The sequence below is a fragment of the Streptomyces sp. Inha503 genome (genome assembly GCF_047215865.1).
Lineage (GTDB): Bacteria > Actinomycetota > Actinomycetes > Streptomycetales > Streptomycetaceae > Streptomyces > Streptomyces lycopersici.
Genome location: NZ_CP178360.1, coordinates 5,091,528 through 5,148,924 on the forward strand (window position 1 = coordinate 5,091,528; position 57,397 = coordinate 5,148,924).

The following is a 57,397-nucleotide window of genomic DNA, read 5'->3' on the forward strand; positions in this document are numbered from 1 at the left end:
TGCGGTCGGTGAACCGCGGCTCGATCTCAGCCGCCCTGCGGGTCGCGACATGCTGGGCATCGCTCCATCGGCCTTGCCGCAGGAGTACAAGCGAAAGCGTCGAGACGGCGAGAGCGTGCCGCAACTCGTCGCTGGCGCGCGCCGTGGCATGCAGGGCTCGCTCCACCGCGGTGTAGGCCAGATCGGTCTGCCCCAACTGCGCGGCCACGTCGGCGACGATGATGTGCGCGGCAGCGGACATCGACCACACCGTGTCGTGGTCGGGGCCGCCCTCGGCCTCGCGGGTGGCCGCCTTCAGATCGGTCACGAACCCGGGCAGCATGCCGACCAGGTCGGTGAACTGTCCCAGCCGATAGTGGCTCTGGGCCTGCTCCATGACCGGGCGGAGATCGTCCGGGCCGGGCGCGTCGCTGTCCGCGCCGCACAGGTCCAGCCCTGGCAGATCGCTCGGGGCCTGGATGGCGGCCCGCAACGCGACGACGCCGCCGTCGGGCGCGAGGGATTGCGTCATGGTGGGCTGGCCCAGCAGGCGGGCGAGCTCGATGTCGAGTGCGCCCGCCAGCTTCTGATACGTGGCGATTCTTGCTCCCCGCTGGGTGCCCTGCTCCAACCTGCGGATGGTGTCGACGGACACACCGGCACGGTCGGCGAGTTGCTCTTGTGTGAGGTCGCGAATGTCGCGAAGTCGGGCCAGTCGCTTACCAACGGACAGATCAGTCATGCGATACACCACCGCCAGAAGGTCTTTGGGCCACGGTACGCCCGGAGAGGGGAGCCGTGGGAGCCCAGCGGGCGTCCGGCACCCGAAAGAACCCCCTCGCCCGGCCCGCAGGCGGGACGAACTCGAAGCGCGTTGGCGTTGCGGTCGCCACCACCGACATCCACCCCGGCAGGGGACCCCCTTCCCAAATACTTGATCTGGCGCAACTATAAGGTCAAGCAAAATCGACACAGGGGTACGGAGGGGTGCCGGATGGAGCCGCGCGACGATCTTGACCTGGCCGTGGACGAGGTCCGCGACTTCAACCGGATGTACACCCGGCTGATCGGCGTCCTCGACTACCCGGGGCAGCTCAACACCCCGTACACGCTCGGCGAGGCCCGCATCCTCTACGAGCTGGCCCAGCGCGAGCGCACCCATGTCTCGGCGCTCCGGGAGCACCTGGGGGTCACCGCCGCGCATCTGAGCCGGGCGCTGAGCCGGTTCGAGGAGCGCGGGCTGGTGACGCGCGAGCGCCATCACCGCGACGCCCGCTTCCAGGAGGTGCTGCTCACCGCGGAGGGCCGGGCGGCGGCGGAGGATCTGGACCGGCGCTCGCGGGAGGCGGTGACCGGGCTGCTGGCCAAGGTCCCCAGGAACGAGCTGGGGCGGCTGCGGGATGCCCTGGCCACCGCGCGCGGCGTGTTCACCGGCCCGGCGGAGCCCGAGGTGCGGCTGCGCGGACTGGAGCCGGGGGACCTGGGCTGGATCGTGCAGCGCCACGGCGCCGTGTACGCCCGGGAGTTCGGGTGGAACGCCGAGTTCGAGGCCCTGGTGGCCCGGATCGTCGGGGAGTTCGGCGCGAGCCATGACCCGACCCGTGAGCGGGCGTGGATCGCGGAGCTCGACGGCCATCCCGTCGGATCGGTGATGTGCGTACGGGACGAGCGCCCCGATACGGCCCGGCTGCGGCTGCTGCTCGTGGAGCCGGAGGCGCGCGGGCGGCGGATCGGCGAGCGGCTGGTGGGCACGTGCGTCGACTTCGCGCGCGAGGCGGGCTACCGCGAGCTGGTGCTGTGGACCAATGACGTCCTGACCTCCGCCCGCCGGATCTATGAGCGGGCCGGGTTCGAGGTGATCGCCGAGAAGCGGCACGGGGGCTACGGGTCGCCGCTGGTCGGCCAGGACTGGCGGCTGGTGCTGCGGGAGGCCGCGCGGGGCTGACTTCTCCACCGAATAGTTGACGCGACGTCACCTCGACCGGAAAACCGCTCGCGCGCGGGGCCCGGTACCGGAAGGATCGGCGCACACACACCGGCCCGTACAGCACCCGGGCATCGCATGGGCGACGTACGGACGACGCATCGGTGCGGCGTGCTCGCGGCGCGCGTCGGAACGGCACAAGAGCAAAGGGCGTACCCCTGAGTACCCAGCAGGTCATCGAGTGGACCGAGGACGGCGGGACCCGTAGCGCCCAGTGGCGCTCCGAGAGCGGTACGCCGCCGCCCCGGCGGGTCGCGATCGCGGACGACCGGATGCCCGCCGACACCGCCCACCGCCTCGTCTGCGAGGGCACCGCGCTGCTGTGGCGCGGCGACTACCAGGGCGCCCGTCAGCTGCTGACGGCGCTGGCGCGCCGGATCGACCGGGGCCCGCGCCGGGCGAAGGAGCGGCGGCCACCGGCGGCGTCCCCGGCCGAGGCGTTCCACCGGCACCGCCAGGCCCAGTCCCGGCGGGCCCGGCTGCTGGGGATGGTGCTGGTGCCGCTGGACGCGGACTTCGGCGTTCCGCTGCGCCGGGCGCCGGACGTACGGCAGGCGTGTGCCGAGGCGTACGGCCCGGCGCAGGGCCCCTCGGTGGTCTCGCTCCGCGAGTTGCTCGGGCTGATCGGCGCGCATGAGTGGCGGGAGAAGGGCGTCAAGGTGCGGGCGCTGGGCGGGGACCGTATCCATCCGCACTACGGGGTCTTCTCACCGGTGCGCGGCGAGTACGTCGACCTGGTGGCCGAGGCCCCGCTGCCGTCGCACGAGCTGGCCTTCGACATCGGCACCGGAACCGGCGTCCTGGCCGCCGTCCTCGCCCGGCGCGGTATCGAGCGGGTGGTGGCCACCGACCAGGACGCGCGGGCGCTCGCGTGCGCCCGGGAGAACGTGGCCCGGCTGGGCCTGACCGAGCGCGTCGAGGTGGTCGAGGCCGACCTCTTCCCACCGGGCCGCGCCCCGCTGGTGGTCTGCAACCCGCCCTGGGTCCCGGCCCGGCCCTCCTCACCGCTCGAATACGCCGTCTACGACCCGTCCGGCCGGATGCTGCACGGCTTCCTGAACGGGCTGGCCGGGCATCTGACCCCCGGCGGCGAGGGCTGGCTGATCCTCTCCGACCTCGCCGAACACCTCGGCCTGCGGCCGCGCGCCGAACTCCTGGCCGCCTTCGACACGGCGGGCCTGACGGTCCTGGACCGGCTGGACGTCCGCCCCGTCCACCCCCGCGCCTTCGACCCCACCGACCCCCTCCACTCGGCCCGCGCGGCGGAGGTGACGTCGCTGTGGCGCCTGACGGCCGGGTGAGCGGACCTCAGCCATCGGGGGAACACGTCGCCCGTTCGGGGGCACCGGGGGCATCGGCGGCACCGGGGGCTCGCGGGTCCGGGGGCCGGACCACGGCTTAGCGAGTGTCCGACGGATCTGTCCCCTACCCGCCCCTTCCCACAACTGGGGCTCCGCCCCAGACCCCGCTCCTCAAACGCCGGAGGGGCTGATTTCAGCCCGTCCGGCCGGGGGCGAAGCCCCTGGTTGTGGGAAGGGGCGGGGAGGGGAGCAGCCCACCGCAGGCGTACGCGTACCGCCGGACACCGCGTAGGGGGCACAACGGCGGGGCACCCGGCAAGACACGCCGCAGGCGTGATCCGCACGGCAGGATTGATTCACGTTCCGCACGAACCCACCAAGGGAGCCCGCATGAAGCTCGCCTTCTCCACCCTCGGCGTCCCCGGTATGCCCGTGCCCGACGTGGCCCGGCTCGCCGCCGGAGCCGGGTACCACGGCATCGAGCTGCGCGCCCACCCCGAGGAGCCGGTGCACCCGGGGATCGGGGCGGACGAACGGGCCGGGGTGGTGGCGGAGTTCCGGGACGCCGGGGTCGAGATCCTCACCGTCGCCGGATATGTGCGCGCCGCCCAGGCCGGGCCGGACGAGCCGGTGCTGACCGGCCTCGGGGAGCTGCTGGAACTCGCCCACGACCTGGGCGCCCGCAATGTCCGGGTCTTCCCCGGCGGCGGGGAGCAGAGCCCGGAGGAGGCCGACGCCACGGCCGCCCGGCGGCTCGCGGCGGCCGCGCCCCGCGCCGCCGACCTCGGCGTACGGCTGCTGCTCGAGACCCACGACTCGCACCGGACGGGCGCGGACGCGGCCCGGGTCCTCGGGCTCGTGGGCCATGGCAGCGTGGGGGCGATCTGGGATGTGATGCACACCTGGCTGGGCGGCGAGGACCCGGCCACCAGCTATCCGGCGCTCTTCGCGCATCTGGGCTACGTCCAGGTCAAGGACATCGCCTCGGCCGAGGACACCACCCCGCTGCCGCTGGGCGAGGGGGTGCTGCCGCTGACCGAGTGCGTGGAGCTGCTCAGCCGCGAGGGCTGGGACGGCTGGCTGTGCTGGGAGTACGAGAAGCGGTGGTACCCGCGGGCGCGGGCGTTCCCGGAACTGCTGGCCCCGGGCCGGGAGCATCTGCTGCGGCTGCTCGCCGACGCGGCCTGAGCTCGGGGCGGCGGCGCGCCCAGAGGCGCATCCGGCTCAGTCCCCCGGCCGGGAGCGATGTCAGCGCCACGCCGCCCACCAGCAGCGCCGCCGCCAGCCAGCGCGGTGCGCTGATGCCCTCCCCCAGCACCAGCGCCGCCGAGGACATCCCGAAGACCGGCACCAGCAGCGAGAACGGGGCGACCGCCGAGGCGTCGTAGGTGCGCAGCAGAAAGCCCCAGATCCCGAAGCCGAACACGGTGGTGACCCAGGCGACATAGACGATGGCGCCCACCCCGGCCCAGTCGAGCCTGCTGAGCGCCTCGACATCGGGTCGCGCGCCCTCGAACACCAGCGAGAGCGCGAGCAGCGGCAGCACCGGGACCAGGCTCACCCACACCATGAAGTTCAGGGCGTCGGGCGGCGCCGCCTTGCGGGTGAGGACATTGGAGACGCCCCAGAAGGCCGCCGCCGCGACGACGAGGACGAAGCCGAGGAGCGGCCCCGAGGTGCCCTCGTCCACGGCGGCCACCGCGATCCCGGCGAGGGCGACGGCCATGCCCAGCAGCCGCCGCCGACCGGGGCGTTCGGCGAGGACGACGGCCGCGAAGAGCGCCGTGAACACCGCCTGGATCTGGAGCACCAGCGAGGACAGCCCGGCGGGCATCCCCTCGTGCATCCCGATGAACAGCAGCCCGAACTTCGCCACGCCCAGGGCCAGCCCCACCCCCAGGATCCATCGCCAGGCGACCCTCGGCGGGCCGACCAGGAAGACGGCGGGCAGTGCGGCCACCAGGAACCGCAGGGCGCAGAAGAGCAGGGGCGGGAAGTGGTCGAGGCCCACCTCGATGACCACGAAGTTGACCCCCCACAGGGCCGTGACCAGCACGGCGAGGGCTATGTGCACAGGTCGCATGGGTTGCGTTGATCGCATGGGTCGAGGATCGGCCGCCCGGACCTTGTAGCACCAGCGCGGATGTCTTCATGCTTGGATGCAGTAACGGTTAAAGGTACGAGGAGGGCGGAACGTGCTGGATCTGGCCCGGCTGCGGGCTCTGCACGCGGTGTCCGTGCACGGCTCGGTCAGCGCCGCCGCGATCGCGCTCGGCTACACCCCGTCCGCCGTATCGCAGCAGATCGCCAAGTTGGAGCGGGAGACCCGGACGACCCTGCTGGAGCGGCAGGGCCGGGGCATCGCGCTGACCGACGCGGCGCGGCATCTGGCCGCCACCGCCCAGCAGCTGCTCGCCATCGTCGAGGAGGCCGAGACCACCCTGGAGGAGCGGCGCGGTCAGCCGACCGGCCGGCTGGTGATCGGCGCCTTCGCCTCGGCGGCGCGCGGGCTGATGCCCGTGGTGCTGGCCTCGCTCATGGCCGAACACCCCTCCCTGGACGCCCGGTTGCTCGAAGTGGACCCGCATCTGTCGGTGGACCTGGTGGCGCAGGGGGTCATCGACCTGGCGGTGGCCCATGACTGGGACATAGCCCCGCTGCCCGCCCCGGAGGGGCAGGAACGGGCGGTCATCGGGGAGGATCTGTGCGATCTGCTCGCCCCGGCCGGACATCCGCTGGCCCGGGTGGCCGCACGGCGCCCGCTGCGCCGCGAGGATCTGCCGGGCCAGCGGTGGATCTGCCAGCCGCCGGGGTCGGTGTGCCACGACTGGCTGGTCCGTACGCTGCGCGCCTCGGGCCATGAGCCGGACCTGGCGTACCAGGCGGCGGAGAACCACACCCAGATCGCCCTGGTGGCGGCCGGTCTCGGCGTGGCGCTGATGCCCCGCCTCGGGCGCGGTCCGCTGCCCGACGGGGTGCTGGCGCTGCCCCTGGAGCCGGTCCCGGTACGGCGGCTGTACGCCCTGTGGCGTCCGGGCGCGGCCCGCCGCCCCGCCATCACCGAAACGGTGCGGCTGCTGGGCGACCTCTGGCCGCGGCGCACGAGCTGAGAGCCTGCGCAGACCACGGGCCGATTCGCTCCCCCGGTGCGCCGCCGACGCTCTGGGAGGGGTGTCGCGCCGGCGGCGGGTGCTGCTGGCCGCGAGCGGCGGAGAGGGTGGTGGGCCACGCAGCCAGCAGCGCGGCCGGGTACCGCCGTGCGGAGACTCCCCATCAGCACACCGCTTCGACGCTCCGCGGCCCGCACCGGTTCCGCACGGGGTGTCGGCCCGGCAGCTCCGCCTCGATCAGGTCCGCCGCCCGGTCCGGCCCGCCCTCGGCGGCCATCCGTGCCTTGAGCGCGGCGCAGCGGGCGGCCACCTCGGGGTCGTCCACCAGATCGAGCACCGCCTTGCGCAGCGCCGGAGCCGTGGCCTCCGCCTTGGGCAGATGGCGGCCGACCCCGAGCGCTTCGAGCGTGTCCGCGTTGCGGAACTGGTCGACGGCCTGCGGTACGGCGACCATCGGCACCCCGCAGGCCAGCCCCTCCTGGGCGCCGCCCGCACCCGCGTGGGTGACGAACGCGTCGGCCTTCCGCAACACGCTCAACTGCGGTATCCAGGTGTGCACTTCGACATTGGCCGGGATCTCGCCGAGGTCGGCCGGGTCGACGAACTCGCCGATCTGGAGCACCACGTACCAGCCCGGCAGATCGCCGAACGCCGCGACGCACGCGCGGTAGAAGCCGGGCTCCCTGGTCCAGGTGGAGCCGAGCGAGATCAGCAGGATCCGGTCGGTCCCGGCGGCCCGCCCCGGGCGGCGCCACTCCGCCACGTCGCGGCGGGCGCTCTGGCAGCCGCCGACGAAGCTGTAGACGGAGGTGTCGACGCGGTCGGCGTTGGGCTGGAGCAGTTCGGGGATGAGGGCGACACAGCGGCTGGGGCGGCCGATGAGGGTGTCGGGGTCGGTGTCGGCCAGGCCGTTGCCCTCGAGCCAGGCGCGGTAGCGCGCGTAGTAGGCCCGGCCGCGCTCCGACCGCCGCATATGGGCGTACATCGGCTCGAAGACCTCTTCGCGGTAGCCGTCCCAGGGCACGAAGCTGGGCGCGAGCTCGACGGCGGACACGCCCCACCGATGGGCGAGGACATGGGCCGGGTAGGCGGTCACGTCGTACATCACCAGATCCGGCTCATCGCCCTCGTAGGCCGCCAGATGCTGCGGGAGTGCCTGCTCCGCCTCGATGAGAAACGGCTCGATGTAGTCGATCAGTTCGGAGCCCCTGGCGCCCGGCACATTCTCACCGTGGAGGATCGAGGTGTAGGTCTTCGGCTCGGCGCCGGTTTCGGCCACCTTCTCGGCGAACGACTCGGGGATGGCGTAGGTAACCCGGTGGCCGCGGGCCACCAGCTCGCGGATCACCTCCAGGCTCGGATTGACGTGCCCGTGTGCCGCGATGCCGAACATGGCGATGTGTGTGGGGGGCTTGGCACCCGTCGGTGGGGTCATGAAAACGGAACATAAGCGAGAACGGATGCCTCATACAAATACCGCGCATACCCGGTCAAGAGTTTAGTACCGGTTTCGTGCAGACACCAGATCACGGTCTTTAACCAGTCTTTTCCTTTACGCTTCCGGACCACGCGGCGGAGCCGCATATCGATGCCGTGGGAAAGGCCAACTTTCCTTGACCCGGCCGCCGTTTGTGTCCCAGCGTGTCCTGCACACCTATGGCCGCCCCCTCCGAACGTCCCATGGAAGGAGTGCGGGTGCACACGACGTCTCGCCGCGCCCTGCTCACCGCCACCCTGACCGCCGCCGCGGCCGGTGCGTGCAGCGGACCGACGAACGGCTCCCCCGCGCCCGCGGCCCCCGCTCGCCGCACCACGGCCGGTTCCGGCAGCCCGTCCGCGGCCCCCTCCCGGCCCACCACGGAGCCCGGCCGGGACCACGAGCGCGACCGCCGGCGGATCGACGAGCTCATCGGGCGGATGACGCTGGACCAGAAGATCGGCCAGCTCTTCGTGATGCGGGTGTACGGCCATTCGGCCACCCGCCCCGACCCCGCCGATGTCGCGGCCAACCGCAAGGAGATCGGCGTCGACAACGCCGCCGAGCTGATCGCGAAGTATCACGTGGGCGGGGTGATGTACATCGGATGGGCACACAACATCCGCGATCCCCACCAGGTGGCCGCGCTCTCCAACGGCATCCAGAAGGCCGCGCTGGCCGCCTCCGTGCCCGTCCCCGTCCTGCTCTCCACCGACCAGGAGTACGGCACCGTCGCCCGGGTCGGCGCGCCCGCCACGCTGTTCCCGGGCGCCATGGCGCTCGGCGCGGGCGGCAGCGCGGCCGACGCCCGTACGGCCGCCCGCACCGCGGGCGCGGAGCTGGCCGCGCTCGGCATCCGGCAGGACTACGCCCCGATCGCGGACGTCAACGTCGACCCCGCCAATCCGGTGATCGGGGTGCGCTCCTTCGGCGCCGATCCGAAGGCCGTGGCCCGGATGGTGGCGGCCCAGGTGGAGGGCTATCAGAGCGCCGGGGTCGCGGCCACCGCCAAGCACTTCCCCGGCCACGGCGACACCAGCGTGGACAGCCATGTGGGGCTACCGCGGATCACCCACTCCCGGAAGGAGTGGGAGCGGCTGGACGCGCCGCCGTTCCGGGCCGCGATCGAGGCCGGAATCGACTCGATCATGACGGCCCATCTGCTCTTCCCCGCGCTCGACCCGGCCGACGACCCCGCCACGCTCTCCCGCCCCATCCTCACCGGTGTGCTCCGCGAGGAGCTGGGCTACGACGGCGTGGTGGTCACCGACTCGCTCGGCATGGAAGGGGTGCGGAAGAAGTACGGTGACGACCGGGTGCCGGTGCTCGCGCTCAAGGCGGGCGTGGACCAGCTGCTGAACCCACCGAGCCTGTCCCTCGCCTTCGAGGGTGTGCACAAGGCCGTACGGGCGGGCGAGATCAGCGAGGACCGGATCGACCGCTCGCTGCGGCGCGTCCTCGAACTCAAGGCGCGCCGGCGCCTGTTCGACGATCCGTACACCAGCGACCGCGCGGTCAACCGCACGGTGGGCACCCGCGAGCACCGCGCCACCGCCGACCGTATCGCCGAGCGCACCACCACCCTGATCACCAACCGCGGCGGACTGCTGCCGCTGTCGCCGCGCCGCCACCGCGAACTGCTGGTAGTGGGCGTGGACGCCGCCGCGCCCTCCGGTACCGGCGGCCCGCCGACGTCCGTCCTGGCCCGCGCCCTGTCCGGCCTCGGCTTCCGCACCGAGGCGCTCACCACCGGCACCGCCGCCTCCCCCGGCCCCTCCCCGCGGCGCATCGAGGCGGCGGTCGCGGCGGCGCGCGGGCGGGACGCGGTGATCGTGACGACGTACGACATCGCCTCCGGCTCCGCCCAGCGCACCCTGGTGGCACGGCTGGTGGCTACCGGCGTGCCGGTGGTGCACCTGGCCCTGCGCAATCCGTACGACATCGCGCGCCTGAACGGCCGCGACACGGCCCCCGGCGCCTCGCTGGCCGCCTACTGCTGGACGGACGTGGAGTTGCGAGCCGCCGCCCGCGTCATCGCGGGCCGGACCGCGCCACGCGGCAAACTGCCGGTCGCGGTCCGGCACGCGGACGACCCGTCGCGGGTGCTGTACCCGATCGGGCACGGGCTGAGTTACTAGGGGGCCCGCCGGGCACCCCCTGGCGCCCGTGCCCGGTCGGGGCCCGCGGGCGCGCCCTACGGGCGCAGCGTCACCGGCTCGCGCTCCACCTCGCGGCGGTCCAGCTTCGCGTCGTGCCGGGCGAGGGGCTTGCTCGTCGGGCTGACGCCCGCCCAGCGCTGCACCTCGGCGGTGGCCTTGGCCTTCTGGTCGCCCGTCAGCTGGGCGATGCTGGAGCCGTGGTTGCCGCCGGCCACCGTGTAGACGTACGCGTCCTTGGCGCCCTTGCCGACCCGGAACCGCTCGGCGCCCCACGGGTCGTTCTGGCCGTAGACGAAGAGCATCCGGTGGGCGTCGTGCCGGACCCAGCTGTCGATGTCCCGCATCACGCCCTGCTTGAAGCGCATCGGGATGTCACGCGGCACATAGCTGCGCGGGGCGTAGATGCCGGGGTAGCGCAGCAGCCCGTCCAGGTGCGGGGTCTTGAAGGTGGGCGAGCCGAGCTCGGTGCCCGCCTGGTAGTAGTACGGCGTGTAGGTCTCCAGGCCCTGGTCGGTGTAGGCGGAGAAGCCCGAGATCTCGTCGATGAAGCCGTACAGCTCATCGGTGGACGCGGTCGGGGCGGGGACGTCCGCGCAGTCCTTCAGCAGGTGGTACTGCCAGAAGGCCCACACCAGGTCCAGGACCACGTTCTCGTACGCCTTGTCGGCGCTGCCGACGACGGTGAAGGTCTGCTTCTCGTCGTCCGCCCACTTCTGGTAGCGCTTCACGATCTCGTCGCGCCGCACCAGCGCCTCGCGCTGCACCGCGTTGAGCTTGGTGCGGCATTCGGCGGTGCCGACGCCTTCGAAGAAGCGGTCGTAGGCGGAGTCCTCCTTGTCGGCCACGTCGTTGGGCGCGACATAGGCGACGGTGCCGGCCATGTCCCGGGGGTAGAAGCGACGGTAGTAGGTGGCCGTCATTCCGCCCTTGCTGCCGCCGGTGGCCAGCCACTTCTTGCCGTAGATGGGCTCCAGGGCCCGGTAGAGGCGGTGCTGGTCGCTCGCGGCCTGCCAGATGTCCAGCTTGGACCAGTCGGCGGGCTGGGGCCGGGAGGGAGTGAAGAATCGGTACTCCATGGACACCTGGTTGCCGTCCACCAACTGCGTGGGCTCACTGCGGCGCGGTGCGGTGGTGACGTTGTAGCCCGAGGTGTAGAAGACCGTGGGCCGGTCGGTGGCCTTGTGCAGCAGCGTGAACCGCTGCTGGAAGGTGCCCTTGGAGGGATGCCGGTGGTCCACCGGCTGGGCGTAACTGAAGACGAGGAAGCGATAGCCCTCGTAGGGCTGCTCCTCCACGAAACGCATTCCGGGAATCGCCAGGACACGTTCCTTGATGTCCGGCTGGGCGGGGGCGGCCGGTGCCGCGGACGCGCTTCCGGCGCCCACGCCGACCGCCCCCACCAGTATCGCGAGCGACAACAGCCATCTGAGCATCTTGCGCATGCACCCTCCCCTTGTTGCCGTGTTGACCCATTGCCCCGTGAATTCGCACAGGTCGCCGAGAACCTATCCGGGCACACACTCGCGTCGCCAGATGCCGTCAACGCTCCAACCCGGGGCCGAATACGGAGAGTTGTTACCGCCGCCCTCTTTCGTAGCGGGCTGTGATGGCTCATGCTGCCTGTATGGACCGAGACGAACGGCACGACCGGAGTGAACGGGCCGAGCGGCTGACGCGGTATCTGAACGAATTGCAGGAACGGATCGATCCTCGCTCGCTGGAGCTGCTGATGCGGCTGCTGCGCGAGTTGAGCACCTCACCGGCCGTCCGCGGGGGGACGTACGAGCTCGGGATGGGGCCGGAGGAGAAAGAGCTGTTCACCCCCGCTCTCCAGGCCGAGCTGCTGGTGTTGTTCGGCCTGCTCACCTCCCAGGACGAGCGTGTGGTGGTCGACCTCGGCGACAGTCCGCACGCCAAGGGCATGAAGGTGCTGGTGCCTCAGGAGCGAGCCGGGGACCCCGACTTCCTGCACCGCCACAAGCAGCGGGTGGCGGCCGAGGCGGAGCAGCGGGAGCGTGACCGGCGGGAGGTGGAGGGCATAGCGAGGGCCAGCGGCATGGAACCATGAAGTTACCGTACGTAACAGCAGGCGAACGCTAAGCGTTACCGCCCCGAAGGGGCGCGGGGAACTGCGCGAGCAACCACGACGGCGCCGCAGCCGACCGAACACCGCAGCCGACCGAGACGAGACGCATCCCGGCACCGAGCGGAACGCTTAGCGGAGCGGCTACGCCACGGCGGGAGCCGTCTCGCCCATGAACGTGCGCCACAGCGCGGCGTACCGGCCGTCCCGCGCCACCAGCTCCTCATGGGTGCCGTCCTCGACGACCCGGCCGTGGTCCAGGACCACCACCCGGTCCGCACGGGCGGCGGTGGTCAGCCGATGGGCGACGACCAGTGTGGTGCGCCGTCCCGTAAGACGATCCGTGGCCTGGTTGACCAGGGCCTCGGTGGCCAGATCGAGCGCGGCCGTGGCCTCGTCGAGCAGCAGGATGTCCGGGTTCACCAGCTCGGCGCGCGCCAGCGCGATCAACTGCCGCTGCCCGGCGGAGAGATTGCGCCCGCGCTCGGAGACCTCGTGCAGATAGCCACCGTCGAGCGACGCCACCATGTCATGGGCGCCGACCGCCCGCGCGGCGGCCTCCACCTCCGCGTCGCTCGCGCCGGGCCGTCCGTAGGCGATGGCATCGCGCACCGTCCCGGCGAAGAGATACGGCTCCTGCGGGACCACCCCGAGGTGGCCGCGGTATCCGGTGAGGTCGAGTTCGCGCAGATCCACACCGTCCACCCGCACGGCGCCCCGCGTCGGGTCGTAGAACCGCGCCACCAGCTTGACCAGCGTGGACTTACCGGCCCCGGTCTCCCCGACGAACGCCACGGTCTGCCCCGAGGGGATCGTGAGCGAGATGCCCGCCAGCGCCTCCTCGCCGTCCCCGTACCGGAACCGCACATCGTCGAAGGTGATGTCGCCGCGCATCGCGGGCACCTCGCGCGGGGCCTCGGCCACCGGTGTGGTGGTGGGCTCGCGCAGCAACTCCTGGATGCGGCCCAGCGACACGGTGGCCTGCTGATAGCCGTCGAAGACCTGGGAGAGCTGCTGGACGGGGGCGAAGAACAGGTCGATGTAGAGGAGGTACGCCACCAGCGCGCCCGCCGTCAGCGTGCCGTCCCCGACCCGCCCGGCGCCCACGATGAGCACCAGCGCCGTGGCCACGGACGCCAGCAGCTGGACGAACGGGAAGTACACCGAGATCAGCCGCTGACCGCGGATCCGCGCCTGGCGGTAGGCGTCGCTGCGCGCCGCGAACCGCTCCCGGCCGGACCGCTCGCGCCGGAACGCCTGCACGATCCGCAGACCCGCCACGCTCTCCTGAAGATCCGCGTTGACCACGCTCACGCGCTCGCGGGCCAGTTCGTACGCCTTGACGCTGCGGCGCCGGAACACCACCGTGCCGATGATGAGCGGCGGCAGGGTCAGGAAGACCACCAGCGCGAGCTCCACGTCGATGATGAGCAGCGCGACCAGGATGCCGAAGAAGGTCAGCAGGCTGACCACGGCGGTGACGAGACCGGTCTGGAGGAACGTGGACAGCGCGTCGACGTCGGTGGTCATCCGCGTCATGATCTTGCCGCTCAGCTCGCGCTCGTAGTAGTCGAGACCGAGCCGCTGGAGCTGGGCGAAGATCTTCACGCGCAGGGCGTAGAGCACCCGTTCACCGGTACGCCCGGTCATCCGGGTCTCGCCGATCTGGGCAGCCCACTGCACGAGGACGACGACGAGCGCGAGCCCGGAGGCGGCCCACACCGCGCCGAGCGAGAGCCGCTGGACGCCCTGGTCGATCCCGTGCCGGATGAGCACGGGCAGCAGCAGCCCGGCGATCGCGTCCACGGCCACGAGCGCCAGCGCGACCAGGAGCGGCGCCCCGAAGCCGCGCAGCAGCCGCCGCAGCCCGTACGTCTCCTCGGGGCGGGCGGCCCGCTCCTCGTCGATGTCGGGGGTGTCGGTGGCGGGCGGCAGGGCGGCGACCTTGGCGAGCAGTTCGGGGGTGGCGGGCATCCCGGACAGCGCCCCCGCGAGCCCGGGCCCGGCCACGGCCCCGGCCCCCGCGCCCACCGCCGTGTCGCCCTTACGGCGCTCACCATCGGGCCGCACCCATAGCTCCGGGGTCACCCCGCGGTGGCCCACGGCCCCGTCCGGCGGACAGGTGGTGCTGTCCCCGTCCGGCGCCCGTACGGTGCCCTCCCCCTCTCGAACGACGTGCGCGGGGTCGTCCCCACCGTGTGAACGGCCCCGCCCCTCCGGGTCGGACGGCGCCCACGGCTCGGCCGCCACTCCCTCATGGACCGCCTCACCGGCGGCGTGCGCGGAGTCGTCCCCGCCGCGCGCCCGCCAACACGCCGTGGGGAGCGGGCGCCCCTCGGGGCCGTGCGCCGTGCGGTCGCCATCGGCGGGCGGCCCGCCGTCGAGACACGGCTCGGCCAACCCGGTCGCGGCGGCTTCCCCGCCGAACGCATCGGCGAACCCCGCCGCGTGCGTGGCGGCGCCGCGTGGCGCACCCGGGGGCTGGCCGTCGCCGCTCGGGGCCGGGGTGTCGCCGCCCGGTGCCGGGGCAGCGTCACCCGGGGCCAGGGCGGCGTCGGCCTCGGACCCGTCCGCCAGCAGGCGCCGGTACACGGCGCTGCGCGCCCTCAGTTCCTCGTCCGTGCCCACGTCCACGACCCGGCCCCGGTCCATCACCGCGATGCGGTCGGCGAGGGCGAGGGTCGAGGGGCGGTGTGCGATCAGCAGGGTGGTACGGCCCGCCATGACGCCCCGGAGCGCCTCGTGGATCTCGTGCTCGACGCGCGCGTCCACCGCCGAGGTGGCGTCGTCCAGGACGAGCAGCCGGGGGTCGGTGAGGATCGCGCGGGCCAGGGCCAGCCGCTGGCGCTGGCCGCCGGAGAGGGTCAGCCCCTGCTCGCCGACCTCGGTGTCATAGCCGTTCGGCAGCTCGGAGAGGAAACCGTCGGCCTGCGCGGCGCGGGCGGCGGCCCGGATCCGCTCCTCGCTCGCGTCCGGCAGCCCGTAGGCGAGGTTGGCGCGCACGGTGTCGGAGAAGAGGAAGCTGTCCTCCGGCACCAGCCCGACCGCCCCGCGCAGCGAGTCGTACGTCAGCTCCCGCACATCGTGGCCGCCGATCCGCACCGCGCCCGACGACACGTCGTAGAAGCGCGGCAGCAGCATGGACAGCGTCGACTTGCCGCTTCCGGATGCGCCCACGACGGCCAGGGTCTCGCCCGGCTCGATGCGCAGGGACACCTCGGAGAGCACCGGCCGCTCGGGGTCGTAGCCGAAGCTCACCCGGTCGAACTCGACCGTCGCCGGGGCGTCCTCGGGAAGCTCCCGGGCGTCGGGGCGCTCGTCGATGACGGGCTCGGTGTCGATGAGCTCGAAGACGCGCTCGACCCCGGCCCGCGCCTGCTGCCCGATGGTCAGCAGCATCGTGAGCATCCGCACCGGGCCCACGAGCTGGGCGAGGTAGGTCGAGAAGGCCACGAAGGTGCCGAGGGTGATCTGGCCCCGGGTGGCCATCCAGCCGCCGAGCGCCAGCATGGCGACCTGGCCGAGGGCGGGGACGGCCTGGAGGGCCGGGGTGTAGCGCGAGTTCAGCCGTACGGTCCGCAGCCGGGCGGCGAACAGCCCCCGGCCGACCTCCCGCAGCTTGTCGGTCTCCTGCGCCTCCTGCCCGAACCCCTTGACCACCCGGACACCGGTCACGGCCCCGTCGACCACACCCGCGACGGCGGCCGCCTGCCCCTGGGCGTACCAGGTGGCGGGGAAGAGCCGAATACGGCTGCGGGAGGCGAGGATCCACAGGGCCGGGGCGACGGCGAGGGCGACGACGGTGAGCAGCGGCGAGAGCACGGCCATCACGACGAGCGAGACCAGGAAGAGCAGAATGTTGCCGATCATCATCGGCACCATGAAGAGCAGGCCCTGGATCAGCTGGAGGTCGCTGGTGGCCCGGCCGATGATCTGGCCGGTGGAGAGCTTGTCCTGCCGTCTGCCGTCGAAGCGGGCGATGGCCGCGAACATCTCGGTGCGCAGGGCGTGCTGGACGTCGAGGGCGAGCCGTCCGCCGTAGAAGCGGCGGACGTAGGTGAGGACGTACACCACGAGGGCGGCGACGATCAGCAGGGTGGCCCAGGGGGCGAGGGACCGGTCGTGCGAGACGATCACATCGTCGATGATCAGCTTCGGCACCAGCGGGACGAGCGCCATGACGGCCATTCCGGCGAGCGAGGCGCCGAGGGCGAGCAGCACATCGCTGCGGTACTGCCAGCAGTAGCCGAACAGCCGCCTTACCCAGCCCTGCCCGGCTTCCGAGCCATCCGCGTCCGCCCCGCCCGCATCCCTTTCACCCGTCTCACCCGACGCGCCCGCCACTACGTCCGCCACCCGTGACCTCCCGATCCGCACACGCTTCCGGAAGGAACCAACACACTGATGTGCGGATTTCATCCTGCCGCAACAAATGGATCGGAGCGGGGGGGCTGCGCGGCACCCGGCGCGCTCCTCCCCTCCCCGCCCCTTCCCACTACCAGGGGCTCCGCCCCTGGAACCCCGGGGCCCCAGGAGCCCCAGGGTCCGGGAGCCCCCGGACCTCCGGGCCCCTGGAGCCCAACTGGAGCCCCAGGGGTCCAGGGGGCCAGGGGCCCAGGGGCCCAGGAGCCAGAGCCCGGAGCCAGGGCCCAGGGGCCAGGGGCCCAGGGGTCCAGGGGGCCAGGGCCCAGGAGCCAGGGCCCGGAGCCAGGGCCCAGGGGCCAGGGGGGCGAAGCCCCCCGCTCCAGGGCCTGGGGCGGAGCACGCATCCCGGGGTCTGGGGCGCAGCCCCAGGTTCGGGGTCTGGGGCGCAGCCCCAGGTTCGGGAAGGGGCGGGGAGGGGAAACAGCCCGCCGCAGGCGGGACGATCCGCCGGGCGCCTCCCGGCTAGGCCTCGGCTAGGCCGCCTCCTCCGCCACCCCCTCCCCCCGCTCCGGAGCCGTAACCGCGGCACAGCGCTCCGCGATCTCCCCCAGGGTCAGCCCAAGGGTGGCGGCGAGCGCCGCGATGGTGAAGAAGGCGGGGGTCGGGGCCCGGCCGGTCTCGATCTTCCGCAGGGTCTCGGCGGAGATCCCGGCCCCGGCGGCGACCTCGGCCATGCTCCGTTCGCCACGGGCCTGGCGCAGCAGAGCACCGAGGAAGCGGCCGCGTTCACGTTCCAGCGGGGTGAGAGGAGTGCGCACCATGACCGTGATACTAATACCGGTATAGTAATTGGTGCACACCGAACCGGCGGTTCGGTCATGCGAAGGGGCTCACCCATGGTGGAAATCAAGACCGACGCGTCCCTGGACGCGATGCGCGAGGCGGGCCGCGTCGTGGCCTCGGCGCTCGACGCCGCACAGCGGGCGGCGGCCATCGGCGTCTCGCTGCGCGAGCTGGACGAGGCGGCGCGGGAGGTGCTGCGCGAGGCCGGGGCGAGCTCCCCGTTCCTCGGCTACCGACCGCAGTTCGCGTCCACCCCCTTCCCCGCGGTCATCTGCGCCTCGGTCAACGACGCCATCGTCCACGGCATCCCGGGCGACTACCGGCTGCGCGACGGCGATCTGGTGACCATCGACTGCGGTGCGACGCTGGACGGCTGGAGCGGCGACGCCGCGGTCAGTTTCATCGTCGGCACCCCGCGCCCGGCCGACGTCCAGCTGATCGAGGCCACCCGGCAGGCGCTGGACGCGGGGATCGCGGCGGCCGTCGCGGGGGGCCGGATGGGCGACATCTCCCATGCCGTGGGGACGGTGGGGCGCGCCGCGGGCTACGGCATCATGGAGGACTTCGGCGGCCATGGCATCGGCCGGCGGATGCACGAGGACCCGCCGGTCCCCAACGAGGGGCGGCCCGGCCGGGGCTTTCCGCTGCGGCACGGGCTGGTGCTGGCCATCGAGCCGATGTTCCTGGCGGGCGGCCTGGACGCGTACACCACCGACGACGACGGCTGGACCCTGCGGACGACGGACGGCAGCCGCGCCGCCCACAGCGAGCACACGGTGGCGATCACGGACGACGGCCCACGGATCCTGACCGCGCTCTGAGCAGGCACCTCACACCCCGTCCGGACACACGCTCGCGGAATCGCCTAAAAGCGGACTGTTCAATACCGGACCGTTCATCAAACACTTAGCAGGGCTGTCTAAGGTCGCGCCCATCGAAAAGCGCACCACCGGCCAGGCGAAAGGATGATGATCGTGACGGTGCCCCAGATCGACGACATCCCGCCCGCGGAACGGTTCGCGGCGTGGCGCGCCCTGTGCGAGCTGACGTCGATACCCATGGAACTGCGCAGCGACCATGAGCACGACTTCCGCGCGAACGTACGGGGCGGAGTGGACATCGGCGAGGTGATGCTGACCTACACCTCCGTACCGTCGCTGCGGAACGAGCGGACCGCGGCCCACATCCGGCGTTCCGACCCGGAGCTCTACCATCTGCGGCTCACCCTGCGCGGGGAGACCGACGTATGCCACGGGGACGCCGAAACCACGGTCGGCGCCCGGCAGTTCATGCTCACCTCCACCTCCGCGCCGTATCTGGCGGTGTGCGAGCGCGGCAGGGTCGACGGGATGACGGTCACCCTCCACCCCTCGCTGCTGCCGTTCCCGCCCGACGAGCTCCAGCGGCTGCTCGGGCGGCGGCTGTCCGGACGGTCCGGGATCGGGGCCATGCTCGCCGACTTCCTCACCCGCCTGGCCACCGAGTCCGACGCCTACGGCCCGGCCGACGCACCGCGCCTCGGCACCGTCGCCGTCGATCTGCTCAACGCGCTGCTCGCGCATGAGCTCGACACCGGTGCCGAGGCGCGCGCCGAGAACCGGCTCACCCCCGAGAGCCGTCGGCGTACCCTGCGGTTACGCGTCCAGGAGTTCGTCCGGCAGAACCTGGACCGCCCGGGGCTCACCCCGGCCTCGATCGCCGCGGCCCATCACATCTCGCTCCGGTACCTCTACCGCCTCTTCGAGGAGCAGGGGCACACCGTCTCCGCGTGGATCCGCGCCCAGCGCCTGGAACGCTGCCGCCGCGACCTCGCCGATCCGGCCCTGGGCGAAACCCCCATCCATGTCATCGCCGCCCGCTGGGGCTTCAGCCACGCCGCGGACTTCAGCCGTGCCTTCCGCGGCGCCTATGGCGTGCCCCCACGGGACTTCCGCCATAGGGCGCTCGCGGCGAACAGGTGAGCGGGGCTCCCCCCGTAGCAACCCTGCTCACCCGTCACTGATCAGCATGGGCTCGCCGGGGCCGGGATGTCGTTGGCCTTCTGTGCACACTGTCTTGATCCTGTGTGCACGGACCGCGCCCACAGTGCACGGACCGCGTCCGCCGAGCACGGACCGCACATCCCGGCCCCCACGGGGTCACTTGGCGCGGATCAGTTGGCGCGGATCACTTGGCGCGGGTCACCCGCAACTCCTCGACACCCGCGCGCTCCTTGTCGTCCGCCGACCGCACGGTGACCCGTACGAAACGGGCCGGGCCGGTCGTCCCCTCGCGCCAGTGGCGGCCGTCGAGCGAGGTCCGCACCTCGTGGGAGGCGGGGCGGGTACGGGTCCACTCCGGGCTGACCTTCGCCAGCCGAACGGCGCGCCCGAGGTCGGCCGTGAGCGTGCCCTCGGCGGCGTCGGGGACCCAGGCGGTGGCCGCGTTGCCGTCCACGGCGGCACCCGCGTACATCCCGGGCTCCTCCGTGCTCGCCGTCGCCTTACCGCAGCGCGCGACGTTGTCGGTCGGCTCGAGGTCGGGGCGGCGGGTCTTGAGCACCGCGGGCGCGCCCCGGCTCACGATCCGCTCCCCGCCGTGCGGGGTCTCGATCCGCATCGGCGCGCCCGCCGTCAGCCTTACGGTCGTCTCGTGCGGGCCGATGGCCACGTCGTAGGTGCGGCCCCGCCAGTGCAGCCCGCGCAGGGTGACACCGTCGTGGAGCTGCGGCGGCAGCGTCGGGTCCAGCCGCACGCCGTCCTCGTCCATCCGCATCCCGGTCAGACCGTGGGTGAAGACCTGGAGGAAGCCGCCCTTGCCGGTGAGGAAGTCCTGTGCCGGGGAGCCGGACAGGGGGTCCTGCGCGCCCGCCTTCTCGCCCCGCGCCTCCGAGAAGGTGTCGAAGGGGCCGCGGACGAACGGCTTGATGGCGCGCTGGAGGTAGGTGTACGTGGAGCAGCCGGGCTCGCCGATGGCGGCGGCGTCGATGGCGTGCACCGAGTCCGTCATGGCCGGACCGTCGGGGTCGGTGCGGGCCGCGTAGTAGTCGAGCGTCCTGGCGGCCGCCTGACCCGACATCGGCCACTCCAGCGGGTACATCAGCAGCACGGTGTCGGCCTGCTTGATCAGCGAGCCCTTGTAGCCGTCGTACTGCTGGAAGACCTGGCTCTTCTTGTCGTACGGGATCCGCATCCGGTCGGCGATCCGGTTCCAGGCGGCGGGCACCGGCTCGCCGAGGAGGCGGGCGGCGCGCGCGGCGGCGCGCAGGGCGGTGGCGGCCCCGGCGTTGGTGAAGACCGCGTCGTCCACGCCGTTGCTGTACTCGTCGGGACCGGCCACGTTCTTGATGGAGTAGCTGCCGTCGGCGTTGTGCGTGACGCGCCCCGACCAGAACTCGGCGATCCCCTTGAGCACCGGCCAGCCGCGTCCGCGCAGCCACCGGGTGTCGCCCGTCGACTGGTAGTACTGCCAGGCCGCGACGGCGATATCGCTCTGGAGGTGGTTCTGGGTGCGGCAGTGCGGCGGGTCCCAGCTGTGGCACTCGGTCCACAGCCCGCCCTTGCTCGCGCTGGTCCAGGGGTAGAACAGACCGGGGTAGCCCAGCTTGCGGGCGTTGGCGCGGGCGCCGGCGCGGGTCTTGTAGCGGTACTCCACCACCGACTTGGCGAGTCCGGGATGGGTGGCCAGCAGCCCGGGGTACATCCAGGTCTCGGCGTCCCAGAAGATCAGCCCGCCGTAGTTGTCGCTGCTCAGCCCGGTCGGGGAGATGCTGTTGCGGGAGCCGGCGCGGGTGGCGGACAGCAGCCCGTACTGCGCGGAGCGCACCCAGTCCTGGAGGTCGCGCTGACGGCGCCCGGCCACCTCGATGTCGGAGCGCCACAGCCGCTTCCAGGCGGCGCTGTGCGCGGCGAACAGCCCGTCCCAGCCCTGGTCCGCGGCGCGGCGGGAGGCGGCGAGGGCGTCGGCGCGCGGAGTGTGGGAGGTCAGCGCGGTGTCCACGCCCACGTACTTGGTGAACTCATAGGAACGGCCGGGGCGGACGGGGAAGCGGAGCCCCTGGCGCGCGGACAGGCCCCGCGCCGCGTCCGTACCACCGGCCTCGGTACCACCGGCCTCCGTGCCACCGGCTTCCTTCCCACCGGCCTCCTTACCGCCCGCCCGTGTGCCGCCCGTCCTCGGCTCGGCCGCCCGGACGCCCGGGCCGGGGCGCAGTGTGGAGGCCACGGCTCCGTCGGTCTTCGTGCCATCCGTACGGAAGGCGACATCGACCGTGCCGCCCTTATGGACGCCACCGCCGGTCCCGCTCATCCGCCGCGCACCGCGCCCGTCGAGCAGATCGGTGACGGTCGCGTCCCCGCCCCAGTGCGGGGTCATCCGCATCCTTACGGCGCCCACGTGCGCGTTGGCGCGGTCGGCGACGATGTCATAGGTGAGGTCGGTGGCGCGCCCGTCGGACGCGGTCCAGGTCAGGGAGGTCCGCACCAGACCGCAGCGCATGAAGACCGTCTGCCGGTAGTGGGAGATCCGCCCGGCGGAGGTCTGGGGGCCGAAGGTCTCCGAACGCTCGCCCCCGGTGGCCACGTTCAGCGTGGACCAGGTGGGGATGGCGGCGGCCACCTGCCGGTTCTCGGTCGTCTTCGCGTTGTGCGCGTAGAGGCCGGAGACGAAGGCGCCGTCGTAGCGGGGGGTGAACAGCGGCCAACCGGTCTTGTCACCCCCTCCCGAGTACCCGGTCCCCTGGGGCGGCACCCGCTGCCCCAGATAGCCGTTGCCCACATACGCGTGGGAGCTGTCCTTGGGGTCGATACGGCTGGAGGAGAGCGCCCAGCCGTCGGACGGCCCGCGCGTGCAGTCCCCTCCGGCGGTGGCGTCGGCCGCCGCGGAGGAGTCGGATTCGGGGGCGGCGGACGCCGGGGGCACGGCGGCGATCAGCCCGCAGACGAGGAGCGGGGCGATCAGCCGGGCGGGCCGGGGCGGCCGGAGGGGGGAGTACGTCATCGTTCTCCGTCGTGGTTCGCCGGTGACGGTCGCAGTGACCATAAAGAGGTGAACACGGTGGGTCAATGGATGGCGCAATGTCTTCAATACCTGAACACAAGTCCCCATGCGGGAACGCCAGCACGGCCCGACGAATAGTGCCGCCTGCGGCGGGCTGCTCCCCTCCCCGCCCCTTCCCGATACCAGGGGCTCCGCCCCTGGACCCCGGAGCCTGAGGCGCAACCCCGGCCCGTCCGGGCCCTGAGACACAGCCCCGGCCCGTCCGAGGCCTGGGGCGGAGCCCCGGCCCGTCCGGGGTCTGGGGCCGAGCCCCGGGCCGTCCGGGGTCTGGGGCAGAGCCCCGGCCCGTCCGGGTCCCGATGCGCAACCGCGGCCCATCCAGGCCCGATGCGCAACCCCGACCCATCCGGGCCCCGATGCGCAACCCCGACCCATCCAGGCCCCGATGCGCAACCCCGGCCCGTCCGGGTCCCGATGCGCAACCGCGGCCCATCCAGGCCCGATGCGCAACCCCGACCCATCCGAGGCCTGAGGAGCCCCGGTCCATCCGGGCCCTGAGACACAGCCCCGACCTATCCGGGCCCTGAGGCGCAACCCCGGTCCATCCGGGGCCTGAGGAGCCCCGGTCCATCCGGGCCCTGGGGCAGAGCCCCGGCCCGTCCGGGGTCTGGGGCGGAGCCCCAGTTTCGGGAAGGGGCGGGGAGGGGAAAGGTCCGCCGGACACCCCTCCCCTGGGAGAACCAAGTCAGGACGCGGACGGCCGCACCAGCCCCGTCTCGTACGCGAAGACCGCCGCCTGGGTCCGATCGCGCAGCCCCAGCTTGAACAGGATCCGGCTCACATGGGTCTTCACAGTCTGCTCGGCCACCACCAGCCGCCCCGCGATCTCCGCGTTCGACAGCCCCTGGGCGATCAGCGTGAGTACCTCGGTCTCGCGCTCCGTCAGATCGCCCACCCGGGCCCGGAGGGGCCCGCGCGGGGCGGCGGCGGTCACCCGGGAGAACTCGCCGATCAGGCGCTTGGTGATGTTCGGCGCCAGCAGCGCGTCTCCGCCCGCCACCACCCTTACCGCATGGGCCAGTTCATCCGCCGAGGCGTCCTTCAACAGAAACCCGGACGCGCCCGCGCGCAGCGCCTCGTAGACGTATTCGTCCAGGTCGAAGGTGGTGAGGACGAGGATCTTGACGGTGGCGCCGGCGGGTTCGGTGAGCCGGCGGGTGGCCTCGATACCGCCGACCCCCGGCATCCGTATGTCCATCAGGACCACGTCCGGGGCGAGCTCGGCGACCTGGGCGATGGCGTCGGCGCCGTCCACGGCCTGGCCGACGACCTCCATGTCCGGTTCGGCGTTGAGCAGCACCGTGAAGCCCTGGCGGACCATCATCTGGTCGTCGGCGATCAGGACGCGGATGGTCGTCATACGGGATCCTCGGCGGTCTCGGGCGCGGCGGCGGACGGGGCGGGGTGGTCCGTGGGCAGTACGGCGATCACCTCGTAACCGCCGTCCGGCGTCGGGCCGGTGGTCAGCTCGCCCCCTAGCATCGCAGCGCGCTCCCGCATCCCGAGCAGCCCGTGCCCGGCTCCGGGCGAGGGCGGGGCGGGCCGGTCCGGCGCGGTGTTGACGACCCGGACCGTCAGCCCGTGCCGCTGGTACCCCAACTCGACCCGCGCCTCGGCACCCGGCGCATGCCGCATCACATTGCTCAGCGCCTCCTGGACGATGCGGAACGCCGACAGTTCCACGCCCGGCGGCAGCGCCCGCCGCTCCCCGGTGACATCGGTAAGGATCGTGATCCCGGTCCCCCGTACCGTGCCCACCAGCTCGTCCAGCCGGTCCAGAGTGGGCTGCGGGGCGTGCCGGGCGCCGTCGGCCAGGGCGTCCTCGGAGCGCAGCACGCCCAGCACCCGGCGCAGTTCGGCCAGCGCCTCGACCGCGTTCTGCCGGATGCCCGCGAGGTTCTCCTTGAGCTCGTCGGAGGGGTTCTCTGCGAGGTGCGGGGCGACCTGGGCCTGGATGGATATCACCGACATGTGATGGGCGACCACGTCGTGCAGCTCGCGGGCGATGCGGTTGCGCTCCTCCAGCAGGGTGCGCCGGGCCCGTTCCTCCGCGGTGAGTTCCTCCTGCTCGACCAGCCGGGTCCGCGCCACCCGGCGGCCCCGCAGCGCGGCGCCCACCACCACGGCGGTGGTGAAGGCCGTAAGGGCCTCATCGAGGCCGTCGTCGTGGGGGTGGGTGGCGAAGGCCGCGGTGACCGCGCCCACCAGGAGGGTCAGCAGCAGCGCCTCGGCGGCGATCCGCGGGCGGACCCGCAGCGCGAGGAGGAACAGGACGGCGGTGTGCAGCGCGATCTGGCCGTAGTTCCAGGGGTAGAGCACGTACTCGGGGACGCGGTCGTCCACGTTCAGCGCCGTCACCAGGAGCATGGCGGTCGAGAGCCACCATGCCGGTATCGGGCGGGTCAGCGCCAGTTGGACGGCCAGCGCCTCGAGCACGACGAGCCCGATCAGCGGCACCGGGTCCTGGGACGTCCCCGGGCGGGCGGGCTCCTGGAACTGCGCCATGCTGAGCCAGGCCATGAGCACGGCGAACAACACCACATGGCCATGGGGCAGCCGGCCCAGCCAGCGCATCCGCGGCAGCGGATCGCGCGCCACCGTCCACAGGTCCTCGCGCAGGACGCCCGGCACCGCGCGCAGGGCCTCTCCCAGCGTGCGCGGCAGCGCGCGCAGGCCCCCCGCCAGCCGGTCCACGATCTTGCCGCCTGTCATGCCCTTGACTCTAGACACTCCGCCGCTCCACGTGCCGTGGCTGCTGTGCCTGCTTCTGCACCTGCTCCTGTACCTGCTGCTGGGCCTGCTTCTGTACCTGCTGCTGTGCCTGTTTCCCGGGGCGTCCCTCGCGGACGACTCGGCTGCCAACGCCCGCCGCGGGGCCGCCTCCGCGGACGACCCCGCCACCGCCCTTCCGCGGCCGCCCCGCCTCGTACACGTGGAACGCCGCCCAGCAGATCAGCAGCGCCCCCGCGAACACCGGCAGCCAGCACAGCCGGGCGAGCACCCAGCCGGGGCCGTCGGGCACGGTGTGCAGCCCGCTCTGCGGTCCGGCGAGCCGCAGCGTGGTCACGCTGACCGCCATCATCGCGGTCTGGTGCCACAGGAAGACGGTCATCGCGGCGAGGTTGACCAGCGCCACCACCGCCCACGCGACGGGCCGCGCCAGCGCCCGGCGCAGCGGGCCGCGCAGCAACAGGGCCGCGCCGCACTGGGCGAGCCCGAAGGTGACGGCCGCCAGGGTGGGCGGGTTGAGGTTGGAGACCGGGGCGCCGGGCACCCCGACCATCGCCGCCGGATAGCCGCCGAACAGGACGAGCCCGGCGGTGACCGCCGCGCCCCCGGTCAGCAGCACCCACCCGGCCGTCCGCCCGCGCAGCCTGCCACGGCCCCAGGCGGCGCCCAGGCAGTACGGGACCAGCCAGCCCGCCGCCAGGTTGACCCAGCCGAGCCAGGCGGGGCCGTCGAAGCCGAACCGGATCAGGTCGACATGCAGCACGACGGCGAGCGGCCACAGCGGATGCAGCCGCGCCACCAGCGGGGTCGCGGCCGTGAGCACCGCGTAGACCAGCAGGAACCACAGCGGGGACAGGACGAGTTTGAGCAGCGTGTGCACGGTCAGCAGGCTCACCCCGGCGCCGAGCAGCGCCCCCGCCGCCACGGCCCATACGGTGAGCACGGCGGCCACGGGCCGGAACAGCCGTACCAGCCGGGCGCGCAGCCACCGCCGGTAGGTGATGCCCCGGGCGCGGGCGCAGTCGTGACTCTTGGCGCCCATCTGCCCGCCGACCAGGAAGAACACCGCGAGGGTCTGGAACACCCAGGAGACGGGGGTGAGTCCGGGCTGGTACAGCAGCGGACTGGCCGCGCGCAGAGTGCCGCTGTCGGCCACGAGGGCGGTCACCAGCCAGTGGCCGAGCACCACGCCGAGGATGGCGACGGCCCGCAGGCCGTCCACCGCGCGGTCGCGGCCGGGCGGGGTGGCGGCCTCGATCCGCCGGGCGAGGTCACGCAGCCGTATCGGGTCCCGCAGTTGGATCGGGTCCCGCAGCCGTATCGGGTCCCGCGCCGTCTCACGCATCGCGGCCCTCCACGATCCGGCCCATGCTCACCAGGGCGACGGACCCGGACTTGAGGTAGTCGCTGTGCCCGACGTCCCCCGCGTCGAAGGTCCGCGCCCCGAACCGCCGGGAGACCGGGTCGGTCCCGAAGCCGATGGTCGTGCCCAGCAGCGGGATCCGCACATGCGGCACCCCGCCGATCCAGTCGTGTCCGCCCCGCCCGGCCCAGACGGTGGCCCGGGTGTGCAGCTGCCGGGCGTCGTCATACCCCGTCCCGGGGCTGCCGTACAGGACGATGTCCGCTGCGTTCAGCCCCCGGGCGGCCCGGGCGCAGACCACCGAGCCGTAGGAGTGGCACAGGAGCGAGATCCGGGCCCGGGGTATGGCCGCGTTCAACTCCCGTACGAACGCGGCCAGTCGGGGAGCGGCACCGGCGGCCCGGCCCGTGGTCAGCACCTCGGGTGCCACGGTGCCGGGCGTCTTGTACCCGAGCCAGCCGATGACGGCCGTATGGCGCCCGAGTTGACGGCTCAACGCGAGCGCCCCGTCCCGGAACCGGCCGTACGTCTCCAGGTTGGTGTCCGACCCCGGCACCAGCACCGCGACGCGGGTGGCACGGCCCAGATCCCCGTACACCTCGACGGCACGGCCCCCGTCGCGCCCGTCGAAGGACAGGAAGTGCCGCGACGACCCCCGCATCTTCCGCAGCGCCCGCGCCCGCTTGCGGTCCCCGTGCCGGGCGGCCATCACCTCGGCCGCCCGGATCCCGTCCCGGTTGGCCGCGTACCGGTGCTCAAGACCCGCGACGCGCACCGGCCCGAGCGCCACCGGCGCGGGCGCGGGCACCTCACCGGGCCCGGCGGCCCCCATCAGTGGCACCACCACCGAGGCGGTGACGAGCGCCGCGAGCAGGGCGCGGCGAAGACGGGACGCCATGGCTGTTCCTTCCGTACCAACGAATGTCGTGAGTACGGAAGGTATGGAGCCGGCCGTGTGGTTGGCGTCCCACCGGGGAGTGCATCTCCGGGGTAGTCCCCAGGTATGACGGGTAGGGGGTGGCCGCTCTCACGGACAGCCGCCGCCCTTACGGGCGGAAGTCAGCGTGCGGGTACGTAGAACTCCGTCGTGGCCCGCGTCGTCGCCGCCACCACCTCCGCCGGGGCCCCCGAGGCCTCGTACGCCGCGCCCCAGCGCTCGCTGCTGCGGGTCATGAACTCCCGCGCCTCGTCCGAGGCCTGCCACGCCTCCGGGTCGGCGGGCGCGCCTTCGCCCGTCAGATGCAGGGTGAGGCCGAGCAGCGCGCCGTCCCAGCCGACGCCGACCGCGCCGGGGCCGAACTGGTCCCACATCCCGGGCGGTACGACGGCGATGTGCTCCAGCTCGAAGACGGTCCGCTCCTCCCCCTCGGCGGTCAGCCGGACCTCGACCTCGCTGAAGCCGGGGTTCTCGCCGAACAGCCAGCTCACGGCGAGCAGCCGCGGGGGTTCGCAGCGCAGGATCTCGCCGCTCGCGTTGCCCGTCAGCTGATAGTGGCCGCCCAGCTTCAGGTCGCCGCTCACCGGCAGGAACCAGCGGCTGATCCGCTCGGGGTCGGTGCACGCGTCCCAGACGTCCCCGATCGCGGCGTCGTACGTGCGCCGCAGCAGGACGGTACGGGCCTCGCCGTCGGGCACCTCACGGGTGCCGACCTCGCGATGAACGTGGTTGATCTGATCGACGATCTCGCTCATGAGTCATGTCTCCGCATCGGTTCCGCTGCCGCCGCCGCGCTCCTGATCGAGCCGCCGCTGCCGCTTGCCCCGCGCCAGTTCCGTCCCCAGCGCGTCCAGCCGCTGCTCCCAGAAGCCCCGGAACCGGTCGAGCCACCGGTCGACCTCCCGCAGGGGCGCGGCCTCGACGGCGTACAACCGCCGTGTGCCCTCGGCCCGTACGGAGGCGAATCCGGCCTCCCGCAACACCCGCAGATGCTGCGAGACGGCGGGCTGCGAGATGCCGAACTCGGCCCGGACGGCGGAGCTGACCTCGCCGGAGGACCGCTCCCCCTCGGCGAGCAGCTCCAATATCCGGCGCCGGACGGGGTCTCCGAGGACATCGAGTGCGTGCACGTCCGGACTATGCCAGCCGCCGCTTATATAAGTCAACACTTAATTTTGCCCCTCGCGCCGCGACGGCCACCCGCCGCACCCGCCTCGACGGCATCGACGGCATCGACGCCGAATCCCGCCGTTCCGCGGCCGCACGTGATAGGCTGGCTTTCAGTTGCAGTTTTGGTACCCATGGACTTTGTGTGCGCCTGGCGGTATGTAGCCGCAGGCGCATTTCTTGTTTTTGCCGGTCATTTCCGGATGGGGTCATTTCGGCGACTCGGGATGCATTTCCCGCGCATTCCGGACCGACCCCATATGAAGGAGAAGGACATGGCTACTGGCACCGTGAAGTGGTTCAACGCGGAAAAGGGCTTCGGCTTCATCGAGCAGGACGGCGGCGGCGCCGACGTCTTCGCCCACTACTCGAACATCGCCACCAGCGGCTTCCGTGAGCTCCACGAAGGCCAGAAGGTGACCTTCGACGTCACCCAGGGCCAGAAGGGCCCGCAGGCGGAGAACATCGTTCCCGCCTGATCGCAGCGCCTGACACGAGCCGGGGCCCGTACCTCAAGGGGTGCGGGCCCCGGCTCGTACGCGTTTCCGCAGACCGCCCAGCAGAAGGCACCGCATTGAGCCGCTCCTCCCGCTCGTACCGCAAAAAACCCGCACCCTCCCGTGCCGCCGGCCATGGCCGGTCCACCGACCATGGCCGCCCCCGCTCCACCGGCGGAAACAACGGAAACGGCGGTAGGAACGACGGCGGAAACGAATTCGCCCTGCCGCCCGGCTCCGCTCCGGTGCTGCCCGCCGTCACGTCGTTCTCCGAGCTCGACATGCCGGAGGAACTGCACAAGGAGCTGGCCGAGCAGGGTGTCACCGTGCCCTTCCCGATCCAGGCGGCCGCCCTCCCCAACGCCCTCACCGGCCGGGACGTCCTGGGCCGTGGCCGGACCGGCTCCGGCAAGACCCTCGCGTTCGGCCTCGCCCTGCTGGCCCGCACCGCCGGGCGGCGCGCGGAGCGCGGCCGTCCCCTCGCCCTGGTACTGGTCCCCACCCGGGAGCTGGCCCAGCAGGTCACCGATGCGCTCGCCCCCTACGCCCGGCGGCTGCGGCTGCGTCCGGCCACCGTGGTCGGCGGAGTGTCGATCAACCGCCAGGCCGAGGCCCTGCGCAATGGCGCGGAGGTGGTCATCGCGACCCCCGGGCGCCTCCAGGACCTGATCGAACGCGGCGACTGCCGACTGGACCAGGTGCGCACCACGGTCCTCGACGAGGCCGACCAAATGGCCGACATGGGCTTCCTGCCCCAGGTGACCCGGCTGCTGCGACAGGTCCCCGCCGACGGCCAGCGCCTGCTGTTCTCCGCGACGCTCGACCACAACATCGGCCTGCTGGTGCGCCAGTTCCTCCACGACCCGGCCGTGCACTCGCTCGACCCGTCCGCCGGCGCCGTCACCACGATGGAGCACCATGTGCTGCACATCACGGATACCGACAAGCGCTCCGTCGTCACCCGGGTCGCCGCCAGGGACGGCCGCGTCATCCTGTTCCTGGACACCAAGCGCGGCGTCGACCGGCTGACCCGGCATCTGCTGACCAGCGGCGTACGGGCGGCCGCGCTGCACGGCGGCAAGTCCCAGCCGCAGCGCACCCGGACCCTGGACCACTTCAAGTCCGGCCATGTCACCGTGCTGGTGGCCACGAACGTCGCCGCCCGGGGCATCCATGTGGACGATCTCGATCTCGTCGTCAATGTCGACCCGCCCGCCGACCACAAGGACTATCTGCACCGTGGTGGCCGTACCGCCCGTGCGGGCGGATCCGGCAGCGTCATCACGCTGGTCACTCCGGACCAGCGCCGGGACATGGTCCGTCTCATGGCCGACGCGGGCATCACCCCCCGGACCGCCCGGGTCCACTCCACCGACCCCGAACTCACCCGTATCACCGGAGCGCAGGACCCCTCCGGTGTTCCCGTGACCATCAGCGCGCCCGTACCGCCGCAGCCACAGCGTGCGGGCCGGGCCGCCCGTCGCCCCACCAGGAGCCGTCGGCCCCGCCGCCAGGCCCGGTAGGGGGCCAGGTGCGGGGCCAGGCATGGGGCCAGGTGCAAGGCCAGGCATGGGGCCAGGTGCGGGGCCAGGCATGGGGCCTGGTGCGGGGCCTGGGCGGCGGCCGTCCGGGCGGACGTCCGGCATTTCGCCATGATCGTGTCACGCCCGACCGGCGGCGGATGTCCCCATTACCCCGTCGGAGAGGCGACAATGGGCCACATGCCGATACCCAGCGCCGTGCCCAGCCGTGCCGAACTGATCGACCATCTCGTCCGTACGCGCATCGCGGGCGATGTCGCCACCCCTCGTGAGAACAACCTCTCCCACTACCGCAAGCTCGCGAACGGCGACCGCCACTACTGGCTGGGCCTGGAACTGGGCGACCGCTGGACCGATGAGCAGGACGTGCTGGCGGTCATGGCCGAGCGCTGCGGCGTGGTGGACGACCCGCAGCACCGCGCGGGGCAGGACACCATCGACCCGGAGCTGACCGTCGGCGCGCTGGACCGGATGGCGTCGGTGCTGCGGAAGGCGGCGGAGGCGAGCGAGCGGGTGCTGTTCGCCACCGGGCACCCGGGCGGGCTGCTGGAGGTCCACCGGGCCACGGCGGCGGCGCTGCGGGCCGCCGGATGCGAGATCGTGGAGATCCCGGGCGGGCTACAGGCGGACGAGGGGTACGTCTTCCAGTTCTGCGACGTGGCGATGCTGGAGCGGGGCGCCACACTGTGGCACACCCACTCCCCCGCCCCCATGGCGGCGATCCTCGACGGGCTGGCCCACGAGGGGCGACCGCTGCCCGATCTGGTGGTCGCCGACCACGGCTGGGCGGGGTGCGCGGGGCAGCGGGGCATCGACGCGGTGGGCTACGCGGACTGCAACGACCCGGCGCTCTTCCTCGGCGAGTCCGAGGGCACGCTGTCGGCGGTGGTCCCGCTGGACGACCACGTCACCAACCCGAGGTTCTACGACGCGATGACGGCGTACCTGCTGGACGCGGCGGGGCTGACGGCCCAGTTCTGACCTGTTCTGACGTGTTCTGACGTCCTGGCCCTGACGGACCGGTATCCCACGGCCCGGTTGCCGACGGCTCCGGGCCGCCGCCCGCCGCGCTCACTTCTTCTCGCGCGGCACCCGCATGACCCCTTCCTGGATCACGGAGACGGCCAGCCGCCCGTCGGCGGTGAAGATACGGCCCTTGGCGAGCCCGCGTCCGCCGGAGGCGGAGGGGCTCTCCTGGTCGTACAGCAGCCAGTCGTCCACCCGGAACGGCCGGTGGAACCACATGGCGTGATCCAGGCTGGCGCCGACGATGTCGCCGACCGCCCAGCCGCCGCGCCCATGGGCGAGCAGGATGGAGTCCAGCAGCGTCATATCGGAGACATAGGTCGCCAGGCAGACGTGGAGCAGGGGGTGGTCGGCGGCGCCGTCCAGTTTGCCGTTGGTCCGGAACCAAACCTGCGACTTCGGCTCGCGCGGCTGTCCGACGCTGCCGAAGGGCGGCTCGTCCACGTACCGCAGATCGACCGCGGCCCGCGCCTGGAGCATCCGCTCGGTCACCCCGGGGCCGAGGAAGAGGTGCTCGTAGCGGGGCAGCAGCTCCTCGGCGGTGGGCAGGGAGAGCGGGTCGGGAACGTCCGGCATCCGCTCCTGGTGCTCGAGTCCGTCCTCATGCAGCTGGAAGGAGGCCGAGAGATGGAAGATCGGCTGTCCGTGCTGGACGGCGACCACCCGGCGGGTGGTGAAGGAGTGGCCGTCCCGGATCCGGTCGACGGTGTAGACGATGGGCGCCCCGGGGTCGCCGGGCCGCAGGAAGTACGCGTGCAGCGAATGCGCCGAGCGGTCCGCGGGCACGGTGCGGCCCGCGGCGACCAGGGCCTGGGCGGCGACCTGACCGCCGAAGACCCGCGGTACGAGGGGTGCGGCGTCGCTGGTGCCGCGGAAGATGTCCTTCTCGATCTGCTCGAGGTCGAGCAGATCGAGAAGGCCCTGAAGTGCGTCATTCATGATTCAAGCAGTCTTGCAGACCCGGATTGCGGTCCTGTTGCCGCTGGTCATGACGGTCGTCACAGACCCATCGACTTGGCGACGATGGACCGCATGACCTCGCTGGTACCGCCGTAGATCCGGTTGACGCGGGTGTCCGCGTACAGCCGGGCGATGGGGTACTCCATCATGTAGCCGTAGCCACCGTGGAGCTGGAGGCACCGGTCGATGACGACGGCGGCGCGCTCGGTGGTGAAGAGCTTGGCGGAGGCGGCGTCGGCGGCGGTCAGCTCACCGGCGTCGTGCGCGTCCAGGGCCCGGTCCACGACCGCCTGCATCGCGTCCACCTCGGACTTGCAGTCGGCGAGCACGAACTTGGTGTTCTGGAACGACGCCACCGGCTGGCCGAAGACGGTGCGGTCCCGGACGTACTCGGTGGCGAACCGTACGGCGGCCGCGGCCTGTGCGTACGCCCCGACGGCGATCCCCAGGCGCTCCTGCGGCAGATTGTGGGCGAGGTAGCCGAACGCCTTGCCCTCCTCGCCCAGCAGGTCCTCCACCGGCACCTTGACGTCGGTGAAGGAGAGCTCGGCGGTGTCGGAGGTCTTCAGGCCCAGCTTCTCCAGCTTGCGGCCGACCGCGTAGCCCTCGCTCTTGGTGTCCACCACGAGGATGGATATGCCGCCGCGGCGGTCCTCGGGGGTGGGCGGGGCGGTCCGGGCGCAGACCAGCACCCGGTCGGCCAGGACGCCGCCGGTGATGAAGGTCTTGGCGCCGTTGAGGACGTAGTGGGTGCCGTCCTCGGAGAGCTTGGCGGTGGTCTTCATGCCCGCCAGGTCGGAGCCGGTGCCGGGCTCGGTCATGGCGATGGCGGTCATCATGTCGCCGGAGACGAAGGAGGGCAGCCAGCGCCGCTTCTGCTCCTCGTTGGCGTACTTGAGGAGGTACGGCAGGCACAGCGCGGTGTGGACACTGCTGCCACCGAAGCTGACCCCGGCGCGGGCGGTCTCCTCGGTGATCACGGCGTTGAACTTGAAGCTGGTCTCGCCGGCCCCGCCGAACTCCTCGGGCACCTCGATGCCGAAGACACCGAGCTCACCGAGCTTCTTGTAGAACTCGCGCGGGGCCTGGCCGGCCTCCCGCCACTCGTCGTAGTACGGCACGACCTCGGCCGCGATGAAGTCGCGGATGGTCTCCCGGAACGCCTCGTGGTCCTCGTTGAACACCGTGCGGCGCATATTGGCGTGGCCCTCCTCGCGGCTAAGCCGCCGCCGCTCTCGCGGATCCGCCCGGCCGCCGTCGTGATTCCTCAATGATGACTTGGCAACGCTCACCTAAGCGCTTGCTCAGTGAAAGCTACCCGCCAGTTACCGACCCTGTCCAGCCTCCATAGGGCTCGGTTCAGCTCCGGGGCGCGCCATCCACACCATGGGCGCCCTCGAAGGCGCCCAAGGCCAGGCGGTGCAGCAGGGTGGCGGTGGCCGCGCGCCCCGGGAGGGCTCCGGGGCGGCCGAGGTGGGGCGTGGAGTTGAGCAGCCCGAAGACCGCGTGGACACACGCGCGGGCCTCGGTCTCGGCGAGCCGGGGGTAGACCTTCCGCACCACCTCGACCCACAGCTCCACGTACTGCCGCTGGAGGGAGCGCACCAGCTTGCGGTCGGTGTCCCGGAGCCGGTCGAGCTCGCGGTCGTGGAGGATGATCAGCGGGCGGTCGTCGAGGGCGAAGTCGATATGCCCCTCGATCAGCGAGTCCAGCACCTGCGCGGGGGCGCACCCGGCCCCCTCCCCCTCCGCGGCCCGCCGCTTGCCGCCCGTCAGCAGCCGGCCGCTGATCCCGACGAGCAGCTCGGCCAGCATCGCCTCCTTGCCGGGGAAGTGGCGGTAGAGACCGGGGCCGCTGATGCCGACCGCGGCGCCTATCTCATCGACGCCGACGCCGTGAAAGCCGCGCTCGGCGAAGAGGCGGGCGGCCTCCTTGAGGATCTGCTCACGGCGGCTCGGGGCGGGTGCTTGCGTGCTCATGGATTCAATTCTAGACAGCGGGGTTAGTGGTCGTTAACCTGGTGGGGAGTAGTTAACGTTCACTAACGGTACCGAGCGGGACCGAGCGAGGGGGCTCGTAGCCATGGAGCAGGCACCGGCACTGCGCAGCGGCGCCGACCCGGGATCGGAGGCCTGGAAGGCCAATGAGGCCGGGCACCGCGAGCTGGCCGCGCGGCTGCGCGAGAAGCTGGCCGTGGCGCGGCTGGGCGGCGGGGAGAAGGCGCGGGCGCGGCACACCGCGCGCGGCAAGCTGCTGCCGCGCGACCGGGTGGACACCCTCCTGGACCCGGGCTCCCCGTTCCTGGAGCTGGCACCGCTCGCGGCCGAGGGGATGTACGAGGGCCAGGCCCCGGCGGCGGGGGTGATCGCCGGGATCGGGCGGGTGTCGGGCCGTGAGGTGGTCGTGGTCGCCAATGACGCCACGGTCAAGGGCGGCACGTACTACCCGATGACGGTGAAGAAGCATCTGCGCGCCCAGGAGGTCGCGCTGGAGAACCGGCTGCCGTGCGTCTATCTGGTCGACTCCGGCGGTGCCTTCCTCCCCATGCAGGACGAGGTCTTCCCGGACCGCGACCACTTCGGGCGGATCTTCTACAACCAGGCGCGGCTGTCCGGCTCCGGGATTCCGCAGGTCGCGGCCGTGATGGGGTCCTGCACGGCGGGCGGGGCGTATGTCCCGGCGATGAGCGACGAGGCCGTGATCGTGCGCGGACAGGGCACGATCTTCCTGGGCGGGCCGCCGCTGGTGAAGGCGGCCACCGGTGAGGTGGTCTCGGCGGAGGAGCTGGGCGGCGGCGAGGTCCACTCCCGGGTCTCGGGCGTGACCGACCACCTGGCCGAGGACGACCCCCACGCGCTGCGGATCGTCCGGTCCATCGTCGCCACCCTGCCGCCGTCCCCGATGCGGCAGGGGTCGCCGCCGTGGCCGCTGGAGCCCTCCGAGGAGCCCGCGGTGGACCCGTCGGGGCTCTACGGGGTGGTCCCGGTCGACTCGCGCACGCCGTACGACGTGCGGGAGGTCATCGCGCGGGTGGTGGACGGCTCGCGGTTCGCCGAGTTCAAGGCCGAGTTCGGCACCACACTGGTCACGGGCTTCGCACGGATCATGGGCCACCCGGTGGGCATCGTCGCCAACAACGGCATCCTGTTCTCCGAATCGGCCCAGAAGGGCGCCCACTTCATCGAGCTGTGCGACCAGCGCGGCATCCCCCTGGTCTTCCTCCAGAACATCTCGGGGTTCATGGTGGGCCGCAGCTATGAGGCGGGCGGTATCGCCAAGCACGGCGCCAAGATGGTCACCGCCGTGGCCTGCACCCGCGTGCCCAAGCTCACGGTCGTCATCGGCGGTTCCTACGGCGCGGGCAACTACTCGATGTGCGGCCGGGCCTATTCGCCCCGCTTCCTGTGGATGTGGCCCAACGCCAAGATCTCGGTGATGGGCGGTGAGCAGGCCGCCTCCGTGCTCGCCACCGTCAAGCGCGACCAGATGGAGGCGCGCGGGGAGGAGTGGAGCGCCGAGGACGAGGAGGCGTTCCGGGCCCCGGTCCGCGAGCAGTACGAGGCGCAGGGAAACGCCTATTACGCCACCGCCCGGCTGTGGGACGACGGTGTGATCGACCCCCTGGAGACCCGCACGGTGCTCGGCCTCGCCCTTACGGCCTGCGCCAACGCACCGCTGCCCGGCCGTACGGCCACCGAGCCCGCGGCGCCCGGCTACGGCGTCTTCCGGATGTGAGGGGGATGCACCCGATGAGTGGCATGAGCGGTACGAAGTCGACCGGCCCGTCGCCCGCGATGTTCGACACCGTCCTGGTGGCCAACCGCGGTGAGATCGCCGTGCGCGTCATCCGCACCCTGCGGCGGCTGGGAGTGCGCTCGGTCGCCGTCTACAGCGACGCCGACGCGGACGCCCGCCATGTGCGCGAGGCGGACACGGCGGTGCGGATCGGCCCCGCCCCCGCCGCGGAGAGCTATCTGTCCATCGAGCGGCTGCTGGAGGCCGCGGCGCGCACCGGCGCCCAGGCCGTCCACCCCGGCTATGGCTTCCTCGCGGAGAACGGGGCGTTCGCCCGCGCCTGCGCCGACGCCGGGCTCGCCTTCATCGGACCGCCCGCCGGGGCCATCGAGCTGATGGGCGACAAGATCCGCGCCAAGGAGACCGTGCGCGCGGCCGGGGTGCCGGTGGTGCCGGGCTCCTCCGGCAGCGGGCTGACGGACGCGCAGCTCACCGCCGCCGCCCGGGAGATCGGGATGCCGGTGCTGCTGAAGCCCTCGGCGGGCGGCGGCGGCAAGGGCATGCGGCTGGTCCGCGACGAGGCGCTGCTCGCCGACGAAATCGCGGCCGCCCGGCGGGAGGCGCGCGGCGCCTTCGGCGATGACACGCTGCTGGTGGAGCGCTGGATCGACCGGCCCCGGCATATCGAGATCCAGGTGCTGGCGGACGGTCAGGGGCGCGTGATCCACCTCGGGGAGCGCGAGTGCTCGCTCCAGCGCCGCCATCAGAAGATCATCGAGGAGGCGCCCAGCCCGCTGCTGGACGAGGCCACCCGGGCGCGGATGGGCGAGGCCGCGGTGGCCGCGGCCCGGTCCTGCGGCTATGTGGGCGCGGGCACGGTCGAGTTCATCGTGCCGGGTGCCGATCCGTCGGCGTACTGCTTCATGGAGATGAACACCCGCCTCCAGGTGGAGCATCCGGTCACCGAGCTGACGGTGTCGGTCGACGGGCGGCCCGGCCTGGACCTGGTGGAGTGGCAGCTGCGCGTCGCCGCGGGCGAGCCGCTGCCGTTCGGGCAGGACGGCATCGCCTTCGCGAGCCACGCGGTGGAGGCCCGGATCTGCGCCGAGACCGCCCGCGCGGCGGCCGACGGCCGGGTGGACTTCCTGCCCTCGGCCGGGACCGTACTGGCGCTGGACGAGCCGGAGGGCGAGGGGGTGCGGGTCGACTCCGGGCTGAGCCGGGGCACCGAGGTCGGCACGGTCTACGACCCGATGCTCGCCAAGGTCATCGCCCATGGCCCCGACCGCCCCACCGCCCTGCGCCGGCTGCGCGCCGCCCTCGGCTCCCTGACCGTCCTCGGTGTGGACACCAACACCGGCTTCCTGCGCCGTCTGGCCGCCCACCCCGCGGTCGCCTCGGGCGAACTCGACACGGGCCTGGTCGACCGCGCGGCGGCCCAGCTGATCCCGGCGGCCATACCGGAGGAGGTCTACGCGACGGCGGCCCTGCTGCGCCAGGCGGCGCTGGAGCCCGCAACTCCGCGTGGCGATGGGTCCGGTGGGCGCCCGGAGCCCGGCGGCTCCGGCCCCGGCGGCCCGGCCGCGGACGTCTGGGTCGATCCGTTCTCGGTGCCGACCGGCTGGCGCCTCGGCGGCGCCCCGGCCTGGACGGTCCACCGCCTCCGTGTGGCGGGCCACCCCCCGGTGACGGTCCGCGTCCGCGGCCGCGCCCACGAGGCGGAGCTCCGCATCGAGCACGCCGACACCACCCCGGCAACAACCGGGTCAACGCCCCGCCCCGGCGAGCCCCCGGCAGCACCCAAGGCGACGCCCCGGCCCGGCGAGCCCCCGGCAGCGGCCAAGGCGACGCCCCGGCCCGGCGAACCCCAGGGCGCGGGCCAAGCCGCCCCGGAGACCCCCGCCACCGACCGGACCGACGAGCCACAGAGCACGGCAGCCCAGGCCGCCCGGCCCATGGGCGCGGGCGAGGGCGGCGCGGCGGCCCTGGTCACCGGGACCAGCCCCAGCTCCACCGTCACCGGCGCCAGTGCGCGCATCCCGGAAGCGGAGGCGGACGAGCGGGCCCCCGCCCACCACGCGGCAGCGGACCGCCGCCCCAGCGGGGCGCGCGCGGCAGCGGGCACGGCCCCGGGCGGGGCGAACGCCGCATGGCGCTCGGCCGCCGACGCCGGTGCGGGTGCCGACGCCGGTGCGGGTATGCGGGCGCGGCTCATTGCCCTCGACGAGGGCACCGTGTTGCTGGACCTCGGCGGGGTCACCCATCGCTTCCGGCATGCCGCTCATGGCGCGAGCCACTGGCTGGGGCGGGACGGGGACGCCTGGCGCGTGGTCGGGCACGACCCCGTGGAGGAGGCGCTGCGCGGCGGGGCCGCCGCGGCACACGCCGGGGAGCTGACCGCGCCCATGCCCGGCACCGTCACCGTCGTGAAGGCGGCCGTCGGCGACGAGGTCACCGCGGGTCAGGGCCTGCTGGTGGTCGAGGCGATGAAGATGGAGCACCTCATCTCCGCGCCGCACGACGGCACCGTCACCGAGCTCGAGGTGACCCCCGGCAGCACGGTCGCCATGGATCAGCTGCTGGCGGTCGTCACCCCGAACGAGCCGCAGCAGAGCGAGGAGCGTGCGTGATGACCCTCCCCATGACCGTCCCCGCCCCCGGGCTGCCCACCCGGGTCCGGATCCACGAGGTGGGCCCCCGGGACGGGTTGCAGAACGAGAAGGCGCTGGTCCCGGTGGCCATCAAGGCCGAGTTCATCCACCGGCTCGCCGAGGCCGGCCTCACCACCATCGAGGCCACCAGCTTCGTCCACCCCAAGTGGGTGCCCCAACTGGCCGACGCCGAGGAGCTGATGCCGCTCATCGACGACGTGGACACCCGGCTCCCCGTGCTCGTGCCCAATGAGCGCGGGCTGGACCGCGCCCTCGCGCTGGGCGCGCGCGAGATCGCCGTCTTCGCCAGCGCCACGGAGTCCTTCGCCAAGGCCAATCTCAATCGCACGGTGGACGGCGCACTGGAGATGTTCGAGCCGGTCGTCACCAAGGCCGAGGACGCGGGCGTGGCCGTGCGCGGCTATCTGTCCATGTGCTTCGGCGACCCGTGGGAGGGCCCGGTCCCGATCTCCCAGACCGTCTCGGTCAGCCGCCGTCTGATGGACATGGGATGCGCCGAGATCAGCCTCGGCGACACCATCGGCGTGGCCACCCCGGGCCATGTCCGGGAGCTGCTGGACACGCTCAACGAGGCGGGCGTCGCCGACGAGCGGCTGGCCGTGCACTTCCACGACACCTACGGCCAGGCCCTCGCCAACACCCTCGCCGCGCTCGAACACGGCGTGACCACCGTCGACGCCTCCGCCGGGGGCCTCGGCGGCTGCCCGTACGCCAAGAGCGCCACCGGCAACCTCGCCACCGAAGACCTCGTGTGGATGCTCGACGGCCTCGGCATCGAAACCGGGGTCGACATCGGCCGTCTCACCGCCACCAGCGTGTGGATGGCCCGGCATCTGGGCCGGCCCAGCCCGTCCCGCACCGTCCGCGCCCTCTCCCAGAAGGAGATCTGAGCCATGCCGATCGACCACCGACTCAGCCCCGAACACGAGGAACTGCGCCGCACCGTCGAGGCGTTCGCGCATGATGTGGTCGCCCCCAAGATCGGGGAGTACTGGGAGCACCATGAGTTCCCGTACGAGATCATCCGCGAGATGGGCCGGATGGGCCTGTTCGGCCTGCCCTTCCCCGAGGAGTACGGCGGCATGGGCGGGGACTACTTCGCGCTCTGCCTCGCCCTGGAGGAGCTGGCCCGGGTGGACTCCTCCGTGGCGATCACCCTGGAGGCGGGGGTCTCGCTCGGCGCGATGCCGATCTTCCTCTACGGCACGGAGGAGCAGAAGCGCACCTGGCTGCCGGGGCTCTGCTCCGGGGAGACCCTGGGCGCGTTCGGCCTGACCGAGCCCGGCGGCGGCTCGGACGCGGGCGCCACCCGCACCACGGCACGGCTGGACGAGGCCACGGGCGAGTGGGTGATCAACGGCACCAAGTGCTTCATCACCAACTCCGGTACGGACATCACCGCACTGGTCACCGTGACCGCCGTCACCGGCCGAAAGGAGGACGGCCGCCCCGAGATCTCCTCGATCATCGTGCCGTCCGGCACCCCCGGCTTCAGCGTGGCCGCCCCCTACTCCAAGGTGGGGTGGAACGCCTCGGACACCCGCGAGCTGTCCTTCGCCGACTGCCGGGTCCCGGCCGCGAACCTGCTGGGCGCGGAGGGCCGGGGCTACGCCCAGTTCCTGCGGATACTGGACGAGGGCCGGATCGCGATCTCCGCCCTGGCCACCGGGCTCGCCCAGGGCTGTGTGGACGAGTCGGTGGCGTACGCCAGGACCCGCGAGGCGTTCGGCCGCCCCATCGGCGCCAACCAGGCGATCCAGTTCAAGCTGGCCGACATGGAGATGCGCGCCCATATGGCCCGGGTGGCCTGGCGCGACGCGGCGTCCCGGCTGGTGCTCGGCGAGCCGTTCAAGAAGGAGGCGTCGATCGCGAAGCTGTACTCCTCCGAGGTCGCGGTGGACAACGCCCGCGAGGCCACCCAGATCCACGGTGGCTACGGCTTTATGAACGAGTATCCGGTGGCCCGGATGTGGCGTGACTCCAAGATCCTGGAGATCGGCGAGGGCACCAGCGAGGTCCAGCGCACGCTGATCGCCCGAGAGCTGGGCTTCGCGAGCTGAGCCGGTGATCGTGCCGCCGCTCCCCTACCCGCCCCTTCCCGTTACCAGGGGACTTCCCCTCTGGACCCCGGGGTCTGGGGCGAAGCCCCAGTTTCGGGAAGGGGCGGGTAGGGGAGCAACCAGCCGCCTGCGGCGCCTCAGCTCGTGGGCCAGGGGATCTGCGGGGAGTGGTAGTACGCGATGCCCATCGCGTCCCAGCGGGGACCCTGCGCCGCCACCCGCACCTTGTATTCGTCCCAGTTGTGCGCGCTCGCGGGCGACCAGCCCAGCTCGGCGATGCCGGGGAGGCGGGGAAAGGCCATGTACTCGATCTGCGGGCTGGTCTGGAGGGTCTCCGACCACAGCGGCGCCTCGACACCGAGCACCGAGGCCTCCGGGGCGTCCTTGATGTATGTGCCCGGGTCCCAGTCGTAGGACTGCTTCGCCTCGACGTACCCGGCCCAGCTCTGCCCCAGCGGCGTGTCGGCGTTGTACTTCATGTCCAGATAGGCGCGGTTGGCCGGGGAGAGGATCAGCCGGGTGCCCGCCTTGGCCGCGTCCGCGACCTCCTTCTCGCTCCCGTCCGTCCCCCAGTACTGGGCGATCGCGCCCTGCGCGGGGTGCACACCGGTCAGCTGGTGCCAGCCGACCACCGTCTTGCCGTACTTGGCGACCACCGGCTGCACCCGGTCCATGAAGGCCACATAGTCCTCATGGCTGGTGGAGTGGGCCTCGTCGCCGCCGATGTGGAGGTAGGGGCCGGGGGTGAGCGCGGCGAGCTCGCGGATGACGTCGTCCACGAAGTCGTACGTCACCCCCTTCGGCACGCACAGCGAGCTGAAACCGACCTCGGTACCGGTGTAGAGCGGCGGGGCGACGCCATCGCAGTTGAGCTCAGCGTAGGAGGCGAGCGCCGCGTTGGTGTGGCCCGGCATGTCGATCTCGGGGACGACGGTCAGCTCACGGCTCGCCGCGTAGCGCACGATCTCGCGGTAGTCGTCCTTGGTGTAGTAGCCACCGGGTCCGCCTCCGACCTGTGTGGAGCCACCGTGACTGGCCAGCTTCGGCCACGAGTCGATCGCGATCCGCCATCCCTGGTCGTCCGAGAGATGCAGATGCAGCGCGTTGATCTTGTAGAGGGCCAGCTGGTCGATATAGCGCTTGACCTGGTCCACACCGAAGAAGTGCCGGGAGACATCGAGCATCGCGCCCCGCCAGGCGTAGCGCGGCACATCGGTGATGGTGCCGCCGGAGACCCGCCAGGGGCCCGGCTGCCGGGTGGTGCGCTCGATGGACGCGGGCAGCAGCTGCCGCAGTGTCTGGACGCCGTGGAACAGCCCGGCGGAGCCGCGTGCGGTGAGGGTGATCGCCCGGCCGGTTACCTGGAGCCGGTACCCCTCCTTGCCCAGCGTCCGCACCCCGGCCGCCTTGGGCGTCAGCCGCAGCCGGATGCCGTCGTCACCCGATCGCGTGGTGACGGGCAGCGAGAAGCCGGTGGAGGGGCGCAGCACCTCCGCGAGGTAGTCGCCCACCCGGCGCGCCGAATTCGCTGAACCCGCTGAACCCGCCGAACGCGCCGAACCGTCGGAGCCGGACACCCGGATGCGGGTGTCGGAGCGGATCGCGTACGAGCCCGCCGCGGGCCGTACGGACGCCGGCGCGGGCACCACCCGGTCCAGCGGGGTCGGGGCGGCCGCGGCGGGCCCCTGGGCGGAAGCGGAGGAGGAGCGAGGGGACCAGGGGGAAGCCGGAGAAGCGGAGGCGGAGGAGGCCGCGGTCCCCGCCCCGGCCACCACGGTCAGCAGCAGGGAACACAGAAGTCGAGCACGGCGTCGTCTCACAGGGGATCCCTTCAACGAAACGTGGCATCTTGGGTACCGCGAGGGCCAGTTGCGGTCAAGGTGTAGACCAATGTGTCGCCGACTGCCTGTCAGAATTCACCGCATGGCGGAAATCACCCAGCGCGATGGCGCCTGGAGCTTTGACGGGGAAGCGATCCGGATCGTCCCGGGGCGGGACCGCGGCGTACCGGCCGTACGGCAGGCGCTCGGCGAACTGACCGTCCCCCTGGTGGCCTTGGCCGGGCTGGCCTATGAGCCGGGGCGGAAGTCGGGCCGACTGCGGCTGCGCCTGCGCGAGGGGGCGGACCCGCTGCTCCAGGCCACCGGCGGCAAGCTGCCGGACGCCGCCGATCCGTACCAGCTCTCGGTGGAGCCGGACCGCAGGGACCTCGCCGAGTATCTGGTCGACGAGGTCCGCCGGGCCCTGACCCTGGAGCAGGTGCCGTCCGGCCCCTGCGACCGCTATGTGCTGCCCGGCCCCTCGGTGCCGATCTCGGCGTCGGCGGGCGACGCCACGGCCTCCTTCGACGGGGAGCGGGTCCGGCTGGACTGGAACTGGAAGACCGAGGAGTCGAAGAAGTCCGGCGGCCCCCGCACGATCCTCCTGTCCGATCTGGAGACGGTGGAGTGGGTCCCGGCCGCCGGGCTGGAGAACGGCTACCTCCGCTTCATCACGGCGAAGGCCACGGCGACGGCCGCGCCCAAGTACGACCCGCATGCCGTGGTGCTGTACGGGTTCAAGAAGGATCCGCTGATGGCGCTGGTCGCGGCGGCCGTCATGGCGCGGATGCCGCATCCGGGCGCCCCGACGAAGGCGCTCCCCGCCCAGCCGTCCGCACCCGAACCGGCGCCCGTGGACGCCCCGCCCGCCGGGGGCGACGAGGGTGAGGTGGATCACGACGTCCTGCTGCGACGACTGCGCGAACTCGGCGATCTTCACCAGAGCGGGATCCTCACCGAGGAGGAGTTCACCACCGCCAAACAGGCCGTGCTCCGCCGCTTCTCCGACGCCTGAGGCACGGCTCCCCGGCGACCGGGGGACGGACTTTCCGACGCCTGAAGGACGGCTTCCTCGCCGCCGAGGGCCGGATTTTCCGTCACCGGGACCCAACCCTGCCCGATATCGGGCAGGAATGTTGCGAAACACCGCGCCACATCGCAGTATCTACGGATGCTCGACCGCCGTATGTCCCACGATGACCTCATCGACCACCTGGTCCGCAGTACGCCGCTCAGCCGCGGCGAGGCGGGCCGGGTGGTGCTGGACGTCCTGGCGTACTTCGACGAGACGACGGAGGAGTTCGTCCGGCGCCGCCACCGCGAACTCCAGTCCGGCGGGCTGACCAACGCGGACATCTTCGAGCGGATCACGGCAGAGCTGCCGTACCGCGCGGTGGCGCCGCCCGAACTCTCGCTGCGCCAGCTGCGCCGCATCGTCTACGGCTGACCACGCCGGTCCAGGACACCGGCCCACGACACCGGTCCACGACACCGGTCCACGACGCCGGTCCAGGACACCGGTCCACGACGGCGGCCGCCACCGCCGGCCACGAGCACGAGCATGCACGAGCGATCCAATGGGAGGGCCTGAACACCATGTGCGGAATCGTCGGATACATCGGGAAACGGGATGTGGCACCGCTGCTGCTGGAGGGGTTGCAGCGGCTGGAGTACCGCGGCTATGACTCCGCGGGGCTGGCGATCCAGGGCAAGCCCGCCAAGGGCGCCCAGAGCGCCGGGCTGAAGACCGCCAAGGCCAAGGGCCGGGTCCGGGACCTCGAGGCCAGGCTGCCCAAGCGGTTCGCGGGCACCACCGGGATCGCCCACACCCGCTGGGCCACCCATGGCGCGCCCAACGACGTCAACGCGCATCCGCATCTGGACGCGGACGGCAAGGTCGCCGTCGTCCACAACGGCATCATCGACAACGCCGCCGATCTGCGCGCCAAGCTGGCCGCCGACGGCGTGGAGCTGGTCTCCGACACCGACTCCGAGGCGCTCGCCCACCTCATCGGCCGCTCCCAGGCGCCCACCCTGGAGGAGAAGGTCCGCCACGCGCTGGCGATGGTCGAGGGCACCTACGGCATCGCCGTGCTGCACGCGGACTTCCCCGACCGCATCGTCGTCGCCCGCAACGGCTCGCCGGTGGTGCTGGGGATCGGCGAGAAGGAGATGTTCGTCGCCTCGGACGTCGCCGCGCTGGTCAGCCACACCCGTCAGGTGGTCACCCTGGACGACGGCGAGATGGCCACCCTCAAGGCCGACGACTACCGCACCTACACCACCGAGGGCAGCCGCACCTCCACCTCCCCCACCACCGTGGAGTGGGAGGCCGAGTCGTACGACATGGGTGGCCACGACACCTATATGCACAAGGAGATCCACGAGCAGGTCGACGCCGTGGACCGGGTGCTGCGCGGCCGGATCGACGACCGCTTCTCCACCGTCCGCCTGGGCGGGCTCAACCTGGACGCCCGCGAGGCGCGCGGGGTGCGCCGGGTCAAGATCCTCGGCTGTGGTTCGGCGTACCACACGGGTCTGATCGGCGCCCAGCTGATCGAGGAGCTGGCCCGGATCCCGGCGGACGCGGAGCCCGCGAGCGAGTTCCGCTACCGCAATCCGGTGGTGGACCCGGACACCCTCTACATCGCGGTCAGCCAGTCCGGCGAGACCTACGACACCCTGGCGGCCGTCCAGGAGCTCAAGCGCAAGGGCGCGCGAGTGCTGGGCGTCGTCAATGTCGTGGGCAGCGCGATCGCCCGGGAGACGGACGGCGGGGTGTACGTCCACGCCGGGCCCGAGGTGTGCGTCGTCTCCACCAAGTGCTTCACCAACACCGCCGTCACCTTCGCGCTGCTCGCCCTGCACCTGGGCCGGATCCGCGATCTCTCGGTCGCCGACGGCAAGCGGATCATCGCCGGGCTGCGCAAGCTGCCCGAGCAGATCGCGGAGGTGCTGCGCGGCGAGGAGGAGATCAAAAAGCTCGCCGCGGAATATGCGAACGCAAAGAGCATGATGTTCGTCGGGCGGGTCCGCGGCTATCCGGTGGCGCGCGAGGCGTCCCTGAAGCTGAAGGAGGTCTCCTACGTCCACGCCGAGGCGTACCCGGCCTCCGAGCTCAAGCACGGACCGCTCGCGCTGATCGAGCCCGAGGTGCCGACCGTGGCGGTCCTGCCCGACGACGACCTGCTGGAGAAGAACCGGGCGACGCTGGAGGAGATCAAGGCCCGCAGCGGCCGGATCCTGGCCGTGGCCCACCGGGGGCAGGAGAAGGCGGACCACACGATCGTGGTCCCCCGCAACGAGGTGGAGCTCGACCCGATCCTGATGGGCATTCCGCTCCAACTGCTCGCCTACCACACGGCGCTGGCGCTCGGCCGGGACATCGACAAGCCCCGCAACCTCGCCAAGTCGGTGACGGTCGAATAGGCCCACACCGCCCGCGACCTGGGCTGATCCTTCGGCGGTCCCCCGCGTGTGCCACCACGCACGCGGGGGCCGCCTCCCCTTCGCCGACGTCGCCTCTCATACGCCGGCGGCTGGCCGTCGCGCGGGAACCGTCACTTCCCGCGCGACAGCACGATCGAACGGTTTGTACCCCTCACAAACGCACAATCCACCTCTACGCACGGGTAGGTTTGTCCGTTGTCAAGGTGGACTTGACGCCATCTCGCCTGCGGTCAAGGGGAGTTGAGGGTGTCCGGTTCCAGGCGCCCACACCAAGTCGGGCCGACGCCAGAGGTTTTGGGCTGAACAACGTCACTTGACGAGGAGGCGCGCCGGGCACGGTGCGTCCAGGGTCTCAGGAACTCAGGCGAACCCAGGAGGGCCGAATGGGCCCGGAAGGACGGCCAGGACGGCCCGCGAGAACGGGCCCGAGGGTGCTCAGGGGATGCTCGGAGGACGCCGGTGGGCGGGCCGATGGGCGGGCGCTCAGGGGGCCTCAGGGGGCTCAGGGGATGACGACGACGGGCCGCTGCGCCCGCCGCGCGAGCCGCCCCGCGACCGAGCCGAAGATCCGCCCCACCAGCCCGTGCGTGGAGCCCACCACGATGGCGTCGGCCGCGTACTCCCGGCCGACCTCCTCCAGCTCATGGCAGATGTCCCCGCCCCGCTCTACGAGGATCCAGGGCACCTCGGAGAGATGATCGGCGCAGGCCAGTTCGAGCCCCAGCACCTCGGTGCGGTGATCGGGGACGTCGACGAAGACCGGCGGCTCGCAGCCCGCCCAGACCGTCGTCGGCAGCCGGTTGGCCACATGGACGATGATCAGCCCGGAGCCGGAGCGCCGGGCCATGCCGATCGCATAGGCGAGGGCGCGCTCGCTCGACATGGAGCCGTCGAATCCCACCACAACACCGTGCTGGAACGCTGGATCGCAGGAATGACGTGTTTCTTCCGCCGCTTCGGGGTGCGCCATGTGATCGGCGACCCGCTTGCGGTCCGCGGGTTCGGGGATTTCGTGACCGGCCATCGGTGTCTCGGCGAAGGATGTCCTCGTGCGGAGGGATAGGCGGGGGCTCAGGTAGAGGGCTGTCGGGGGACTTGAGCTCCGCTGGAGCTCGGGGACGGTCTCGAGGGGTCGAAATCCGTCCGGGATTCATCTTTCCAAGCCCTTACCCCCAAGGGTACGGCGGCATTCACCACCTGCCCAGAGGTCGCCACGGGAGCGGAGCGCCCGAAGCGTTCCCCGGAGCATGCCGGAGGGCGGCCCGTAACGCAATGCCCCAAGTGGTCCCCTGCCGAGCCGGGCCCCGGCCCGCGGCCCGGCTCGGCGGGGCCGCCGCGGTACGTCGTGCGGCCGCCCGGCAGTGACCTGGGGACGGGCCGGGCGTTGTAGTAGCGGCACCCGGTGTGGCGGCCCCGGCCCGCCCGGTCCACCTGCCCGGATCCCCCGTCCGCCGCCCCCGCGCCGCCCCCGCGCCGAGCCCCCTGCCGACACCTCGCCGGCCGTTCGAGAGGAGCCCTGCCCGTGTCTGTCGCCCCCGAGTACGACACCCCCGGCGACACCCCTTGCGGCGGGTCCGGGACACCCGGACGGCCCCACCTTCCGAGCCCCCCTCGAGCCCAGGTCCAGGCCCCCGCTAGCGACGCGGTGAGCGAGGTGATCCGCTGGGCGGCCTTCAGCTGCGCCGTGGTCCCCGTCGTCCTGCTCATGTGCGGATTGCCCTTCGGCGCCGCCCTGGGGGCCGCCGCGGGCCTCGCCGCCGTGACGGCCGCCAGCCGCGCCCTGCTGCGCCACTCCGAGCGCACCGCGGCCCGGCTGGGCGCGGACGGCGTCAGCCCACACCGGGGCCGTCACGGCCGTACGGGGATCGGCGCGCACCGGGGCGGCCGCCGCGTCTGAGGGCCGACCGGAAGGCCCACGTCCGAGGGCAGACCGGAAAGGGCCGGAGCCGGGGAAGCGGTGCGTAGCGCTCCGCGCACGCAGCGCCGATGGAGCGTCGCTATAGCACCGCTCAAGCCCGGAAGACGACCGCTCGCCCCCTGAAGAAGTACGAGCCCCACGTACGCCGGTCGTATGACCCATCCGTACCTCTGCGCCCGCTTGTTTTCAGCCAACTTCCGGCCGCACTTCTTTCCTTGGCAAACGCCGTGCTCAACACCCGTCCGGCCAGCGTGGAAAGGGGTCCGGAGCGCACGTACCCCCTACGGGAAGTGGGTGTCCGCACAAGGCGTACTTCACAGCGAGGGCTACGAGTGCAACGCTTCGTGATCGAATGCTTCGCGCCAAGTTGTCATGTCGACATAGTGGCGGGTGGTGAACTGGTCACGGCGACCACACGCGACACAGTAGATTCGATCTTGGCCATGACCGGCGGGGGAACCGTTCAGGACCGAGGGGAAACGTGCAGGACCGAGAGGACGCGACCACCGAGGGGGGCTTAGTGCCATGAGCCAGGACTCCACGACCGTACCGGAGACCTCGCGCAAGCTCTCCGGACGCCGGCGACGAGAAATCGTCGCGGTGCTGCTGTTCAGCGGCGGCCCCATCTTCGAAAGCTCCATCCCGCTCTCCGTCTTCGGTATCGACCGGCAGGACGCCGGAGTTCCTCGGTACCGACTTCTGGTGTGCGCGGGCGAAGATGTGCCATTGCGAACGACTGGCGGACTGGAACTGACCGCACCATACGGCCTGGAGGCACTCTCCCGGGCCGGCACCGTCGTCGTACCGGCCTGGCGGTCGATAACCCAGCCGCCACCGGCCGCCGCGCTCGACGCGCTGCGCCGCGCGCACGAGGAGGGCGCGCGGATCGTAGGCCTGTGCACCGGGGCCTTCGTACTGGCCGCCGCCGGGCTGCTGGACGGCCGCCCGGCGACCACCCACTGGATGTACGCGCCGACGCTCGCCAAGCGCTATCCGTCGGTCCATGTGGACCCCCGCGAGCTCTTCGTGGACGACGGCGACGTACTGACCTCGGCGGGCACCGCCGCCGGGATCGACCTGTGCCTGCACATCGTGCGCACCGACCACGGCGCGGACGCCGCCGGCGCCCTCGCCAGGCGCCTGGTCGTCCCGCCGCGCCGCAGCGGAGGGCAGGAGCGCTATCTGGACAGGTCGTTACCAGAGGAGATCGGGGCGGATCCGCTCGCCGAGGTGGTGGCGTGGGCGCTCGAGCATCTGCACGAGCAGTTCGACGTCGAGGCCCTGGCTGCCCGCGCCTACATGAGCCGCAGAACCTTCGACCGCAGGTTCCGCTCGCTCACTGGGAGCGCTCCACTCCAGTGGCTGATCACCCAGCGGGTGCTCCAGGCGCAGCGGCTCCTGGAGACCTCCGACTACTCGGTCGACGAGGTCGCGGGGCGCTGTGGCTTCCGCTCGCCGGTCGCGCTGCGCGGGCACTTCCGACGGCAGCTGGGGTCCTCCCCGGCCGCCTACCGGGCCGCGTACCGCGCCCGCAGGCCCCAGGGCGGGCCCGCGGAGCGCCCGGACCGCCCCGACCGCCTGGAGCGGCTGGAACGGCTGGAGCGGGCCGACCGGCCCGACCGCGCCGAGGTGATCGAACCCCGTGTCGGCGACCACTCCCTGCCGCTGCGGCGGCCGGGCGCGCCCGGCGCCGCCACGGGCCACTCGGGGCACCCGCCGCACCACCATCACGCTCCGCATCCGGAGCCTGGCAAACCGGAGTCGGACGCCTATGCCCCACGCCTGCCCGAACAGGCCGCGGGCCGGGCCCCGGGCCGTCCGTCCCTGCCCGGCCAGCGGGAACGCCCCGTAGGGTGAGACGTATGAACGATCGCATGGTGTGGATCGACTGCGAGATGACCGGGCTCTCGCTGGCGAACGACGCGCTTATCGAGGTGGCCGCGCTGGTCACGGACTCCGAGCTGAACATCTTGGGCGAGGGAGTGGACATCGTTGTCCGCCCCCCCGCGGAAGCGCTGGTCACCATGCCCGAGGTGGTGCGCGAGATGCACACCACCTCCGGCCTGCTCGCCGAGCTCGAGGGCGGGACCACGCTCGAGGATGCCCAGGACCGTGTCCTGGCCTACATCCGCGAGCACGTCCCCGAGGCCGGCAAGGCCCCGCTGTGCGGAAACTCGGTCGGCACCGACCGGGGCTTCCTCCTCCGGGACATGCCGACGCTCGAGAGCTACCTCCACTACCGGATCGTCGACGTCTCCTCGATCAAGGAGCTGGCCCGCCGCTGGTATCCGCGGGCCTACTTCAACAGCCCCAAGAAGAACGGCAACCACCGCGCGCTCGCGGACATCCACGAGTCCATCGCCGAACTGCGCTACTACCGGGAATCGATCTTCGTACCAGCTCCCGGCCCGGACTCGGACACGGCGAAGGCCATCGCGACCAAGCACGTCCTGCCCGCCCGGCACGCCTGAACCCCGCCGCCGTCCCGGTGCTCGCTCCCGACTCCCCGAAAGCCGGGAGCGAGCACCCCTCCGGACCCTGTACACTTTTTCTCGGCCGGTGCGAAAAGCACCGGTCGTGGTGGGTATAGCTCAGCTGGTAGAGCACCTGGTTGTGGTCCAGGATGTCGCGGGTTCGAGTCCCGTTACTCACCCTCTTCGAAGAGGCCGCTGACCTGAGCAAGTGGGTCAGCGGCCTCTTCCGCGTCTCCCTGTTGGTGGGTACGCACTGCCCGGTGCACCGTGGGAGGTGTGAACGGCATATCCGGCGGCACACCCGACGACACCGGTCGCCCACACCGGGAGAAGCAGCCATGGGCCAGTCCACCCACCTCGACATCGAATTCGCCGCGCCCGACGGCGTGACCTTGCGCGGGGCGCTGTACGTTCCCGACGGGTCCGGGCGGCATCCGGCGGTCACCATGGCCCATGGGTACGGCGCGGTGAAGGAAATGGCCCTGCTCCGACTCGCCGCCGCGTTCGCCGATGCCGGCTTTGCCGCGCTGGTCCATGACCACCGCACCTTCGGTGCCAGCGACGGCACACCGCGCCAGGACATCGACCCCTGGAAGCAGATCGAGGACTGGCGGCGTGCCATCACGTATCTGGAGTCGCGCCCCGAGGTCGACGCCGACCGGATCGGTCTGTGGGGCTCCAGCTATGCCGGCGGGCACGCGATCGTGCTGGGGGCCAGTGACCGCCGTCTGAGGGCCGTCGTGGCCCAGGTGCCGACCATCAGCGGTTCCGAGCAGTCCAGGCGCCGCGTCGCCCCTGACGACATCGCCGCTCTGGAGGCCGCCCTCGACTCCGACGAGCGTGCGCAAGCGGCGGGCGAGGCGCCGCGTACCCAGGCCCTGGCCAGCGCCGACCCGGCGGTCGCCGCCTCCTACCGCGCCCAGGACGCCGTCGACTTCTACCTCCAGGAGCTCCCCGAAGGAACGCGCTGGGACAACAGCGTCACCGTCCGATCCACCCGCAAGGCCCGCACGTACGAGCCGGGTGTGCTCGTCGACCGCGTCTCCCCCACGCCGCTGTTGATGATCGTCGGTCTGCGGGACACCGTCACCCTCACCGACACCGGGCTCGCCGCCTACAACCGGGCGCTGGAGCCGAAGCGGCTGGTGACGATCCCGGGTGGGCACTTCGCCCCGTACACCACCGAGTTCGCTCGGGCCTCGGCAGCGGCCATCGCCTTCTTCCGGGAGCATCTGGCGCCGAACCGAGACTGACCCGCCCACCAGGGGCCGCGTGGGGTCAAGCGCTTTGCGGGACGCAGCACACTTCGCCTCCGACCGTGCCGCTGGCCGCCGCGATGACCTCTTCGAGGTGATCGCGGGCCGTGGCCAGGTCGGCCATCTGGGCGTTGATGCGGTCGCGTTCGGCGATGAGGCGGGCGATGCCCGCGGGGGTGGCGACGCCGGAGTGCGCGCAGGGGAGGAATTCGCGGATGGTCTTGCTCGACAGGCCCGCGGCGTAGAGGCACTGGATCCACAGGACGCGGCCGACCGCGGCGTCCGCGTAGTGGCGCTGGCCGCTGGGGCTGCGCTCCGAGGTGAGCAGGCGCTGCTCCTCGTAGTAGCGCAGCGCTCGTACGCTGACGCCGGTCCTGGCGGCGAGTTCGCCGATGCGCACCGTGACTCCTCCTGGCTGTGACGTCAGGGATCGGCCTCAGAGTAGTCGAGGCGGGTGGGAGTCGGAGGTCGGTTGGGCGGGAGCCTCATCCACCACCGGACCCCCGTCGCCGAGCGAACCGTCGCCGAGCGGACCGTCGACGTGTTTGCGCCGGTCCTCGTCCTCGACGAGCAGGGAGAGGAGCGAGGCCACGGGGAGCCCGGCCTCGGCCGGGTGGCGCAGGACCTTCCCCGGCTCGATGCGGTACGTGTTCGTACGCCCCTCACGGGTGTGGGACAGATATCCGTCCTGCTCCAGGTCGCCGATGATCTTTTGGACGGCGCGCTCGGTCAGCCGGCAGTGCGCGGCGATATCGCGGATCCGTACGTTCGGATCGTCGGCGATCGCGGCCAGCACGCGGGCGTGGTTGGTCAAGAACGTCCATCCAGTGTGCGATTCAGGCACTCCTCCCATGGCCTCATGATATTGCCGAAACAATAGCGCATCTGGAAACATGAATCTGGCTTCGTATATAGCAAGCCGTGTGACGCCGGTCAGGCGACCTCGAGGGGAGACAGACAGGTGCACGCACGAGACATCTCCGTGCCCGAGCCTGGACATCGCCCGCCGTACGGGCCCCTTATAGGCACGGCACCGGGGACATCGGCCGGTTCGACGCCACCGGGCCCCTCGACCATCCTCCTCACCGACAGCTACCCGGAGGGTCCCCGGAAGGTTGTCGTGGTCAACGGAGAGGTGGACTACGAGACCGCCCCCGTCATGTCCGCCGCCCTGCGCGACGCCCTCCGCGATTCCGTCGAGGGCGTTGACGTGGACCTGAGCGCGGTGAGGTTCTGGGACTGCTCGGCGCTCAACGCGCTGCTGAGGCTCCGCCGGGACGCGCTCGCCCACGGCAAGACGGTCATCGTCCGCTCCCCGAGCCGCACGGTCAGGCGGGTCCTCGGCCTGACCGGCACCTCACGGCTGTTCCGGCCTCCGGTCTTAGAGGGCCGGGCGGTCACCCCTCCATCTCGTCCTTGATGGCCTCGGCGATCCGGGTCAGCGTCTTGGTGATGATGTCCACCGTGGCGGCCTTGTCGATCCCCAGGCCGGTCAACAGGCCCGCGCCGTCCTCGTGTTCGAGGAGGGCGAGGAGGATGTGCTCGGTGCCGATGTAGTTGTGGCCCAGCCGAAGCGCCTCGCGGAAGGTGAGTTCGAGGACCTTGCGCGCGTCGGCGTCGAAGGGGACCAGGGCGGGCATGGAGTCGGCCGCGGGCGGGAGGGCGGCGGTGGCCTCCTGGCGGACGGCGTCCAGGAGGACACCCTGGGCGACGATCGCCTTGGCGGCCAGCCCCTCGGGCTCGGCCAGGAGGCCGAGGATGAGGTGCTCGGGGCGGATCTCGGCGTTGTCGGCGGCTCGGGCCTCGTTCTGGGAGGCGACCACGACGCTCCGGGCGCGCGTCGTGTAGCGGCCGAAGCCCTGGCTCGGGTCGAGGTCCGACGGCTCGCCGGACGCCTTGGGGACGAAGCGCTTCTGGGCCGCCTGCCGCGTCACCCCCATGCTCTTGCCGATGTCGGTCCAGGAGGCGCCGGAGCGGCGGGCCTGGTCCACGAAGTGGCCGATGAGGTGGTCGGCCACCTCGCCGAGGTGCTCGGCGGCGATCACCGCGTCGGTGAGCTGGTCAAGGGCGTCGGGGTGGACTTTCTTGATGGCCTCGATCAGGTCGTCGAGGCGCACGGGATGGGTGAGTCCGACTGGTTTCGTCATGTGTCAACCATAGGTTGACACTCCTGGGGGTGTCAACGTCGCGTTGACAGCGAGCCTAGCCCGGGTGTTCGCGGTGCGGACGGTTCCGGGGCCAGAACGACGTCCAGGTGAACTTGTCGCCGCCCACCCACCGGACCACGTCCGGATCGTCCAGGTCGACGTCGTCCAGGCCGACCTCCCGCGCGATCTCGATGACGTCCAGGACCGAGTGCGCCTTGCCCGCCAGCTCACCGGCGATCTCGACCAGACGGAACGGGGGATTGTTCTGCTGGACGCCGAGCACCACGATCGGAGGCCGGTGGATGCGCGGCGCCTGGGATTCGGTCATATGTCCCAGGCTGCGCCCGGCGCCCTCCCACCGCACCTCGGAGACGCCGCACCTCGGAGGAGCCGAACCCTCGAAGGCGCCGCACCCTCGGAGGCGCCGGCCCGCCCGGCCGGATACTCGTTCGGGCCTTCCCGGCTCGTCCGCCCCCGCCCCGCGCCCCACGATGGTCCGGTGGACGGAGATCACGGCCGGATATCCGGTGGGCTGGGCCGCCGCCGCTTCCTCGGAGCCGCCGCCGCGGCCGGTGCCGCGGCGGCGGTCGCGACGGGCTGCGACTCCTCGGCCGAGCGGAACGGCCACCGCGCCCGCCCGTCCCGGCGCGCCGACGCCGCGCGCCGGGCGGAGGAGGCGGAGCGGGCCCGGCCGGGCAGTGCCGACTGGCGCATCCGCTCGGCGGGGCCGCCCGACGCCATCGAGGGCTACACCGACCGGGTGAGCGTGCTGCCCGACGAGGAGGTCGGCCTCCATGTGTCGACCACCGCCCCCGCCTTCCGCGTATCGGCCTACCGGATCGGCTGGTACGGCGGGGCGCAGGCGCGGCTGGTGTGGCGGTCGGGACGGGTGGACGGCAGGAAGCAAGGCGCGCCCCGGTTCCTCGACGCCACCCGCACGGTGCGGGCCGACTGGGACCGTTCGCTCCGCATACGCGCCCGGAACTGGCCGGAGGGCTCGTATCTGCTGCGGCTGGACGCCTCGAACGGCCATCAGCGCTATGTGCCGCTGATCGTGCGCTCGCGGCAGGCGCGGGGCCGGACCCTGCTGATGCACGCACCGGCCACCTGGCAGGCGTACAACACCTGGGGCGGCTACAGCCTCTACCAGGGCCGGGACGGTGCGTACGGGTCGCGCTCGCTGGCCGTCAGCTTCGACCGGCCGTACGCGAGCAGCGGGGCGGAGAAGTTCCTGGTCCACGAGCGGGCCGTGGTGGTCCTCGCCGAACGGCTGGGCCTCCCGCTCGCGTACACCACGGGCGTGGACGTCCATCTGCGACCGGCCGTGCTCGAGGGCGCCTCGGCCGCCCTGTCGCTCGGTCACGACGAGTACTGGACCCCGCGGCAGCGGCGGTACGTGACCCGGGCCCGGGACGGCGGCACCAATCTGGCCTTCCTCGGCGCCAACACCTGCTTCCGCCGGATCCGGCTGGAGCCAGGCCCCGGCGGCGCCCCCGCGCGCACCGTGGTCTGCTACAAGACCGCCTACCGGGACGACCCGTACCTGGTGAACCATCGCGACCTGGCGACCACCGACTTCCGCCAGCCCCCCGCGCCCGACCCCGAGTCCTCGCTGACCGGCGTCCTCTACGAGGGCTACCCGACCGACGCCCCGTACGTCGTCCTGGACGGCGGCCACTGGCTGTTCGCCGGGACCGGGGTGGACGACGGCGACTCCTTCGACCATCTGGTGGGGGTGGAGTACGACCGGGTCACCCCGGGCGATCCCACCCCGGCGCCGCTGCGGATCATCGCCCACTCCCCCCTGGTCTGCCGGGGGCGGCACAGCCACGCGGACACCGCGTACTACACCGTGGCGAGCGGGGCGGGGGTCTTCGCCTCGGGGACGATGCGCTGGGTGGAGGCCCTGATGGCGGGCACCTCCGAGAACGGGCGCGATCACGGGATGGACGCGCGCACCAGGGCCTTCGTCACCCGCACCACGGAGAATCTGCTGCGCGCCTTCGCGGCGGGGCCCTGCGGCAGGGACAAGCCGCGGCCGGAGGACAACGTGCGCGCGGTGTACGGAGCCGGGGCACGGACCGAACTCACGTGAGCGGCGGGGCTCCCGCACCCGGGAGCCCCGCCTGTCAGGCGCCGGAACCGGCTATTCGAAGAGGTCCGCGTACGACCCCATCGCCAGCGCGATGTCCGCCTGGGCCCAGAACCGGTGGTACGTGAAGCTGGGCACCGCGCCGCCCTTCAGATACGCCTCGACCTTCGACCAGGCCGGGTCGTCCTTGTAGAAGGAGCGGATCGACATGAAGGTGGAGCTGGAGTCGATCTTGTCACCGTTCGGCATGGTCCCGGTCCAGCCGCTGGGGACGTAGACCGGGTCGTCGAAGCGGTTGTAGTCGGCGCGGGTCTCGGGGACCGCGATGCCGAGGGCGTCCTGGTAGTTGTTCCACATGCCGTCCAGCAGCGCCTTCGCGGTGTCCCTGGCCTTGGTGTCGCCGGACTTGGCGGCGTAGTAGGACAGGGTCTTGGCGTACGCGGCCGCCACGCCGACGTCATTGGTGTAGTCGGCGACGGTGACGTGCAGGTTCGCGTTGGCGCCGGGGCTGGAGGCGTTCCAGGTGTCGGGCTGGCCGGACCACTGGAGGGTGGACGGGATCTGGTAGGTGCCGTCGGCGTTGACGGTGGTCTTGGACAGCGCCCACTTCACCCACTTGTCCAGGACCGTCTTGGCGGAGGCGTCACCGGTGCGGTTGTAGTACTCCGCGACGCGCTCCATGGACCACGCCTGGAAGCCGAACCACTGGTTGGACGGCGGGTCGTGGTAGACCGGCTTCTCGTCGTAGTACATGCCGTAGAAGGTGGAGCTGCCCGACGGCGGTGTGGCGTAGCGGCCCTGCCAGCTGTTGGTGGCGCCGCCCGCGATGGCGCCCTCGCTGGACTGGAGCCAGCGGTAGAACTCCAGCTGGCGCTTGAGGCTGGTGGACCAGTCGCTCGCGCCCGTCGCGGACTTGGGCTTGAGGTCGGCGTACGAGCTCAGGGCCCAGGCCGCCATGGGGTTCTGGTAGCCGCCGTGGGCGTGGCTGGAGCCGATGCGCCAGGACCAGCCCGCGGAGGTGTCGGTGGCGCCGCCCCAGGCGTAGTACCAGGACAGCAGGTAGTGGGAGCTGTTCTTGCCGCTCCCGGCCGGGCAGGCGGTCTCCCCGACACAGTTGCCGATCTTCTTGAAGTACTTGTCGTACATCGCGTAGCGCAGATAGTCGCCCATCTTGGCGGCCTTGGCGATGTTGCCGGAGATCTGGCCGCCCTTG

At 72.1% G+C, this 57,397-nt stretch carries 46 protein-coding genes, 1 tRNA gene and 1 pseudogene (2 of these 48 only partly in view); 25 read left to right on the forward strand and 23 right to left on the reverse strand.

Translation table 11 applies throughout. From position 1 onward, the window contains the following. On the reverse strand, positions 1-721 hold the 5' portion of the coding sequence (locus ACJX2R_RS20785; RefSeq protein ID WP_413101359.1) for a helix-turn-helix domain-containing protein. It extends 512 nt beyond the left edge of the window; only the first 721 of its 1,233 coding nucleotides appear in the window; the start codon lies at positions 719-721; its stop codon lies beyond the left edge, outside the window. 252 nt (positions 722-973) lie between these two features. Between ACJX2R_RS20785 and ACJX2R_RS20790 the strand changes: the two genes are divergently transcribed. The 3 genes and pseudogenes from ACJX2R_RS20790 to ACJX2R_RS20800 form a co-directional block, all read left to right on the forward strand. Beyond that, a complete protein-coding gene (locus tag ACJX2R_RS20790) occupies positions 974-1,924 on the forward strand; it encodes a GNAT family N-acetyltransferase (RefSeq protein WP_413101360.1) in 951 nt (316 codons plus the stop codon). 197 nt (positions 1,925-2,121) lie between these two features. Beyond that, positions 2,122-3,264, forward strand: a complete 1,143-nt coding sequence (locus ACJX2R_RS20795) for a methyltransferase (protein ID WP_413105914.1) — start codon at positions 2,122-2,124, stop codon at positions 3,262-3,264. Positions 3,265-3,690: 426 nt separating this feature from the next. Further along, positions 3,691-4,338, forward strand: a pseudogene (locus tag ACJX2R_RS20800) (sugar phosphate isomerase/epimerase family protein); the annotation flags it as partial. Here ACJX2R_RS20800 and ACJX2R_RS20805 read toward each other — a convergent pair. After that, entirely contained in the window at positions 4,319-5,347 is a 1,029-nt protein-coding gene (locus ACJX2R_RS20805; protein ID WP_413101361.1) for an EamA family transporter, read from the reverse strand. The pseudogene ACJX2R_RS20800 and the gene ACJX2R_RS20805 overlap by 20 nt on opposite strands. Positions 5,348-5,459: 112 nt before the next feature. Between ACJX2R_RS20805 and ACJX2R_RS20810 the strand changes: the two genes are divergently transcribed. Next, positions 5,460-6,374 (forward strand): LysR family transcriptional regulator, encoded by a 915-nt coding sequence (locus ACJX2R_RS20810; protein ID WP_413101362.1) that lies wholly within the window; start codon positions 5,460-5,462, stop codon positions 6,372-6,374. A gap of 163 nt (positions 6,375-6,537) precedes the next feature. Here the strand turns inward: ACJX2R_RS20810 and ACJX2R_RS20815 are convergent, their stop codons facing one another. Further along, on the reverse strand, positions 6,538-7,809 hold the full coding sequence (locus tag ACJX2R_RS20815) for a macrolide family glycosyltransferase (protein WP_413101363.1): 1,272 nt from the start codon (positions 7,807-7,809) through the stop codon (positions 6,538-6,540). A 245-nt stretch (positions 7,810-8,054) separates the two neighbouring features. Between ACJX2R_RS20815 and ACJX2R_RS20820 the strand changes: the two genes are divergently transcribed. Further along, on the forward strand, positions 8,055-9,989 hold the full coding sequence (locus tag ACJX2R_RS20820) for a glycoside hydrolase family 3 protein (RefSeq protein ID WP_413105915.1): 1,935 nt from the start codon (positions 8,055-8,057) through the stop codon (positions 9,987-9,989). A gap of 56 nt (positions 9,990-10,045) precedes the next feature. Here ACJX2R_RS20820 and ACJX2R_RS20825 read toward each other — a convergent pair whose 3' ends face one another. Next, complete coding sequence (locus ACJX2R_RS20825; protein ID WP_413101364.1) at positions 10,046-11,452, reverse strand: S28 family serine protease; 1,407 nt, start codon at positions 11,450-11,452, stop codon at positions 10,046-10,048. A gap of 182 nt (positions 11,453-11,634) precedes the next feature. Between ACJX2R_RS20825 and ACJX2R_RS20830 the strand changes: the two genes are divergently transcribed. Further along, complete coding sequence (locus tag ACJX2R_RS20830) at positions 11,635-12,078, forward strand: hypothetical protein (RefSeq protein WP_020871152.1); 444 nt, start codon at positions 11,635-11,637, stop codon at positions 12,076-12,078. A 159-nt stretch (positions 12,079-12,237) separates the two neighbouring features. On the opposite strand, the gene ACJX2R_RS20835 is transcribed toward ACJX2R_RS20830, so the two are convergent. Both ACJX2R_RS20835 and ACJX2R_RS20840 read right to left on the reverse strand, forming a co-directional pair. After that, positions 12,238-16,347, reverse strand: coding sequence for an ABC transporter transmembrane domain-containing protein (locus ACJX2R_RS20835; protein ID WP_413105916.1), 4,110 nt, complete (start codon positions 16,345-16,347; stop codon positions 12,238-12,240). A 644-nt stretch (positions 16,348-16,991) separates the two neighbouring features. Further along, a complete protein-coding gene (locus ACJX2R_RS20840) occupies positions 16,992-17,279 on the reverse strand; it encodes a helix-turn-helix domain-containing protein (protein ID WP_413101365.1) in 288 nt (95 codons plus the stop codon). Between the two features lie 75 nt (positions 17,280-17,354). Between ACJX2R_RS20840 and map the strand changes: the two genes are divergently transcribed. Further along, positions 17,355-18,122: a type I methionyl aminopeptidase gene (gene map / locus ACJX2R_RS20845; protein ID WP_413101366.1), complete on the forward strand. Its 768-nt coding sequence runs from the start codon at positions 17,355-17,357 to the stop codon at positions 18,120-18,122. Positions 18,123-18,269: 147 nt separating this feature from the next. Next, entirely contained in the window at positions 18,270-19,262 is a 993-nt protein-coding gene (locus tag ACJX2R_RS20850; protein WP_413105917.1) for a helix-turn-helix domain-containing protein, read from the forward strand. A gap of 205 nt (positions 19,263-19,467) precedes the next feature. Here the strand turns inward: ACJX2R_RS20850 and ACJX2R_RS20855 are convergent, their stop codons facing one another. From ACJX2R_RS20855 to ACJX2R_RS20885, 7 genes are all read right to left on the reverse strand, one after another. Continuing rightward, positions 19,468-22,278, reverse strand: coding sequence for a glycosyl hydrolase family 65 protein (locus tag ACJX2R_RS20855; protein ID WP_413101367.1), 2,811 nt, complete (start codon positions 22,276-22,278; stop codon positions 19,468-19,470). A 745-nt stretch (positions 22,279-23,023) separates the two neighbouring features. Then, complete coding sequence (locus ACJX2R_RS20860) at positions 23,024-23,698, reverse strand: response regulator (protein WP_413101368.1); 675 nt, start codon at positions 23,696-23,698, stop codon at positions 23,024-23,026. Then, positions 23,695-25,050 carry a sensor histidine kinase gene (locus ACJX2R_RS20865; protein WP_413101369.1) on the reverse strand — a complete coding sequence of 452 codons (1,356 nt, stop codon included), beginning with the start codon at positions 25,048-25,050 and terminating at the stop codon, positions 23,695-23,697. Before ACJX2R_RS20865 ends, ACJX2R_RS20860 begins: the two co-directional genes overlap by 4 nt. A gap of 10 nt (positions 25,051-25,060) precedes the next feature. Next, positions 25,061-26,347, reverse strand: a complete 1,287-nt coding sequence (locus ACJX2R_RS20870) for an acyltransferase family protein (RefSeq protein ID WP_413105918.1) — start codon at positions 26,345-26,347, stop codon at positions 25,061-25,063. A 58-nt stretch (positions 26,348-26,405) separates the two neighbouring features. Further along, positions 26,406-27,329, reverse strand: a complete 924-nt coding sequence (locus ACJX2R_RS20875) for an alpha/beta hydrolase (RefSeq protein ID WP_413101370.1) — start codon at positions 27,327-27,329, stop codon at positions 26,406-26,408. 161 nt (positions 27,330-27,490) lie between these two features. Next, entirely contained in the window at positions 27,491-28,123 is a 633-nt protein-coding gene (locus tag ACJX2R_RS20880; protein ID WP_413101371.1) for an SRPBCC family protein, read from the reverse strand. Between the two features lie 3 nt (positions 28,124-28,126). Then, positions 28,127-28,498: an ArsR/SmtB family transcription factor gene (locus ACJX2R_RS20885; RefSeq protein WP_262699702.1), complete on the reverse strand. Its 372-nt coding sequence runs from the start codon at positions 28,496-28,498 to the stop codon at positions 28,127-28,129. Positions 28,499-28,810: 312 nt separating this feature from the next. Between ACJX2R_RS20885 and ACJX2R_RS20890 the strand changes: the two genes are divergently transcribed. The 3 genes from ACJX2R_RS20890 (at position 28,811) to ACJX2R_RS20900 (ending at position 31,554) form a co-directional block, all read left to right on the forward strand. Next, on the forward strand, positions 28,811-29,014 hold the full coding sequence (locus tag ACJX2R_RS20890; RefSeq protein WP_413101372.1) for a cold-shock protein: 204 nt from the start codon (positions 28,811-28,813) through the stop codon (positions 29,012-29,014). 95 nt (positions 29,015-29,109) lie between these two features. Next, positions 29,110-30,555: a DEAD/DEAH box helicase gene (locus ACJX2R_RS20895; protein ID WP_413101373.1), complete on the forward strand. Its 1,446-nt coding sequence runs from the start codon at positions 29,110-29,112 to the stop codon at positions 30,553-30,555. Between the two features lie 189 nt (positions 30,556-30,744). After that, complete coding sequence (locus tag ACJX2R_RS20900; RefSeq protein WP_413101374.1) at positions 30,745-31,554, forward strand: phosphatase; 810 nt, start codon at positions 30,745-30,747, stop codon at positions 31,552-31,554. 90 nt (positions 31,555-31,644) lie between these two features. Here the strand turns inward: ACJX2R_RS20900 and ACJX2R_RS20905 are convergent, their stop codons facing one another. From ACJX2R_RS20905 to ACJX2R_RS20915, 3 genes are all read right to left on the reverse strand, one after another. Beyond that, a complete protein-coding gene (locus ACJX2R_RS20905; RefSeq protein ID WP_413101375.1) occupies positions 31,645-32,538 on the reverse strand; it encodes an acyl-CoA thioesterase in 894 nt (297 codons plus the stop codon). A 59-nt stretch (positions 32,539-32,597) separates the two neighbouring features. After that, complete coding sequence (locus tag ACJX2R_RS20910; protein ID WP_413101376.1) at positions 32,598-33,755, reverse strand: acyl-CoA dehydrogenase family protein; 1,158 nt, start codon at positions 33,753-33,755, stop codon at positions 32,598-32,600. Positions 33,756-33,918: 163 nt separating this feature from the next. Continuing rightward, positions 33,919-34,539 carry a TetR/AcrR family transcriptional regulator gene (locus tag ACJX2R_RS20915; protein WP_413101377.1) on the reverse strand — a complete coding sequence of 207 codons (621 nt, stop codon included), beginning with the start codon at positions 34,537-34,539 and terminating at the stop codon, positions 33,919-33,921. Between the two features lie 103 nt (positions 34,540-34,642). On the opposite strand from ACJX2R_RS20915, the gene ACJX2R_RS20920 reads away from it, so the two are divergent. From ACJX2R_RS20920 to ACJX2R_RS20935, 4 genes are read left to right on the forward strand one after another with little or no spacing between them, the layout of a single operon-like run. Further along, complete coding sequence (locus tag ACJX2R_RS20920) at positions 34,643-36,295, forward strand: carboxyl transferase domain-containing protein (RefSeq protein ID WP_413101378.1); 1,653 nt, start codon at positions 34,643-34,645, stop codon at positions 36,293-36,295. A 59-nt stretch (positions 36,296-36,354) separates the two neighbouring features. Continuing rightward, entirely contained in the window at positions 36,355-38,925 is a 2,571-nt protein-coding gene (locus ACJX2R_RS20925; RefSeq protein ID WP_413105919.1) for a biotin carboxylase N-terminal domain-containing protein, read from the forward strand. Next, complete coding sequence (locus ACJX2R_RS20930; RefSeq protein ID WP_262699710.1) at positions 38,925-39,857, forward strand: hydroxymethylglutaryl-CoA lyase; 933 nt, start codon at positions 38,925-38,927, stop codon at positions 39,855-39,857. The genes ACJX2R_RS20925 and ACJX2R_RS20930 overlap by 1 nt, the downstream gene beginning before the upstream one ends. Positions 39,858-39,860: 3 nt before the next feature. Then, positions 39,861-41,027, forward strand: coding sequence for an acyl-CoA dehydrogenase family protein (locus tag ACJX2R_RS20935; RefSeq protein WP_171072702.1), 1,167 nt, complete (start codon positions 39,861-39,863; stop codon positions 41,025-41,027). 137 nt (positions 41,028-41,164) lie between these two features. Here ACJX2R_RS20935 and ACJX2R_RS20940 read toward each other — a convergent pair whose 3' ends face one another. Further along, the gene (locus ACJX2R_RS20940; protein WP_413101379.1) at positions 41,165-42,847 is read right to left on the reverse strand and encodes a beta-N-acetylhexosaminidase; all 1,683 of its coding nucleotides are present in this window, start codon (positions 42,845-42,847) and stop codon (positions 41,165-41,167) included. A 103-nt stretch (positions 42,848-42,950) separates the two neighbouring features. Between ACJX2R_RS20940 and ACJX2R_RS20945 the strand changes: the two genes are divergently transcribed. The 3 genes from ACJX2R_RS20945 (at position 42,951) to glmS (ending at position 46,276) form a co-directional block, all read left to right on the forward strand. Beyond that, positions 42,951-43,862, forward strand: coding sequence for a DUF4429 domain-containing protein (locus ACJX2R_RS20945; RefSeq protein WP_413101380.1), 912 nt, complete (start codon positions 42,951-42,953; stop codon positions 43,860-43,862). Between the two features lie 156 nt (positions 43,863-44,018). Then, entirely contained in the window at positions 44,019-44,294 is a 276-nt protein-coding gene (locus tag ACJX2R_RS20950; RefSeq protein WP_037953108.1) for a hypothetical protein, read from the forward strand. Positions 44,295-44,443: 149 nt separating this feature from the next. Continuing rightward, positions 44,444-46,276, forward strand: a complete 1,833-nt coding sequence (gene glmS / locus ACJX2R_RS20955; protein WP_413101381.1) for a glutamine--fructose-6-phosphate transaminase (isomerizing) — start codon at positions 44,444-44,446, stop codon at positions 46,274-46,276. A 523-nt stretch (positions 46,277-46,799) separates the two neighbouring features. Here the strand turns inward: glmS and ACJX2R_RS20960 are convergent. Further along, on the reverse strand, positions 46,800-47,321 hold the full coding sequence (locus ACJX2R_RS20960) for a universal stress protein (protein ID WP_020871124.1): 522 nt from the start codon (positions 47,319-47,321) through the stop codon (positions 46,800-46,802). 621 nt (positions 47,322-47,942) lie between these two features. Between ACJX2R_RS20960 and ACJX2R_RS20965 the strand changes: the two genes are divergently transcribed. The 5 genes from ACJX2R_RS20965 (at position 47,943) to ACJX2R_RS20985 (ending at position 51,942) form a co-directional block, all read left to right on the forward strand. Beyond that, positions 47,943-48,194, forward strand: coding sequence for a hypothetical protein (locus ACJX2R_RS20965; protein ID WP_413101382.1), 252 nt, complete (start codon positions 47,943-47,945; stop codon positions 48,192-48,194). A gap of 546 nt (positions 48,195-48,740) precedes the next feature. Then, on the forward strand, positions 48,741-50,072 hold the full coding sequence (locus ACJX2R_RS20970) for a helix-turn-helix domain-containing protein (protein ID WP_413101383.1): 1,332 nt from the start codon (positions 48,741-48,743) through the stop codon (positions 50,070-50,072). A gap of 5 nt (positions 50,073-50,077) precedes the next feature. Then, positions 50,078-50,686, forward strand: coding sequence for an oligoribonuclease (gene orn / locus ACJX2R_RS20975; RefSeq protein ID WP_413101384.1), 609 nt, complete (start codon positions 50,078-50,080; stop codon positions 50,684-50,686). A gap of 109 nt (positions 50,687-50,795) precedes the next feature. Continuing rightward, positions 50,796-50,868, forward strand: a tRNA-His gene (locus ACJX2R_RS20980). 159 nt (positions 50,869-51,027) lie between these two features. Further along, entirely contained in the window at positions 51,028-51,942 is a 915-nt protein-coding gene (locus tag ACJX2R_RS20985; protein ID WP_413101385.1) for an alpha/beta hydrolase, read from the forward strand. Positions 51,943-51,967: 25 nt separating this feature from the next. Here the strand turns inward: ACJX2R_RS20985 and ACJX2R_RS20990 are convergent, their stop codons facing one another. Next, on the reverse strand, positions 51,968-52,345 hold the full coding sequence (locus ACJX2R_RS20990; RefSeq protein ID WP_413101386.1) for a MerR family transcriptional regulator: 378 nt from the start codon (positions 52,343-52,345) through the stop codon (positions 51,968-51,970). Between the two features lie 36 nt (positions 52,346-52,381). Then, positions 52,382-52,798, reverse strand: coding sequence for a helix-turn-helix transcriptional regulator (locus ACJX2R_RS20995; RefSeq protein WP_413101387.1), 417 nt, complete (start codon positions 52,796-52,798; stop codon positions 52,382-52,384). Between the two features lie 108 nt (positions 52,799-52,906). On the opposite strand from ACJX2R_RS20995, the gene ACJX2R_RS21000 reads away from it, so the two are divergent. Then, positions 52,907-53,365 (forward strand): STAS domain-containing protein, encoded by a 459-nt coding sequence (locus ACJX2R_RS21000; RefSeq protein WP_413101388.1) that lies wholly within the window; start codon positions 52,907-52,909, stop codon positions 53,363-53,365. Here ACJX2R_RS21000 and ACJX2R_RS21005 read toward each other — a convergent pair. After that, positions 53,343-54,092 (reverse strand): Clp protease N-terminal domain-containing protein, encoded by a 750-nt coding sequence (locus ACJX2R_RS21005; protein WP_413101389.1) that lies wholly within the window; start codon positions 54,090-54,092, stop codon positions 53,343-53,345. The genes ACJX2R_RS21000 and ACJX2R_RS21005 overlap by 23 nt on opposite strands. A gap of 55 nt (positions 54,093-54,147) precedes the next feature. After that, entirely contained in the window at positions 54,148-54,420 is a 273-nt protein-coding gene (locus ACJX2R_RS21010; RefSeq protein ID WP_413101390.1) for a hypothetical protein, read from the reverse strand. A 171-nt stretch (positions 54,421-54,591) separates the two neighbouring features. Here ACJX2R_RS21010 and ACJX2R_RS21015 point away from each other — a divergent pair, with 171 nt between their 5' ends. Continuing rightward, positions 54,592-56,187, forward strand: coding sequence for a N,N-dimethylformamidase beta subunit family domain-containing protein (locus tag ACJX2R_RS21015; RefSeq protein WP_413101391.1), 1,596 nt, complete (start codon positions 54,592-54,594; stop codon positions 56,185-56,187). 51 nt (positions 56,188-56,238) lie between these two features. Here ACJX2R_RS21015 and ACJX2R_RS21020 read toward each other — a convergent pair whose 3' ends face one another. Continuing rightward, positions 56,239-57,397, reverse strand: partial view of a glycoside hydrolase family 48 protein gene (locus tag ACJX2R_RS21020; protein ID WP_413101392.1) — the 3' portion only. It continues 1,733 nt past the right edge of the window; 1,159 of the gene's 2,892 nt are visible here — the last part of the coding sequence; the start codon falls outside the window, past its right edge; its stop codon occupies positions 56,239-56,241.

Excerpts from the sequence above, each read along its gene's own strand:
- ACJX2R_RS20790 (WP_413101360.1), top strand. The coding sequence starts at position 974 with ATGGAGCCGCGCGACGATCTTGACCTGGCCGTGGACGAGGTCCGCGAC.
- ACJX2R_RS20805 (WP_413101361.1), bottom strand. The coding sequence starts at position 5,347 with ATGCGACCTGTGCACATAGCCCTCGCCGTGCTGGTCACGGCCCTGTGG.
- ACJX2R_RS20815 (WP_413101363.1), bottom strand. The coding sequence starts at position 7,809 with ATGACCCCACCGACGGGTGCCAAGCCCCCCACACACATCGCCATGTTC.
- ACJX2R_RS20820 (WP_413105915.1), top strand. The coding sequence starts at position 8,055 with ATGGAAGGAGTGCGGGTGCACACGACGTCTCGCCGCGCCCTGCTCACC.
- ACJX2R_RS20825 (WP_413101364.1), bottom strand. The coding sequence starts at position 11,452 with ATGCGCAAGATGCTCAGATGGCTGTTGTCGCTCGCGATACTGGTGGGG.
- ACJX2R_RS20830 (WP_020871152.1), top strand. The coding sequence starts at position 11,635 with ATGGACCGAGACGAACGGCACGACCGGAGTGAACGGGCCGAGCGGCTG.
- ACJX2R_RS20840 (WP_413101365.1), bottom strand. The coding sequence starts at position 17,279 with ATGGTGCGCACTCCTCTCACCCCGCTGGAACGTGAACGCGGCCGCTTC.
- map (WP_413101366.1), top strand. The coding sequence starts at position 17,355 with ATGGTGGAAATCAAGACCGACGCGTCCCTGGACGCGATGCGCGAGGCG.
- ACJX2R_RS20850 (WP_413105917.1), top strand. The coding sequence starts at position 18,270 with ATGATCGTGACGGTGCCCCAGATCGACGACATCCCGCCCGCGGAACGG.
- ACJX2R_RS20855 (WP_413101367.1), bottom strand. The coding sequence starts at position 22,278 with ATGACGTACTCCCCCCTCCGGCCGCCCCGGCCCGCCCGGCTGATCGCC.
- ACJX2R_RS20860 (WP_413101368.1), bottom strand. The coding sequence starts at position 23,698 with ATGACGACCATCCGCGTCCTGATCGCCGACGACCAGATGATGGTCCGC.
- ACJX2R_RS20865 (WP_413101369.1), bottom strand. The coding sequence starts at position 25,050 with ATGACAGGCGGCAAGATCGTGGACCGGCTGGCGGGGGGCCTGCGCGCG.
- ACJX2R_RS20875 (WP_413101370.1), bottom strand. The coding sequence starts at position 27,329 with ATGGCGTCCCGTCTTCGCCGCGCCCTGCTCGCGGCGCTCGTCACCGCC.
- ACJX2R_RS20880 (WP_413101371.1), bottom strand. The coding sequence starts at position 28,123 with ATGAGCGAGATCGTCGATCAGATCAACCACGTTCATCGCGAGGTCGGC.
- ACJX2R_RS20890 (WP_413101372.1), top strand. The coding sequence starts at position 28,811 with ATGGCTACTGGCACCGTGAAGTGGTTCAACGCGGAAAAGGGCTTCGGC.
- ACJX2R_RS20900 (WP_413101374.1), top strand. The coding sequence starts at position 30,745 with ATGGGCCACATGCCGATACCCAGCGCCGTGCCCAGCCGTGCCGAACTG.
- ACJX2R_RS20905 (WP_413101375.1), bottom strand. The coding sequence starts at position 32,538 with ATGAATGACGCACTTCAGGGCCTTCTCGATCTGCTCGACCTCGAGCAG.
- ACJX2R_RS20910 (WP_413101376.1), bottom strand. The coding sequence starts at position 33,755 with ATGCGCCGCACGGTGTTCAACGAGGACCACGAGGCGTTCCGGGAGACC.
- ACJX2R_RS20915 (WP_413101377.1), bottom strand. The coding sequence starts at position 34,539 with ATGAGCACGCAAGCACCCGCCCCGAGCCGCCGTGAGCAGATCCTCAAG.
- ACJX2R_RS20920 (WP_413101378.1), top strand. The coding sequence starts at position 34,643 with ATGGAGCAGGCACCGGCACTGCGCAGCGGCGCCGACCCGGGATCGGAG.
- ACJX2R_RS20925 (WP_413105919.1), top strand. The coding sequence starts at position 36,355 with ATGTTCGACACCGTCCTGGTGGCCAACCGCGGTGAGATCGCCGTGCGC.
- ACJX2R_RS20930 (WP_262699710.1), top strand. The coding sequence starts at position 38,925 with ATGACCCTCCCCATGACCGTCCCCGCCCCCGGGCTGCCCACCCGGGTC.
- ACJX2R_RS20935 (WP_171072702.1), top strand. The coding sequence starts at position 39,861 with ATGCCGATCGACCACCGACTCAGCCCCGAACACGAGGAACTGCGCCGC.
- ACJX2R_RS20945 (WP_413101380.1), top strand. The coding sequence starts at position 42,951 with ATGGCGGAAATCACCCAGCGCGATGGCGCCTGGAGCTTTGACGGGGAA.
- ACJX2R_RS20950 (WP_037953108.1), top strand. The coding sequence starts at position 44,019 with ATGCTCGACCGCCGTATGTCCCACGATGACCTCATCGACCACCTGGTC.
- glmS (WP_413101381.1), top strand. The coding sequence starts at position 44,444 with ATGTGCGGAATCGTCGGATACATCGGGAAACGGGATGTGGCACCGCTG.
- ACJX2R_RS20960 (WP_020871124.1), bottom strand. The coding sequence starts at position 47,321 with ATGGCCGGTCACGAAATCCCCGAACCCGCGGACCGCAAGCGGGTCGCC.
- ACJX2R_RS20970 (WP_413101383.1), top strand. The coding sequence starts at position 48,741 with ATGAGCCAGGACTCCACGACCGTACCGGAGACCTCGCGCAAGCTCTCC.
- orn (WP_413101384.1), top strand. The coding sequence starts at position 50,078 with ATGAACGATCGCATGGTGTGGATCGACTGCGAGATGACCGGGCTCTCG.
- ACJX2R_RS20985 (WP_413101385.1), top strand. The coding sequence starts at position 51,028 with ATGGGCCAGTCCACCCACCTCGACATCGAATTCGCCGCGCCCGACGGC.
- ACJX2R_RS20995 (WP_413101387.1), bottom strand. The coding sequence starts at position 52,798 with ATGGGAGGAGTGCCTGAATCGCACACTGGATGGACGTTCTTGACCAAC.
- ACJX2R_RS21005 (WP_413101389.1), bottom strand. The coding sequence starts at position 54,092 with ATGACGAAACCAGTCGGACTCACCCATCCCGTGCGCCTCGACGACCTG.
- ACJX2R_RS21010 (WP_413101390.1), bottom strand. The coding sequence starts at position 54,420 with ATGACCGAATCCCAGGCGCCGCGCATCCACCGGCCTCCGATCGTGGTG.